Below are 53,044 nucleotides of genomic sequence, written 5' to 3'. Positions count from 1 at the left end.
TAGGCCAGAAGTGGAAGCGCCGCAAGGTGTGGAGCTGACTGGTACTAATAGGCCGAGGGCTTGTCTCAACACCAAACACTGTTTGGGACAACAAATACTTGCTGCAAGACACTACGCGTCCACTATACGGTTCCCGGAATACGGTCAACCCCCAGCCAGAGAAGTGGCTTGTGTGTGGTTGGTTGATATTTCTATAGAGTTACGGTGACCATAGCGTCGGGGAAACACCCAGTCTCCATTCCGAACCTGGAAGTTAAGCCCTTCAGCGCCGATGGTACTGCGACCGGGAGGTCGTGGGAGAGTAGGACGTCGCCGGACATTCACACTGTTAAGGGCCACCCACACCGGGTGGCCCTTAATGTTTGTGCCTGTATTTTTGTCTGAGCGCCGTTCTTCACCTCGTACGACCGATAGGAGTCACCGTGGCTACGCCACCTCGCAACCCCCGCTCTGGCCCGGGCGATCGCTCTGGCCGTGGTTCGTCCGGCGGTTCGGGTCGTGCCGGCGGCGGTGGACGCTCCGGGAACACCGGCGGACCCCGCTCCGGCGGCCCGAGCTCCGGTGCCCCTCGTGGCAGCTCGTCCGGAGGTCCGCGTGGAGGGAGTTCCTCTGGAGCTCCCCGCGGCGGGTCTACTGGCGCTCCCCGGGGTGGATCTTCTGGTGGTCCCCGTGGAGGTAGCTCCTCTGGTGGACCGCGTGGTGGCTCTGGCGGTTCCTCGGGTGGCTCTTGGAGCTCGTCCGGTGGCGGCCGTGGTGGCGCTCCGCGTACCGGTGGTACTGGTGGCGGCCCTCGTACGGGTGGCAGTGGCCCTCGTGCGGGTGGTGGCGCTGGCAAGTCGGGTTACTCGCGGGACGATCGCTCGGCTCCGCGTCGGGATGACCGGTCGGCTCCGCGTCGGGACGACAAGCCGGCGGCCAAGCGGAACACGCGCTGGGACGACAAGAACGAGCCCGGTCGCGACCCGTTCCGCGGTCAGCTGCCGAGCCGCGGCGACGACCGCGCTCCGCGTCGCGATGACCGCGGTGGGTACAGCCGGGACGAGCGCAGTGCGCCGCGTCGCGATGACCGTGGTGGTTACAACCGCGATGACCGTTCTTCTCTAGGCTCCGACGGCCGCTCCGCCCCCCGTGGCGACGACCGCAGCGCCCCGCGCCGCGAGGACCGTGGCGGTTACAACCGCGATGACCGCAGCGCTCCGCGCCGCGACGACCGCGGTGGTTACAACCGGGACGACCGGAGTGCGCCGCGCCGCGATGACCGTGCGCCGCAGCGGGATGACCGCGGTGGGTACAGCCGCGATGAGCGCAGTGCGCCGCGTCGCGATGATCGTGGTGGGTATGACCGGGGTGCGCCGCAGCGGGACGACCGCGGTGGGTACAACCGGGATGAGCGCAGTGCGCCTAGGCGTGATGACCGTGGTGCCGCGCCGCGGCGTGATGATCGTGGGGCTGCTCCGCGTCGGGATGACCGGGGTGCTGGGGCTCGGCGGGATGATCGTGGGGCTCCTCGGACCGGGTATCAGGGTGGGGCGCGGTCTGGGCCTCCTCGGGATGGCCGGCCCACCGGGTTCAAGGGTGGCGAGCGGACTGGGCCGCGGAGTGATGACCGGACCGGTTCTGTGCCGCGGCGGGACGATCGGACCGGGTACCAGGGTCCTGCTTCTCGAGGTGACGACCGTGGACCGCGTCGTGATGACCGGTCCGGGCCCAGGCGCGAGGAGCGCGGCGGCCGGCGGGACGATCGCGAGCGCGGTGGTCGTGGGACCGGGCGTGACGAGGAGAGGGTCGGTCCGCGCAAGGACGACCCGGTCATTCCGGCCGGCATCACCGGTGCGGAGCTCGACCGTGGGGTGAAGGCTGAGCTGCGGTCGTTGCCGCGCACTCTCGCCGACCTGGTCGCTCAGCACCTGGTCGCATCCGGGCAACTGCTGGACTCCGACCCCGAGCTCGCCTACCAGCACGCCAAGACGGCGCGACGTCTCGCGGCGCGGCTGGGCGGAGTACGGGAGGCGGTGGCTGTCACGGCTTATCTGTCGGAGCACTATGACGAGGCGTTGACGGAGTTCCGTGCGGTACGGCGGATGACGGGCAACCACGAAGTGCTGCCGGCGATGGCTGACTGCGAGCGTGCGCTCGGCCGGCCGGAGAAGGCGCTGGCGCTGTCGCGGGAGAAGCAGGTCGTCGGGCTCGAAGAGGGTTCGCAGATCGAGATGCTGATCGTGGCGGCCGGGGCCCGGCGCGACATGGGGCAGACGGCGGCGGCGATCCAGACGCTCGAGGTGCCGGAACTGACCAAGCGGACTCGCGCTGAGTGGTTGCCGCGGCTGCGCTACGCGTACGCCGACGCACTGGCCGAGGCGGGCCGGATCGAGGAGGCGCTGATCTGGTTCCACCGGGCAGCCGGCGCCGACGCCGACGGCTCGACCGGCGCCGCTGAGCGCGCTGCCGAACTAGAAGGCCTCCAGTTCACCGACCTGGACGACGAAGAAGAGTTCATCGTCGTCGACGAGGCAACCCTCGACCTCGCCTCCGAAGACGACGAGGCTGACCTCGACTCCGAGGACGACGGAGCTGAGGACGACTCCGACGACGAGGCTGAGGACGACAACACCGCTGACACCGAGTCCGACGCCAAGGCGGACGACCACGGCGACGTCGAGGGTGACGAGCAAGACGGCAAGTGAACGGACTGAGCTGGCTGGGCGCAGGATGCTGCGGTAGCTGAGCGCGGATAAACAAGTGGCCCGGGTGGGGAGTGGAGGAATCCGCTGCCCACCCGGGCCGCTTGTCATTCCGAGGGCCGTCGGGCTGCGTGGTCCGCTGCGCCGGCCTCCGCCGGGCCGGGTTGGGTGTCTGGTGGGCTAGGTGAGCATGCGGAAGAGGAGGCCTACTCGGGGTTTGGGGCCGAAGGAGGTGGCTTTTTGGGGGAGTACTGTGCCTTGGGCGGCTGAGCGGAGTACCTGGTGCATTCGGGGGGCTACTAGCTCTACGGCGGCCTGGTGGGGGCTGGCTAGGGCTACTGCGTCGCTTAGGGCGTGGTGGAAGGTGATCTCGTCTGCGGGGACTCCCCAGGCTGGGAGTAGCTCCCGGTGCAGTAGGGCGACTGTGGGAGTCACCTGGCCCTCTGTGGACTGCAGCGTCACCCAGGAGGTGCCGTCAGTGATGGCTATGCGGTCAGGGACGCCTTCTATCCGTCCGGGGAGCACTTGCCAGCCAGGCGGCGTACGGGACAGCACCACGTCGATGGTGAGGCCGGGGACGACGCGGTGGATCGGGTCGAGGGTCAGCGGATGGCGATCGTTGTCGACCAGCATCGCGAGGCCGACTTCCGTGCCGTCGCGATCGGGTTCGCGCCGGTTGCGTTCCAGGTACGCCGCGTACCGGTGGTGGCCGTCGGCGATCAGCGCCTCGTGGGTGGCGAGCTCGTCGGAGATCTTGGCCAGGACGACCGGGTCGTCGATCCGCCAGATCTGGTGGTGGGCGCCGTTCTCGGTATCGGCGACCAGCCACGGTTCACCCGAGCGGGCCTCGTCCACGGCATCGCTGACGAAATTGCGCTCCCGGCTGCCACCGGCGTACGCGAGCAGGATCGGCTCCAGGTCGGCGTCCGTCGCCTCCATCAGTTCCAGCCGGTCGTCGACCCAGTGCGGCATCACGTCCTCGTGCGGCAACACCACTTTGCGGGCTGGATCGAGCACCAGCGAACCGACCAGGCCGCACAGTACGGCGCCCTGCAACCGCTGCTCGTACACGTAGAGAGCAGGCTTACGGTCCTGGATCACCACCCCTTCGCGTTGCCAGGTCGACAGCCTGCGCGCGGGCTCGTCGTACCGGCCGGGACCCAGCTCGGGATCGCGTGGAAGGATGAGCCTCACCATGTTGTGGAGATCAGAATCAGTCAGCCGCCGGACGATGGCGGGTTCCAGTACGTCGTACGGCGGCGACGTCACCGCGCCGAGCGTCCGCACCTTGCCCGCGACGAACCGCCAGGCCTGCAGCGGCTCGAGCCGCAAGACGGTTGCGGACGCTTCTGACATGGGCGGCATCGTACGGGGGGAAGCATGACCAGAACACAGGAATCGCCCGCTCCACTGTCCGCTTGTGACGAACCGCTCGCCGGCCGGTACGACGTGGCGCTGCTCGATCTGGACGGCGTCGTGTACGTCGGGCCGGATCCCGTGCCGGACGCGCCGGACAATCTGCGCAAAGCAGCCAAAGAGGGCATGCGGATCGGCTACATCACCAACAACGCCAGCCGGCCCGCCTCGGTGGTCGCCGAGCACCTGGCGTCGTTCGGGCTGGACGTGATCGGCGAGGACGTCGTCACGTCCGCACAGGCGGCGGCCAAGTTGATCGCGAAGGAGTTCCCGAAGGGTTCGCCGGTGCTCGTGGTCGGTGGCGAAGGGCTGATCGCGGCGCTCGAGGAGTACGAGCTGCGGCCGGTCCGGAGCAGCGACGCGAACCCGGTGGCCGTCGTACAGGGCTTTCACCCGGATGTGAACTGGGTGATGCTTGCCGACGGCGCGCACGCGATCAACGAGGGCGCCAAGTGGTACGCGACGAACCTCGACCTGACCATCCCGACCGCGGGCGGCAAGGCACCGGGGAACGGGACGCTGGTGCAGGCGATTCGAGCGGCTGTCGAGGTGGATCCGGTGGTGGCGGGCAAGCCTGAGCCGCCGCTGCTGGAGACGAGCATCGAGCGGCTGAAGGCCGAGCGGCCGTTGATGATCGGGGACCGGCTGGACTCCGACATCGCCGGCGCGCACGCGGTCGGGATCGCCAGCCTGTGGGTGGCGACCGGTGTCCACGATGCCCATGACCTCGCGGCGGCGCCGAAGAACGAGCGGCCGACGTACATCGGAGCCGGGCTGGGCGCGTTGCGGGAGAAGCACCCAGGCGTGAAGGTCGAGGGCGCGAAGCACAGTTGTCAGGGCTGGACGGCGTCGGTGGTCGACGGCGCGGTGGCCGTGACCGGCGAGGGCGAACCGTACGACGGGTTGCGGGCGATCCTGTCGGCGACCTGGGCGGCGGTGGACGCTCCGCCCAAGCCGGTGGCGAAGAGCACCGCCAAGAGCGCTTCGCGTGGACGGCGGCCGTTGCCGAAGCCCGCGCCGGAGCCGGGGTCGATCAAGATCGACGAGGCGCTGCACCGGGTCGGGCTGAGCAACTAGCCCGGAAAGCATGGGTGGACTGGTAATACGGGCGCAGCGCGATACCGTGGCTGGCAACCGGGCCTGACCGCTGCGGTGGGCGGGACAGAATCGAGCACGGAGGTTTGTCATGGTGATGGATGCACTGCGTGGCTACGTACAGCTGGCGAGCGGGCTGACCGAGGTGACGAAGCAGCGGGCCCAGCAGGCCGCGAAGGCGTTGTTGCAGCAGACCGGCGCCGACGCGCTGACGTCCGGGGTGACCACCAAGGTGAGCGACCTGGCCGAGGAGATCGTTGCCACCAGCAAGAGCAACCGCCAGCTGCTGCAGGCGATCGTGGCGAACGAGGTCGAGGGCGCGGTGGCGCGGCTGGGCTTCGTCCGGTCCGAGGAGGTCGGGGCGTTGAGCCGGCGCGTGGACGGGCTCGAGCGCGAGCTGGCCGATGCCCGGGACGCCCTGGCGGCCGCGACTGCCGCTGCGGCCAACGCGGCCACTGCTGCCGGCTCTGCGCCGGTTGCGGCTGCGGCGCCGACCGGGGATGCGCCGGCGGGTGACGCGCTGCTGGAAGGCGCGCCGGGGAAGCAGGCTGCGAAGAAGGCTGTGAAGACGCCGCCGGTCAAGAAGGCGGCCGCGAAGAAGACTATTGCGAAGAGCGCGGCGCAGAAGTCCGTGGCGAAGAAGACGGCCAAGAAGGCCCCGGCGAAGAAGGCGTGACGTGACCGACTACCCCGGCGAGCAGTTCCCCCCGGCAGTCGACCCCGACGTCGAGCCGGGCTACGAGCCCGAGCCCGACGAACAGTCCCAGCCCGACTACGACTCCGAGCCCGAACCGGAGTCGCAGTACCGCCCGACCAACTGGGTCAACCCGACGCTGCAAGGTCGCCCGCACACGGACCCGCTGTTGGCGGGCTTCACCGTCTACGGCGACCCGACCCCGGAACCAGCCGAAGACACCGAACAAGCCTTCGAGGCCTCCCTCGAAACCCACTCCTACGTAGACGACGGCCCCGAAGACTGGCCGGACAGCACACCAACAGAAGAGCCTCCGGCAGCCGCCGCAGATGCAGCTGACAAGTCTGACGAGGACCTGTCAGCTTGGGGCTCCGACGCGGGTGCGTTTGCCGACGATGCCGTCGAGCCGCCGGTGATTGCTGCCGAGGCAGCAGTTGACACTGCGGTTGCAGCGGAGGCTACGGACGAGTCTGCCGCGCCTTCGGCGCCTGCTGGGGGTGAGGCTTCGTCTCGTGCGGTGCCTACGCCTGGGCAGGCGTTTGGGCGAGTGCCGGGGCCTGGTCAGGTGTTTCCGCGGGTGGGTGGGGAGCAGGGTGCGCCTCGGCCTGCTGCTCCTGCTTCGTCGGCGGCCGTGCCGCCTGCGGCTGCTCCTGCCGCTCCGCGTCCGGCTGCTCCTGTGTCGGCTCCTGCGGCGGCTGCTGTAGAGCCGGAGGTTGATGAGGGTGGGGTGCATCCGTTGGTTGAGGAGACTATGGGGCGGTTGGAGGAATTGCGGGAGCGGCCGGTGGGGGAGCATGCGGAGGTTTTTGCGGAGCTGCATGAGCGGTTGCAGAGTGCTTTGGTGGAGGCGGACGCCGAGCATGGCGACCGGGGTTGAATGACCGCGGGGGACCATGGCTAAAGGGGTGAAGCGGTCCCGGCTGGATGCTGAGCTGGTACGCCGAGGGCTGGCCAGGTCGCGGGACCACGCCAGTGAGCTGGTGCTGGCCGGCAAGGTGAAGGTCGCTGGGACGGTGGCGACGAAGCCGGCGACGGGAGTCGGCGCGGATGCGGCGATCCTGGTCGACACGTCCGAGACCGACGATCCGGGGTACGCGTCGCGCGGTGCGCACAAGCTCATCGGCGCGCTCGAGGCGTTCAGCGAAGTACAGGTGAAAGGTCGGCGGTGTCTTGACGCGGGTGCGTCGACCGGCGGCTTCACCGACGTACTGCTCAGGAACGGCGCGGAGAGCGTCATCGCCGTCGACGTCGGCTACGGCCAGCTCGTCTGGGCGCTGCAGACCGACGAGCGGGTGACCGTGATGGACCGGACCAACGTCCGCACGCTCACCCTCGACGCGATCGGTGGCGAGCCCGTCGACCTGGTCGTCAGCGACCTCAGCTTCATCTCGCTCACGCTGGTGATGCCCGCGCTGCTCGGCGTGGTGAAGCCCGACGGCGAGCTGATGCTGATGGTGAAGCCGCAGTTCGAGGTCGGCAAGGAGCGGCTCGGCAAGGGTGGCGTCGTCCGCGACCCGGTACTGCGCGCCGACGCCGTCCGTGGCGTGGCCCGGAAAGCGGCCGAGCTGGGCTGGGGAGTGGCGGGCGTGGCGGCCAGTCCGCTGCCGGGTCCGTCAGGAAATGTCGAATACTTCCTGTGGATACGGCGTACGGCGCCTCCGCTCGATGAGACGATGCTCCGGACCGCCATCGAGAGCGGCCCGCAGTGAGCGGTACCGATGTGACTGAAGGGCAGGTCCCCCGTGGTTGACCCGGCGTCCGAGCCACGGCGCGTGCTGCTGGTGACGCACACCGGCCGCGACCTGGCCGTCGAGGTGGCGCGCGAGGCACACCGGCTGCTGGCCGACGCCGGCCTGGTGATCCGGCTGCTCGCGATCGAGGCCGAGGCGATGAAGCTCGACCCGGTCGAGATCGTCGACGACCCGGACAAGGCCGCCCAGGACGTCGAGCTGATCATCGTGCTCGGCGGTGACGGGTCGATCCTGCGCGGCGCCGAACTGGCCCGCCCGCACGGTACGCCGGTGCTGGGGGTGAACCTCGGCCATGTCGGGTTCCTCGCCGAGGCCGAGCGGGACGACCTGGAGCGGATCGTCGACGTGGTGGTCGAGCGCAGCTACACGGTCGAGGAGCGGATGACGCTCGCGGTCGACGTGTGGCACGAGGACGAGCTGATCTTCGACACCTGGGCGCTGAACGAGGCCAGTGTGGAGAAGGCGGCCCGGGAGAAGATGCTCGAGGTGATGGTCGAGGTGGACGGCCGGCCGCTGTCCCGCTGGGGCTGTGACGGAGTGGTGGTCGCGACGCCGACCGGCAGTACGGCGTACGCGTTCTCGGCCGGTGGACCGATCGTCTGGCCGGAGGTCGAGGCGATCCTGATGGTCCCGCTCAGCGCGCACGCGTTGTTCTCGCGGCCGATCGTGGTGGCGCCGACGTCGCAGTTGTCGATCGAACTGATCGCCGCCTGGCACGGCCGCGGGGTGCTGTGGTGTGACGGACGGCGGATGGTCGAGGTGCCGCCGGGAGCGCGGATCCAGGTCCGGCGCGGCAAGACGCCGGTCCGGCTGGCGAGGGCGCACGAGGCGTCCTTCACCGACCGGCTGGTGGCGAAGTTCGACCTACCGGTGCTCGGCTGGCGCGGCCGCGCCGCGCGGGACCGCAACCCAGACGCAGAGCGCGACAGCAGTTCACAAGAGGAGATTTAGTGTCCCGTCAGCGATGTAGCTCGACGCTATCGGCGCCCAGGCACGCACCTCACGGCGCTTGCCCAGCGCCCACGATGCTCCGCATCGAGGCCACTGCTCAAACACCGCGATGCACGCACCTGGGCACCGCTATCGTTCGACCTACATCACTGACGGGACACTAGCCATGCTCTCGGAGATCCGCATCACCGGACTGGGCGTGATCGAGGACGCCACGCTGGAGCTCGATCCGGGCTTCACCGCGGTCACCGGCGAGACCGGGGCCGGCAAGACGATGGTCGTGACCGGAGTGAACATGCTGCTCGGCGGTCGCGCCGACAGCGGCCTGGTCCGGCACGGTGTTCGGCGGGCCCGGGTCGAAGGGCGGGCGAGCGGAGTACCGCGGTCGATCGTGCAGCAGGCCGAGGATCGTGGCGGTGAGCTGGACGACGACGAGTTGCTGATCGCGCGTGAGCTGTCGTCGGAGGGCCGGTCGCGAGCCTTCCTGGGTGGCGCGTCCGTACCGGTGTCCGTGCTGGCCGAGGTGTCCGGTGATCTGGTCGCGATTCACGGTCAGGCCGACCAGTGGCGGTTGCTGCAGCCGGCCCGGCAGCGCGAGACGCTCGACACCTTTGCGGGCAAGCCGGTTCTGGTTCCGCTGGGCGAGTACGCGACGGCGTACAAGCGGCATCGGGAGATCGAGGCCGAGCTGACCGAGTTGACCACCCGCGAGCGCGACCGGTTGGCCGAAGCGGATCTGTTGCGGTTCGGGTTGCAGGAGATCGCCAAGGCGGAGCCCTTGCCTGGTGAGGATGTGGAGCTCGCTGCCGAGGAGGAGCGGCTCGCGTACGCGGACGGCCTCCGTACTGCGGCCACCACCGCCGCCGACGCGCTCGCCTCGGAAGACCTGGAGTCGACGCGGCCCAGCGACGTACTGGGTCTGCTCTCGCTGGCCAAGCAGGCGCTGGATGCGGAGCGTGAGCACGACGCGAAGCTGGCCGAACTGGCCGATCGCGCGAGTGAGCTCGGTTATCTCGCGGCTGACCTGGCCGGCGAGCTTTCGTCGTACGCCGCGGATGTGGACACCGACCCGGCCCGGCTGGCCGTCGTGAGTGAGCGGCGTGCGCTGCTGACCGCGCTGGTCCGCAAGCACGGTGCCGAAGAGGGCACGGTCGACGAGGTACTGGAGTGGGCGAAGCGCTCAGCGGCACGGCTGGCCGAGCTGGAAGGCAGCGACGAGCGGGTCGAGCAACTCAACGCCGAGCTGACGGAGCTGCGGGCCCAGCTGAAGGATCTCGGAGACCAGGTCAGTACTGCGCGCCGCGAGGCGGCGGCCCGGCTGGGCGTGGCCGTGTCGGAGGAGCTGAGCGGGCTGGCGATGCCGCACGCGACGTTGACCGTGGAGATCCACGAGACCGCGCCGGGGCCGTTCGGGGCGGACGAGATCGAGTTCTGCTTCGCGGCGAACCCGGGCAGTCCGGCGCGGCCGTTGCAGAAGGCCGCTTCGGGCGGTGAACTGTCGCGGGTGATGCTGGCGCTCGAGGTGATCCTGTCCGACACGCATCCGGTGCCGACGCTGGTGTTCGACGAGATCGACGCCGGGATCGGCGGGCGGGCCGCGGTCGAGGTCGGCAAGCGGCTGGCGCGGCTGGCGGAGAAGGCGCAGGTGATCGTGGTGACGCACCTGCCGCAGGTGGCCGCGTTCGCGGACCGTCACGCGGTGGTGCTGAAGAGTGATGACGGCTCGGTGACCACCAGCGGACTGGTCGCGCTGGACGACGACGCCCGGCTGAAGGAACTGTCCCGGATGATGGCGGGTCTGGAGAACTCCGACGCCGCGCAGGCCCATGCGGAAGAGCTTCTCGCCCTCGCCGCCCAGCGGCATGTGAAGACAAAGAAGAAGAAAAAGCAGTGAGCTGAAGCCTGGTTCAAAAGGATGATTTGACGGGCTGTGACCGGGGTGGCCGCCGAAAAGGCGGGTGGAAGGCTCTTGACATGGCAGGATGAGTAAGCGATGAAACTGCCCAGCCTGCGGAGAGCACGCCCAACTGAACTGCCCGGGATCGCCGGGGTGGTCCGGCTCGACCGGCGTACCAAGAATCTCACCAAGCGGCTCAAGCCGGGGGAGATCGCGGTCATCGACCACGTCGACCTGGACCGGGTCAGCGCCGAGGCGCTGGTGGACTGCCGGATCGCCGCGGTCGTCAACGTGGCCGACTCGATCAGCGGCCGCTACCCGAACCTGGGGCCCGAGATCCTCGTCGAGGCGGGTATCCCGCTGGTCGACGGAGTCGGCCGCGAGGTCTTCTCGGTCCTGCACGAAGGCGAGCGGGTCCGCCTGCACGACGGCGTCCTGTACCGCGGTGAGGAAGTCGTCGCCAAGGGTCTCGTCCAGGACAGCCAGACCGTCGCGCAGTTGATGGACGACGCCCGCGCGGGCCTGTCGACCCAGCTCGAGGCGTTCACCGCGAACACCCTGGAATACTTGCGCCAGGAGCGCGACCTGCTGCTGGACGGCGTCGGCGTACCGGCTGTGCACACGGCGATGGACGGCAAGCACGTGCTGATCGTCGTCCGTGGCTACGACTACCGCGAGGACCTGGTGGCCCTGCGGCCGTACATCCGCGAGTACCGGCCGGTCCTGATCGGTGTCGACGGCGGGGCGGATGCCCTGGTGGAGAACGGCTACGTGCCCGACCTGATCGTCGGCGACATGGACTCGGTCAAGGACGAGACGCTCAAGTGCGGGGCCGAGGTGGTCGTGCACGCCTACCGCAACGGACACGCGCCAGGGTCCGAGCGGCTGGAGCGGCTCGGCGTCGACTCGATCGAGTTCCCGGCCACCGGGACCAGCGAGGACGTCGCGATGCTGCTGGCCGATTCCAAGGGTGCCTCGCTGATCGTCGCGGTCGGCACCCACAACTCGCTGGTGGAGTTCCTCGACAAGGGGCGCTCCGGGATGGCGAGCACCTTCATCACCCGGCTCCGCGTGGGTGCGAAGCTGGTGGACGCCAAGGGCGTCGGCCGGCTGTACCGCAGCCGGGTGTCGTCCTTCCAGGTGGCCGCGCTGATCGCGGCCGGCCTGTTCGCGCTCGGGGTGGCGATGGTCGCCATCGGCGCCGACGACGTGCTCTGGTCGATCCTGCGGGCGCGCTGGAACGACTTCGTCTACTGGATCCGGGAGCTGTTCACGTGATCGACTTTCGCTACCACATCGTCTCCATCGTGGCGATCTTCTTCGCCCTCGGCGCCGGTGTGGTGCTGGGTGCCGGACCGCTGAAGGGCACCGCCAGCGACGTGGTCCAGGCGCAGGCCAACAAGGACCGGGACACCGTCGAGCAACAGCGGGAGCAGTTGCTGCAGGCCAAGGCGCTGGACAAGTACCGCGACGACTACGTCGCGAAGGTGACCGCGGGCCTGACCGACGGAAAGCTGACGAACAAGCGCATCGCGCTGGTGATGATGCCGGGTGCCGCCGGGGACATGGCGGACTCCATCCAGGAGTCGATCGAGCAGGCCGGCGGCCAGGTCATCACCCGGGTCGCGCTGGACAGCAAGCTGTTCGATCCGGGCCAGCGCCAGCTGGTCGAGCCGCTGGTCAACGACCTCGTCACCAGTGACATCAGCTTCCCCGCCGACAGCAACACCTACCAGCGGGCCGGGATGATCCTGGCGCGCGGGGTCGCGGCCCGCGAGGAGGCCAAGCCGGTCGACGCGGAGGCGTCCAAGATCATCAGCGGGCTGGCCAGCGCCAAGCTGATCTCGCTGAAGACGCCGAAGGACCGGGCCAGCCTGGTCGTCGTGGTCGCGGCCAAGCCGCCGACGCCGGCGCCGGACAACGCGTCGTACAACGACGCGGTGGACTTCACCGAAGGTCTCGATGCGGGCAGCGCGGGCGTGGTGGTCGCCGGGATGCCGGAATCGGCGCAGAACGGTGGCCTGCTGAAGGCGCTGCGCGGTGACTCCGACGCGACCAAGGCGCTGTCCTCGGTCGATGTCGCGAACATCCCGAGCGGCCAGATGACGGTGGTGTTCGCGCTGGTCGAGCAGGCGAGTGGCAAGGCCGGCCAGTACGGCGGAGTGGACGCGAAGAACGGCGTCGCGCCGTCGGCCGACATGGTGAAGGGCAACAACTGAGATGGGTCTGCTGGGTGCGGTGATCGGCGCTGCCGCGACGGCTGGTCTGGAGCGCGCGGCCACGAAGCTGCCGAAGGAGAAGCGCGCGCCGTTCGAACGGACCAACCACCGGGGCGAGACGGTCACGTTGCTGGAAGGTCCGGTCGCGGTGCTCGGTGCGCTGGCCGGGGTTGCAGCCTCGCGCGCGGACGGACGGGTCAAGGCGGCCGCGTTGCTGGCGGGCTCGGTGGCGGGTGCTGTCGGCGCCTATGACGATCTCGCGGGAGCGACCGAAACCAAGGGGTTTCGCGGTCATCTGACCGCGTTGCGGCGCGGTGAGGTGACGAGCGGGGCGGTGAAGATCCTCGGCGTCGGTGCTGCAGGCCTGGCGGCGGCTGCTTTGTTGCCGCGTCGCTCCAAGGGTTTTGGTGCCGCTGCCGAGATTGTTGCCGACGGCGCCTTGATCGCCAGTACTGCGAATCTCGCCAATCTGCTGGATCTTCGGCCTGGTCGGGCATTGAAGGGCATCACCGCGGTGAGTGGTCCGGTTGCATTGGTTGCCGGTGGCCCGGCGGCTGCTGTGGTTGGCGCTGCTGCCGCTGCTGCGCCGTCGGATCTGGGTGAGCGTTCGATGCTGGGTGACTGCGGAGCCAACGGACTCGGCGCGATCACCGGTACTGCGCTGGCGTCCTCGCTGCCGCGACCGTTGAAGGTGCTGGCCCTGGGCGCTGTCGTTGCGCTCAACCTGGCCAGCGAGAAGGTCAGCTTCACCAAGGTGATCGCCAACACCCCGGTGCTCGACAAGATCGACCAGTGGGGCCGACGACCCCGGTGAGCACGGGCGGGCGGATCGCTCGGGCCGCGTTGCTGGTTGCTGGGGTGACCGTGTTGGCGCGGGTGGTTGGGTTTGGGCGGTGGTTGGTCTTTTCGAAGACGGTGGGCGCCGGGTGTCTGGCTGATGCGTATGCGACGGCCAACCAGTTGCCGAATGTTGTCTTCGAGATCGTTGTCGGTGGGGCACTCGCCGGAGCGGTGATTCCGGTGCTGGCCGGGCCGGTGGCTCGGGGTGATCGGGCGGCACAAGGCCGGATCATCGGTGCGTTGCTCACCTGGTCTCTGGTGCTGCTGACGCCGTTCGCCTTGCTGGCTTGGCTTTTCGCCTCGCAGTACACCTCGGCGATGCTCGACGCGGGGCCGGAGTGCGGCGGTTCGGGAGGCACCGCGACGAGGATGTTGCTGATCTTCGTGCCGCAGGTCTTCGGCTACGCGATCACTGTGGTGGCGACGGCCGTGCTGCAGTCGCACAAGCGCTTTGCCGCCGGTGCTGTTGCTCCGCTGATCTCCAGCCTGGTTGTCGTCGCGACCTACTTCCTCTTCGCCGCTGCAGCTCCTACTGCGGACCAGGCGTCGCAGGGAGCGGCCGATCTGCTCGCCTGGGGTACGACTGCAGGCGTCTTCGCCCTAGCACTCACTGTCCTCGTCCCCATGCTCCTGCTGCGCCTGCCGATCAAGCCGACCCTTCGCCTAGACCCCGGTGTAGGCCCGGTACTACGGAGGCTCGCTGCCGCAGGCCTCGCAGTACTGGTAGCGCAGCAGGTGGCTTTCGTCGTCACCACCTACCTGGCCAACCACCGTGGCGCAGCAGGCAGCATTGCCGTCTACACGTGGGCCAACGCGATCTACCTGCTCCCGTACGCCGTACTGGCCGTGCCGATCACTACTGCGGTGTTCCCTCGACTGGCTGCGGCTTTCGAGTCTCGTGACCTGGCAGGGTTCGACCTGTTCGCATCTACCTCCACCCGCGCGGTGATGCTGGCCGGCGGCGCCGGTGCCGCTCTGCTGGTCGGTACTGCGATTCCGGTGGCCCGCATCTTTGCCTACAACGACGGCCGGGTGCAGGAGACGCAGGCCTCGTCGCTGGCGGCAGGACTGGTTGCCTTCGCCCCGGCGATCATCGCGTTCGGATTTTTGATGCATGTCGGCCGAGTGCTCTACGCCCGTCATGCCGGACGGCAGGTCGCTCTGGTGACGGGTGCAGCTTGGCTGGTCGTAGCTGTGGCCGGAGTACTGCTGACACTGCACTGGGACGGTCTGGATGCGGTAGGCGCTCTGGCGGCAGCCATGTCGGTTGGCATGGTCCTGGGAACAGTTGCGCTGCTTGTGGTCTTGCGACGAGTGGCAGGTCCTGGTGTGCTCAGTGGGCTGCCCCGCGCAACGCTGGCCGCGCTTGCGGGCGCAGTACTGGCTGGAGCTGCTGGGTGGCTGGTTGCTCTGCCGGCTGAGGGCGGTGGCTGGCCGAGTGCCCTGCTGTTCTCGGTACTGTCCGGCCTGACCGTCGTGATCGTGTACGCCGGGGTCGCGGTCGCGCTGGACCGTCCGGACGCTCGTGCGCTGCTGCGCCGGGGTGTCCCAACCGTTGTGGAGGAGACGTCATGAAGATCGGCCTGCTGCTGGCGGAGTCCCGAGGAGGGATCGGGCAGCACGTCGCTTCACTGGTGCCCCGCTACCTGGAGGCCGGCCACGAGGTCGTCGTCTGCGCTCCTCCCGGTACTGCGGAACACTTCGACTTCGGCGACGCCACTGTGGTCGTACAGGCGGCCGCACTCCGTGGCTGCGACGTGATCCATGCCCACGGCTACCGAGCCGGTACTACGGCTCTGCGGGACCGCTCGCGGCTGCGGCCACTCGTGGTCACGTGGCACAACGCAGTACTGACCACTGGGCCGCGGGGAGTCGTCATGCGGCTCGGCCAGCGGCTGGTGGCTCGCGGGGCCGACCTGACTCTAGGGGCGTCTAGTGACCTAGTGGAGCTCGCCCGGTCATTAGGTGCACGGAAGGCTCAGCTGGCGCCAGTAGCGGCTCCGGCGCTCCCAGAGGTCCGTACGCCGGCTGTTGCCGTCCGGGACGAGCTGGGGTTGGGGGACAAGCCCTTGGTGCTCTCAGTGGGCCGCCTGGCTCCGCAGAAGGACTACCCGACGCTGCTGTCGGTGGCGGCCGCAGTCTCTGCACAGGACCCGGATGTCGTCTTCGCCGTCGTCGGGGACGGCCCACTGCGGGACAACCTGCAGGCGCGGATCGACGCTGAGTCACTCCCGGTGCGGTTGCTGGGTCACCGGAGTGACGTGGCCGACCTCTTGGGTGCGGCTGACGTGTTCCTGCTCACCTCGCACTGGGAGGCGCGCGCTCTGGTGCTGCAGGAGGCGCTCCAGGCCGGCGTACCGGTCGTGGCGACGGGCGTGGGCGGCATACCGGAGTTGGTGGGCGACAGCGCAGTACTGGCTGCTCCTGGCGACGCGCCGGGGCTGGCGGCCGGAGTACGGGAAATTCTTTCTGACCCGGACAAAGCGGCCGCTATGCGGACAGCAGGCCTGAAGTTGGCCTCAGGATGGCCGGACGAGGACGAGGTGGCGAAGAATCTCCTCGACATCTACGCGGGTCTCGTCGCGACCACTGCTTGACAAGAGGTAGGCTAAAAGCCCGTGGACAGAGCTTCGTTCGGGCAGCAGACCAAGCACGTATTCGTCACCGGTGGCGTGGCATCCAGTCTCGGCAAGGGGCTGACAGCGTCAAGCCTCGGCAGTCTGCTGACGGCGCGGGGCATCCGGGTCACCATGCAGAAGCTGGATCCGTATCTCAACGTGGATCCCGGCACCATGAACCCGTTCCAGCACGGCGAGGTGTTCGTCACCAACGACGGCGCCGAGACCGACCTGGACATCGGGCACTACGAGCGGTTCCTCGACCGGGATCTCTCCCAGGTCGCCAACGTCACCACCGGCCAGGTCTACTCGTCGGTGATCGCGAAGGAACGCCGCGGCGAGTACCTGGGCGACACCGTCCAGGTGATCCCGCACATCACCAACGAGATCAAGGAACGGATGCTGGCGATGGCCGGCTCCGACGTGGACGTGGTGCTGCACGAGATCGGCGGCACCGTCGGCGACATCGAGTCGCTGCCGTTCCTCGAGGCCGCGCGTCAGGTCCGGCACGACGTCGGCCGCGACAACGTGTTCTTCCTGCACATCTCGCTGGTGCCCTACATGGGGCCCAGCGGGGAGCTGAAGACCAAGCCGACCCAGCACTCGGTCGCGGCGCTGCGCTCGATCGGTATCCAGCCCGACGCGATCGTTTGCCGCGCGGACCGGCCGATCCCGGACGGGGTGAAGCGCAAGATCTCGCTGATGTGCGACGTCGACGTCGAGGCCGTGGTGGCCGCGCCGGACGCGCCGAGCATCTACGACATCCCGAAGGTGCTGCACGGCGAAGGGCTGGACGCGTTCGTCGTCCGGCGGCTGAACCTGCCGTTCCGCGACGTCGACTGGACCCGCTGGGACGAGCTGCTCCGGGTCGTGCACCAGCCGGCCGACGAGGTCACGGTGGCGCTGGTCGGCAAGTACATCGACCTGCCGGACGCGTACCTGTCGGTCGCCGAGGCGTTGCGCGCGGGCGGGTTCGACAACGACGCGAAGGTCAACCTGCGCTGGATCGCCTCCGACGAGTGCGCCACGCCCGAGGCGGCCGCGCGGCTGCTCGGTGACGTCGACGCGATCTGCATCCCCGGCGGTTTCGGGGTCCGCGGTATCGAGGGCAAGATCGGCGCGATCCGGTACGCCCGCGAGACCGGTATCCCGATCCTCGGACTGTGCCTGGGCCTGCAGTGCATGGTGATCGAGGTCGCCCGCAACCTGGCCGGGCTGCTGGAGGCGAACTCCAGCGAGTTCGACGTGGACGCGGAGCAGCCGGTGGTCGCGACGATGGAGGAGCAGAAGCACATCGTCGACGGCACCGGTGACCTCGGCGGCACCATGCGGCTCGGCCTGTACCCGGCGAACCTGGCCGAAGGGTCGATCGTCCGCGGCCTGTACGGCGCTCCGTCGATCCAGGAGCGGCACCGGCACCGCTACGAGGTCAACAACGCCTACCGCGACAAGCTGGAGGCGGCCGGCCTGGTGTTCAGCGGCACGTCGCCGGACAACGAGCTGGTCGAGTTCATCGAGCTGGATCGCTCGCTGCACCCGTACTTCGTCGCCACCCAGGCGCACCCGGAGCTCCGCTCGCGGCCAACCAAGCCGCACCCGCTGTTCTCCGGACTGATCTCGGCCGCCCTGGTCCGTCAGCGCGAGTCGCGGCTGCCGGTCGGGGACGTCGCGGTTGCCACCGCCGCCACCGCTGCCGCCAAGCCGGCTGCCAAGCCCGCAGGCAAGGGGAAGGCCGCCGAGTCCCCGGCCGCCGAGTCCAAGGCCGAGACGGCGAAGGCACGATGAGCGACCACCCGGTACTCCGCTTCGGCGCCGGGCTGGCCGACTCCCCGGAGGCATGGGAGGTCTCGTCGTCGGAGGTCGTGCACACGACCGGCCGGGTGATCTCGGTACGCCGTGACCAGGTGGTGCCGCCCAATGGTGGCGACACCTTCGTACGGGACGTTGTGGTGCATCCGGGTGCCGTCGGGGTCGTGGCGCTCGACTCGGACAACCGGATGCTGCTGGTGCGCCAGTACCGCCACCCGATCGGCCACCGGTTGCTGGAGCCGCCTGCTGGACTGCTGGATGTGGCGGGGGAGGAGTACCGGCTCGGGGCGGAGCGAGAGCTCTGGGAGGAGGCGGCTACTAAGGCTGCCGACTGGCGGGTGCTGGTGGACGCGTTTACGTCGCCCGGGTTGACGAACGAGGCTGTACGGATCTTCCTGGCGCGAGATTTGTCGGAGGCGTCCGAGACGTACGACCGTCTCCACGAGGAAGCCGACATGGAGACCGTCTGGGCGCCGCTGGTTGACGTCGTTGGCGCAGTACTGGCGGGCGACCTTCACAATCCGATTCTGGTGATGGGTGCGCTTGCAGCCTGGGCAGCCCTCAACGGCCCCGGCTTCGAAAACCTCCGCCCCGCAGACGCCCCCTGGCCGGCCAAAGACTAACCCCCACGCAGCCTCCGTTGCCCGCTCCTACGTCGCGTGCACGTTCAGCTGCTCCCACCCACCCGAGGTTTGGCGCTCCTTCGTCGCGCGATGCGAAGGCGGGGCGCGCCGGCCACGCCGGGTGGGCTGAGCCTGTTGGTGTCCCCCGGCCGGCCGATGTCGGTGGTGACCACAGTGGTGGCTGGCCAAGGACGACCCCACGCGGCCTCCGACGCCCGCTCCTTCGTCGCGGGCACGTTCGGTCGCTCCCACCCACCCGGATTTGGCGCTCCTTCGTCGCGCGATGCAAAGGCGGTGCGCGCGGCCACGCCGGGCGACTGAACCCCGTTGTTGTCCATAGCGGGCCGGTGACGCGGGAGCGATCACCTCGGTGGTTGGCCGCAGCCGCTGCTGGGACCGGGCTGCTGCTGTGACCGGACCAGGGCCGCTGCCCTGACCGGGCCGCGGTCGCGGCTGGCCGTCCACTGGCGAGTGGCGACTGGCCGGCGGCTGACTCTCGATGACCGGGAGCGCGCTGCAGCAGGCTGCCGGTCGGTCAAGGCGATAGCGGCGGGGCGGGGCGCTGGTCGCGAGGCGCTCGCAGCGGGCGTGCGAGTCGTTCCCGATCGTGCTGGAGACTCTGCGCGAGGCGCTAGCTGGCGGCCGGGCAAGGCGCTGGGGGTGGGGGCGAGGCGTTCGCGGCGGGGCGGCGAGGCCGCACGAACTCGCTGGGGCGATGTGATGGCTTCGGGCTCAGGTGGTGAGGCGGATGTTCAGTTCGACTTCCCATTTGGTTTTGCGGGGTTCGGTGCGGGGGTCTGTGCGGAAGAGTTCGTAGCGGCAGGTGAAGTGGTCGCCTTCGGGGATGGTGTGGCGGTCGAAGGTGAGGTTTTGGGCTGCCGACCAGTCGATCAGGGTGCCGTTGGCGCGTAGGGAGTGGTTGCGGTAGGTGAGGGTGGCGTAGTGGCCGGCCGGGAGGGTGGCTGGTTGGACTCGGGCATCGCCGGCGAGGGGGGTCGGGGTGATTACGCCTACCTCTAAGTCCATGGGGCCGCTCATGTCGATGACGTGCAGGCGGAGGAAGAACGGGCCGGCGTCGTCCTCGCCCTGCTGCACCAGCCACGCGCTGAGTTCGTCGAGTAGTTCGTTTCGCTTGCTCAGCATGCCGCGGAAGGGTGTGACCACGCGGATGCCGACATAGTCCTGCTGCGGTCGTTCGACGACACGTGGCGGTTCCAGTAACTCCATCTGGTCTCCTCAAGTGGTCTGGAAGGTACGGCGGTACGTGTCGGGCGGGACTCCTACGACGCGTTTGAACTGGCGGCGGAGTGTGGTGGCCGTGCCCATGCCGGTGGCGACGGCTACTGACTCGATGCTGTGAGGCGTGGATTCCAGCAGTTCCTGGGCGCGGCGTATGCGCTGGGTGAGGAGCCATTGGAGTGGCGTCTGACCCATGACGGCGCGGAACTGGCGGCCGAGGTTGCGGGTGCTCATGTTGGCCTGCTTGGCCAGGTCCGTGACGGTCAGCGGCTCGTCGAGGCGTTCCTGCGCCCAGGCGAGCAGGCCGGCCAGCAGGTGGTCGCCGGAGACCTGCATCGGAGTGGCGACGAACTGCGCTTGCCCGCCGGGTCGGTGGGGAGGCATGACTAGGCGGCGGGCCACCGTGTTCGCGATGATCGCGCCGTGGTCCAGGTGGATCAGGTGGATGCAGAGGTCGACCGCTGCCGCCTTCCCCGCCGCAGTGAGCACGCTGCCGTTGTCGGTGTAGAGCACGTCCGGATCTATCAGCGCCTTGGGAAACCGGGCGCTGAGGTCGTCCGTGTGAGCCCAGTGAGTGGTGGCGCGGCGGCCGTCCAGCAGTCCGGCGGCGCCGAGTGCGAAGGCTCCTGTGCAGAGGGACGCGATGCGCGCACCTGCCTCGTGAGCGGCGCGGAGGGCGTCGACGAGTTCGGCCGGTGGCGGTACGTCGACATCGGCGCAGGCCGGTACGAGCACGGTGTCGGCGGTGAGCAGGCGTTGCAGGCCGTACTCGGGCTCGAGCGTGAAAGGCCCGATCTCCACCGGTTCGGGTCCGCACAGCAGTACGTCGTACCAGTCGGCGCGGGGGACTTCCTCAGGGGGCGTGCGGAAGATCTCGTAGGCCACCGCCAGCTCGAAATGCAGGAGGTGGCCGGCCGTCGCCAGCGCGATCGTGTGCATGTCCGAAAGTGTACGCATGATGGCGTTCCGGACACTCACTGCAAAGGGCTGATTCCGGCGAGAGTTGACCCATGCAGACAGCGAAGACAGTCGTGGTTTACGGAGCGACCGGGCACACCGGTCGCTTCATCGTCGCCGAACTCGTCAGGCGGGGTTACGTCCCGATCCTCTCCGGCCGGGATGCGGCGCGGCTCGAAGTACTGGCGAAAGAGTGGGACGGCGTGGCCGTGCGAGCTGCGACGGTGGATGACCCGGAGTCGTTGGATCAGGCGCTTGCCGGTGCGGATGCGGTCATCAACAGTGCCGGGCCGTTCGCTGTCACCGCGGGGCCGTTGGTCGAGGCCGCTTTGCGTGCGGGCATCCCGTACCTCGATGTCGCGGCGGAGATCGAGGCGAATGCCGGGACGTTCGCGGACTATGCGGAGGCGGCTCGGGAGGCGGGCGTTGCCGTAGTACCGGCGATGGCTTTCTTCGGTGGGCTGGGCGACTTGCTCGTCACGGCGGCTATGGGTGACTGGACCAGCGCTGACGAGGCGCACATCGCTTATGGGCTCACCAGTTGGCACCCGACGCAGGGGACCCGTACTGCGGGGGCCGTGTCCCACCAGCGTCGTGCGGGCCAGCGGGTGCGGTTCCGGGATGGCGAGTTGCAGTACCACGAGGACAAGCCGGTGCAGCAGGACTGGGAGTTCCCGGAGCCACTTGGCAAGCGCGCTGTGATCGCGGAGTTCACCATGGCCGACGTGGTCACCGTGCCTAGCCACCTGGCCATCCCTGAGGTCCGCAACTACATGGCAGTCGAAGCCGCCAGAGACCTGGCCGGCGAAGACACCCCGGCGCCGGTAGCCGTCGACGACCAGGGCCGCTCGGACCAGACCTTCGTGGTCGACGTAGTAGTCCGCGCAGGCGACGCCGAACGCCGCATCACGGCCAGCGGCCAAGACATCTACGCCATCACCGCGCCGCTGGTCGTAGAGGCCACGCACCGCATCCTCACGAACCAAACCCACGCCATCGGCGTCACCTCAGCCGGCAAGATCTTTGACGCCAAAGACTTTCTCGGGTCCCTGTCCCCGGTCTTGCTGACCTTCTGAAACGGCAGTGGCCGCGGGGAATGTCCCCGCGGCCACCAGGTGGAGCTACTTCAGTGGCCCAGTGAGCGGGCTACCAGGATGTCGGTCTTGCGGACGGGGGCGCCGTCTACCGGGGCCGGGTCTTCAGCGGTGGGCTGGACGCCGGCTGCGGCGATCTTGTCGAGGGCCTTGAGGCCGAGGCGGTCGACTGTGCCGAAGATGGTGTAGTTCGGGCGCAGGCGGGAGTCGGCGAAGACCAGGAAGAACTGGCTGCCGTTGGTGTTCGGGCCGGCGTTCGCCATCGCCAGGGTGCCGCGGGCGTAGACCTTGCGCTCGCCGGTGGTGTCGCCAGGCCAGGTCGGCAGGCCGGTGGGGAGCTCGTCCTTGTACGAGTAGCCCGGGCCGCGCTCACCGGTGCCGGACGGGTCGCCGCACTGGAGCACCTTGAGGGTGTCGTAGAGCGTCAGCCGGTGGCAGGTGGTGAAGTCGTAGAAGCGGCTCTTGGCCAGGTGCAGGAAGCTCTGCACGGTGCAGGGTGCCTTCGCCCGGTCCAGGGTCAGGAACATCGGTCCCTGGTTGGTGGCCAGTACCACCTTCACCACGCCCTTGTTCGGTGTGGGCTGCGGGTCCGGCGGCAACGACACCGGCCGCGGTGACGGGTCCTCGGGCGTCGCGGTGTAGCCGCACGGCCCGCTGGTGGTCGTCGGGGTGGCCTGGTCAGCGGCAGGCTGCGCCAGCGCCGTACCGGTGGTGGTCAGCAGTCCTGCGACGGTCAGCGCCGCACAGGCGATGACACTGGTGGCTCTCATCGATGGGTCTCCTCTAGGGCGTTCGGGATCAGCCGGTGGCCGGCGCCGAAGCTCCACAGGTCGCGCAGCGCGTCGGCAGCGTCACGCTAACGGCTGATCAGCCCGCCGGGAAGGCGAATACGGCACCAAGGCTCAGAGGTTGTACGCCGGTGGGTGGTGCGGCTGGTAGAGGCCGACGGTGCCGCCACCGGGGAGCCGGAGGCTGGTGAGGATGCCCCAGCGCTGCTCCTGGGGTGGGTCAGGGAACTCGACGCCGTGGGACTCCAGGTCGGCGATCGTCTGGGTGAGGTCGTCGCACATCAGGAACAACTCGTGCGACTCCTGCCCCTCGGTGGGATGCACGGCCACCTCGGCCGGCGGGAGTTTGAAGATCAGCCAGCCGTGGCCGGCGTCGACGTGCGGATAGCCGAGCACGTCGCGCAGAAAGGCGCGGTCGGCCTCGGCGTCCTGGCTGTAGATGATGACGTGCGCTCCGTTGATCATCAGTCGACTGTAAGGCGCCCCGGGTTTGCTCGGGATAAATCGGGTACAGTGTACCCAGTTTGATCTTCGAGAGGGGTTGGATTGAGTCGCACGAAGTGGTTGACGGCTGGGATCGCGGCGATGGGGCTGGTCCTCAGCGGGGTGGTGCCGGGGACAGCTGTGGCGGGGACCGGTGGGTGCAAGGAGCTGGAGATTCCGGTGGCGATGTCCGCCGGGCGACCGGTGGACGCCAAGATCTCGGGGACCTGGTGCCGTCCGCGTGGCCGGGATCGCGGCGTGCTGCAGGTGCTGATCGCAGGCGGTGGGTACGACCGCAACTACTGGAGCTGGCGAGGTGACCCGCGTGGGCCGTCGTACGTCGAGGCGATGAATCGGGCCGGCTACGCGACCTTCGCGCTCGACCGGATCGGCACGGGCAAGAGTTCCGCGCCGCCGAGCAGTGCGTTCGCTCCCGACAGTCAGGTCTCGACGATCCATCAGGTACTCCGCGCCTTCGGCGAGCGGCGGATCGTGCTGGTGGGCAACTCGCTCGGTTCCACGATCTCCCGGATGATCGCCGTGCATCACCCGGAGGACGTCGACGGGCTGATCCTCACGGGGGAGTCGAGCACACCCAACTGGCCCGTGTTCGAGCAACTCGGCGCCGACTACATCACGGCCGCTCAGCACCCGTTGCTGGCCGGCCGCGGGCTCGACGACGGGTACGGCGTACTGCGGCCCGGCGTACGGCGCAAGTGGTTCTACTGGGGGCCGACGGCTGCCGATCACGTCGTTGCTCGGGACGAGGCGAACCCTGAGCCCGACGTCTATCCGAGCGATCCCGAGTTCGGTTCGGTCCTGCTCAACCGCAAGATCAAGGTGCCGGTGCTCGTCGTGGTCGGCGAGCACGACCGCCTGATCTGCGGCCAAGGTGCCTCTGACTGCTCCAGCTCAGCCGCTCTGCTCGCCGGTGAACGCCCGTACTACGCTCCGGCGCTCGACCTGCAAGCACTGGTCGTCCCCGACACCGGACACGTCCTCAACCTGCACCGGACGGCACTGGTCCTGTACCGCCAGCTAGCCCGCTGGGCTGACCAGCACTAGGCGACAGCTCGGCCCAGTGGGTTGCCGGAAGTCTCGGCAAGGGCAGCGGCCACTGTGCGGGCGTTGGCGAGGAACTCCTCGTCCGGCACGCGCGGCAGGAGGTCGTCCCAGGCAGCAAGCATCGGGCCGCGCATTTGCATCATGCCGAGCGGCCTGGCCAGGAACCAGACATGGAAGTGCTCACTGCCGTCGCCCCAGCGGCTGAAGTGAGTCCTGGCGACTCCGGGGATCCGGCGGATCGCACCTGCGGTCCGCTGGATCATCGGGCCGAGTGTGGTGGTCAGCTCTGGCGGCAGCTCGTCCAGCCGGAGGTGCTCCCGCGGGACAAGCAGCGCCACCAGTGGCAAACCGGTGGCCTCGAAACCTGCCTTCAGCAACCATTGGTCGTCACCCCAGATCGCATCTCGCTCTGGTTCGGCGCAGGTCGGGCAGGGCGCGCCGCCGGGCTCACCCGCGCGCGGCGGCTCGGGTAGTACCGGCTCGGCCAGCGGGACGACTTTTAGCTCGCCATCGAACGGGAAGAACGGTCCGCCCAGCACTGGGTCGGCCGGTACGCGTTCGCCGTACGGGAGCCGACGGTGGTAGTCGGTGGGCAGTTCCACATCGCTCATGCCCGAACTCTGCCCACCCGGGGCCGGAGATGTCACGACGATTACCGTTTGTGGCATGGCAACAGACGGGCAGCCGGAGCTGGCAGAGGTACTGGGGTTGGAGCGGCACCCGGAGGGCGGGTGGTTCCGGGAGACCTGGCGGTCGGACGTGTCCTTCCAGCCCGACGGGTACGACGGGCCCCGGGCGAGTGCTACCGCCATCTACTTCCTGCTGGCGCCGGGGGAGGAGTCGCGGTGGCACCGGGTGCGTTCAGCGGAGATCTGGCTGTGGCACTCGGGTGGACCGCTGACACTCGAGCTCGGCGGAACCGGCGACGACCCGGCCGAACCCGAAGCGATCACGCTCGGACCGGACGTGAAAGCCGGCCAGCACCCGCAGGCCGTAGTACCGGCGGGTGCTTGGCAGGCTGCGCGTCCAGCGGGAGATCAGCCGGTGCTGGTCTCCTGCATCGTCTCGCCAGGCTTCGACTTCGCAGACTTCACCCTGCGCTAGATCAACACTGTCGCAAGGGCCTCGTAGCCCGGCAGCAGGTCAGGACCTTCCTTGCCGAGCTGCTGCACGACGACCTGGTCGGCGCCGGCGTCCAGGTGCGCCTGGAGGCCTTCGGCGATCTCCACTGCGGTGCCGTGCAGCACCAGCGTGTCCACCAGCTCGTCGCTGCCGCCGTTGTCGATGTCCTCGTCGCTGTAGCCGAGCCGCTTCAGGTTGCTCGTGTAGTTGCTCAGCTTGAGGTACGACGCGAGGTAGTCGCGGGCAACCGCCCGGGCGATCTCGTCATCGGTCTCGAGCAGCACCTTCTGCTCCGGTACCAGCAGTGCGCGGGAACCCAGCGTCTCGCGGGCCCGCCGGGTGTGCTCGGGAGTGGTCAGGTAGGGGAGGGCACCTGCCGTCCGCTCGGCCGACAGCTTCAGCACCCGCGGCCCGAGTGCGGCCAGCATCCGGCGATCCACCGGGACCTTGCCGTCGTCGAGCGCGTCCAGATAGTCGACGATCGACTCGTACGGCGACTTGTACTCCCGGTCGCGTTCCGGATGCCCGATGCCGACGCCCAGGACGAACCGCCCGGGGTGCTCCTCCTCCAGCCGGTGGTACGACTCCGCCACCGGGGCCGCGTCGTCCTTCCACAGGTTCACGATGCTCGTCCCGACCACGACCGAACTCGTCGAGGCCAGCAGTACCTCGGCATCGCGCAGGTCGGCCGCGGGCGAGGCGCCGATCCAGAGAGCGCCGTACCCCGCCTGCTCCACCCCCGCGGCGAGCTCGGGACCCCATTTGTCCGCCTGGTGCCAGACTCCGAACCGTCCCAGATCGACCGCCACGTCGTGCTCCTCTCGTCGACACCCTCGAAAACGACAACCGTTCTACAACGGCAACAGCGGGCGGAGCTGTCACCATTCCAGCCTGGATCGCCTCACCTGGCAACGATGACAGGTGCAAGCATCCCCGACTGGCGGCCAGCACTCAACGATGGTTGCGCAAGCAACGAGTGGGCCGCCGCCGCGATCGCCTGTCCAGCAGGGGATTTCGTTGGCCGTTCAACCTCTGCCCGGGTTTCCGGGCGGGTACCGGAAGGTAGCTGAACGGGTTAAGAAAACCCTTGTGTGAAAGAGCACGGTAAAGATTTAACCGGACCGACGCGGGTCGCCCCCGCGCGTCGGTCGGGACAAGACCAACCGGTCAGGTGGTATGAACCCGGCGGGCTTACACTCGGCAGCGACCTGGCGTTCCCAACCCCTTGAAACGCCCGGGCCGCGGACCACAACGACGTGAGCCGCCGGCGACGCGGATGGCAGTTGCTCCGAGTCGTCACCTGGATACGGAAGAAGGGCAAGTTGTGAAGGTCGGAGTTCCGAAGGAAGTCAAGAACCACGAGTACCGGGTGGCGATCACCCCGGCCGGTGTGCACGAGCTGGTGCGGTTCGGTCACGAGGTTCTGATCCAGCAGGGGGCCGGTACCGGTTCGCTGCTCACCGATGAAGAGTTCGTCGCGGCGGGCGCCCGGATCGTCCCCACCGCCGACGAGGTCTGGGCCGAGGCCGAACTGGTGCTGAAGGTCAAGGAGCCAGTGGCCGAGGAGTACCACCGGATGCGCAAGGGGCAGGTGCTGTTCACTTACCTGCACCTGGCCGCGAGCCGCGAGACCACGGCCGCGCTGCTGGACTCGGGCATCACCGCAATCGCGTACGAGACGGTCCAGCTTCCGGACGGTTCGCTGCCGCTGCTCGCCCCGATGAGTGAGGTGGCCGGCCGGCTGGCGCCGCAGGCAGGGTCCTACCACCTGATGGCCAACGGCGGCGGCCGCGGCATCTTGATGGGCGGCGTTTCCGGCGTGCACTCGGCCCGGGTGGTCGTGATCGGTGCCGGTGTCGCCGGGATGAACGCAGCCGCGATCGCGCTCGGTATGCAGGCCGAGGTGCAGCTGTTCGACAGCAACATCGCCCGCCTGCGGGACGCCGACCGGACCTACCAGGGCCACCTGCGCACGGTCGCGTCGAACGCCTTCGAGATCGAGCGGGCGGTGCTCGACGCCGACTTGGTCATCGGGGCCGTCCTGGTCACCGGAGCCAAGGCGCCGAAGCTGATCAGCAACGAGCTGGTCTCCCGGATGAAGCCGGGCAGCGTGCTGGTCGACATCGCGATCGACCAGGGTGGCTGCTTCGAGGACTCGCGTCCCACCACCCACGCCGACCCGGTCTACCGGGTGCACAACTCGCTGTTCTACTGCGTCGCCAACATGCCGGGCGCCGTCCCGAACACCTCGACGTACGCGCTCACCAACGTGACTCTCCCGTACGCCGTGGAGCTGGCGAACCTGGGCTGGCGGGAGGCCCTGAAGCAGGACCACAGCCTCGCGCTCGGCCTGAACACCTACGACGGCCACATCACCTACGGCCCGGTCGCGGACGCGCACGACCTGGACCAGCTGAAGCTCGACGAGGTGCTCGTCTGAGCCGGGAGATCACCCGGGCGGTCAGCTCGTACCTCGACCACCTGACGGTCGAGCGCGGGCTGGCCCCCAACACCTTGGCGTCGTACCGCCGCGACCTGCGCCGGTACGACGCCTACCTGGCGAGTGTGGACATCGACAGCCTCGCCAGGATCTCGGAGGCCGTCATCGGCGACTTCCTGATGCGCCTGCGCGAAGGGGACGCCGACCATCCGCCACTGACCGCGTCCAGTGCGGGCCGGACCGTTGTAGCGGTCCGTGGGTTCCACAAGTTCCTCCTGCGTGAGGGGCTGACCGCTGTCGACCCGGCGACCGCAGTGAAGCCGCCGACACCGCCGAAGCGGTTGCCCAAGGCCCTGGCGGTTGACGAGGTGACCCGGATCCTCGCTGCTGCGGCCGGGGCGGACGCGGAGCCCGCAGTACTGGCTACTCGGGATGCTGCGCTGCTGGAGTTCCTGTACGGGACGGGAGCGCGCATCTCGGAGGCGGTCGGGCTGGACGTGGATGACATCGACCTGGAGACCGGTGCGGTGCTCCTGCGCGGCAAGGGCAGCAAGGAACGCGTCGTACCGGTCGGCTCCTACGCCCGCGACGCGCTGTCGGCGTACCTGGTGCGTGGCCGGCCGGACCTCGTGCAGAGGGGACGTGGGACGCATGCCCTCTTCCTCAACGCCCGCGGCGGCCGCCTGTCCCGCCAAAGCGCCTGGACCGTACTACGCCGCGCAGCAACGCGAGCAGGCATCGACAAGGAGATCTCCCCGCACACCCTGCGCCACTCCTTCGCCACCCACCTCCTGGACGGCGGCGCCGACGTCCGCGTAGTCCAGGAACTCCTAGGCCACGCCTCCGTCACCACCACCCAGATCTACACCCTCGTAACGGTAGACAAACTCCGCGAGGTCTACGCCACCTCCCATCCGAGGGCGCTCTCGAGCTAGCACGTGCCGTGGCTTGGCGCAACGAGTTGTGCGGGCGACTTCGCCGGCGCACAGCCTCGCTTTCAGAGCGCAGGCGGGTCTGAAGCTGGGGGCATGAGTGCTTCAGGCCAGGAGTTGGCCATTGTTCAGTCAGCGGCCACCGCAGTCGCTTCCATCGCCACAACCACCTCGGCGATCATCGGGCAGATCAGGGCGACCGGGTTGGTCAGGGCCGAGGATCGGGAACGGCTCCGGCTCACCCTGCGGGCGCTGCGGCATCAGGAGGTGTCCGCGCATCTGGCGCGACTTGGCATGGTCAACATGAACCACATGTTCGACCTGCACGACCTGGCTGACTCCAAGGCCACCAGTCCGGTCCAGTACGCCGAGGCGCTGCGGATCGCGCATCAGACGACCCGGGCCCTGGCGGCGAACCTCGACGACCTGGCCAGGAATCTGCGATGAGACGCCTCGGCAAAGGCCGGCGGAAGCGTTCACCCCAGACGACCGAGCTCCCGTATCCCGGCGATGACCTGGCGCAGCAACCTGCTGAAGTGCCGCCTCTCGGACCGCCTGCCGGAGCGCCGCTCCACGGCGTACCGCCTAGTGGAGCGATCGACCAGGGGACGGCACCTGCGCCTCCGGCAGGGCCGGTCGAGCGGCGGCGACATGTCACCGAGGCCGACCTGGAGGCGTTGCTGGGGGAGGTGCTCGGCGTGATCGTCCAGTGGAGTGAGCGGCAGGGGCATGCCGGTGTCCCGCCACAGCTGATCCTTGGTCAGCTGAACGCACTCACCCAGGCGTACGGCACTGCTCTGCGACCCGAGGGGCGGTAGTGGACTTCCCGGGACTCATCGTCCTGGTCGCTGTGATCGTCGGCTGCGTGCTCACGCTCTGGTGGCTGATCCAGTGGGACGACGGAGACGGGCTACCAGGTCGCGTCAAGCGATCGCTGGCCTTCAACCGGGCGAAACGCGCCAGCGACGAGATCGCGGACGACGGGAAGCGCCGCATCCGGGACCTGTAGACCACCTCCGACCCCCAAGGTCCTGTAGTCCTCTTGACTGGTGCCGTCGAGCACAGGAGGAGGAACCTAGCCGATGTACTACGAAGACAGTGGCGGGCATGGCGATCCGGTACTGCTGCTGCCCGGGTGGGGCGGGAGCATTGCCGACCTTGACCGGCTTCGGCGGGGTCTGGTGGAGGGGTTTCGGGTTGTGGCTGCTGATTTGCCTGGGTGTGGGCGGTCGGAGGCGCGGAGTTATACGGCTGACTTCTATCGGGAGGATGCTGTGGCGTTTCTGGGGCTGCTTGATCGGCTGGGGATTGGCGCTGCTCATCTGGTGGGGTTCAGTGATGGGGGTGAGGTGGCGTTGTTGATGGCTGCGCTGGCTCCTGGGCGGGCGTTGTCGGGTGTCGCGTGGGGAGCGGCAGGGCAGGTGGTGGAGCCGGCGGAGGGATTTGGGCCGTTGGTGCGGTTGCTGGATGAGCCGAGTGAGCGGCTGCTGCCGTTGGCGGCGTACCTGGCTGAGGCGTACGGCCCTGAACGGGCGCGGGCGATGGCTGCCGGCTGGGGAGGTGCTCTGCGGGACATCGTTGCGGCTGGTGGCGACATCAGCTTGTCGCGGGCTGCTGAGATCACTTGTCCGGTACTACTGGTTGTCGGGTCGGATGATCCGTACTGCCCGGCCGATGTGGTTCAGGAGTTGGCGCAGGCGATTCCGCGGAGCCGGTTCGTGGAGCTGGAGAACGTCGGGCATGACGTGCATCTGGTCGCGCCCGATCTGCTCACCGGGGTGGTGCTCGACTGGCTCGGTGGCCACTGACCGCGAGGGGGACCCGGCGGAGCGTAGTACGGAGCGGTGTGCGATCATTCCGTCACGGTCGGTCACTCTGGCGGGGTGATCGACTCTGCCTGGAAGGTCGGCCGACCCCGCTGCGGAGTGGCTGGTTGAGAGTGCTTGAATGCACGCTTACAGTCGCTGGGATCGCCCGTATCGGTTGAAAGGTTTGACGAGTCATGAACGAGTCGACATTCCCGGGCACCCAGCACCTGTCGTCGTCGACGGAACCGATGTCGTCGACTCCTGACCCGGCGCCCGCCACGCCCGTACCACCCGCTGCACCACCAGTCGAGGCACCAGCCGTGACAACGGCCGAGACACCAGCACCGACGACCCCGGTTCCGCCCCGGACCGTCACCCCACCCGGTAACTATGCGGAGATGCCCAGGCCGACGGCCAAGCTCACCGCGGAGGACTTGCACCCTGTGAATGAGCCGAACGGCGCGATCGGCAAGATCGGCCCGACAGGACGGCCGTTGCCCGTCCTGCCGGACGTGTTGCCGCCGACCCGGCGCGGTCCCGCGCAGGTGATCGCCATGTGCAACCAGAAAGGTGGCGTCGGCAAGACCACGACGACCATCAACCTCGGTGCCGCGATCGCCGAGACCGGGCGCAAGGTGCTGCTGATCGACTTCGACCCGCAGGGCTCGGCCTCGATCGGTCTCGGCGTGCAGCCGCACGACCTGGAGATCTCGGTCTACAACCTGCTGATGCAGCGCGACATCACCCCCGACGAGGTGATCCGGCCGACCAAGGTGGAGAACCTCGACCTGCTGCCGGCCAACATCGACCTGTCCGCGGCCGAGGTCCAGCTGGTCCAGGAGGTCGCCCGCGAGTACACGCTGTCGCGCGTGCTCGAGCCGATCATCCCGCTGTACGACGTGATCCTGATCGACTGCGCGCCGTCGCTGGGCCTGCTCACCGTGAACGCGCTGACCGCGTCGAACGGCATCGTCGTCCCGCTGGAGTGCGAGTTCTTCGCGCTGCGCGGACTCGCGATGCTGACCGACACGATCGGCAAGGTGCAGGACCGGCTGAACCCGAAGCTGGAGATCGTCGGCATCCTCGGCACCATGTTCGACGGGCGCACCACGCACGCCCGGGAAGTGCTCGACCGGGTCGTCCAGGCCTTCGACGAGCGGGTCTTCCACACCGTCATCCGGCGTACCGTCAAGTTCCCCGAGACCACGGTCGTCGGCGAACCGATCACGACGTACGCGCCGTCCTCATCTGCGGCTACCCAGTACCGCGACCTTGCCAAGGAGGTGCTCGCGCGTTGTCCCGCCGGGTGAGCCTGCCAGGTGCCAGCGAGCTGTTCGGGGGTGCGGCACCGAAGCAGACCAGACCCGAGAAGCGCACCACCACTGACGGATCGTCGCTGGCCGACGACCGCCCCGGTTCCAACGGACGGGCCCGTACGGCCGTCGTCGAGGACCGCAAGTCCAGTGGACGGATCCGGCACGACACGAAGATCACCGTGTACGTGACGGAGGAAGAGCTGCTCGGACTCGAACAGACTCGGCTCGCGTTGCGGGCCGAGCACGGCCTGACGGCCGACCGCGGCCGGATCGTCCGGGAGGCGATCGACGTGCTGCTGGCCGACTTCGTCGACCACGGACCGGACTCGGTACTGGTGCAGCGCCTCCGGGCCGCGGAGTGACCGGGCGATGAGTGACGCCCTGGCTCCCGGAGCCTCCGCGGCTGACGCGGCGGAGACTCCGGAGCCGCCGATCGACCTGCCCGGGGTAGCGGACCCGGAGTCGCCGGTGGTGACCGAGCCCAAGGGCTTCAGCGTTCACCTGGTCAACTTCGAGGGACCGTTCGACCTGCTGCTGCAGCTGATCAGCAAGCACAAGCTGGACATCACCGAGATCGCGCTGTCGGTGATCACCGACGAGTTCATCGCCCACATCAAGGCGCTGGGGTCGGAGTGGGATCTCGACCAGACGTCGGAGTTCCTGCTGATCGCGGCGACCCTGCTGGATCTCAAGGCGGCCAGGTTGCTGCCGCAGGGTGACGTCGAGGATGCGGAGGACCTGGCACTGCTGGAGGCGCGGGACCTGTTGTTCGCGCGGTTGCTGCAGTACCGCGCGTTCAAGCAGATCGCGGCGCTGATGCAGGTGCGGATGGCCGAGGAGGCCAAGCGTTTCCCGCGGGCGGTGGGGATGGAGCCGCGGTTCGCGGACCTGCTGCCCGAGGTGTTGCTCGGGGTGGATCCCGAGGGGCTGGCGAAGCTGGCGGCGCGCGCGTTGGCGCCGAAGAAGGACGTGGTGCCGGAGGGGGTTTCACTGGCCCACTTGCACGCACCGGCTGTCACCGTGCGCGAACAGGCGCTGGTGATCGTGGACCGGTTGCGGCGACAGCGCAGTACGACGTTCCGGATGCTGGTGTCGGACTCGCCGGACACGGTGACGACGGTCTGCCGGTTCTTGGCGTTGCTGGAGCTGTTCCGGGAGGCGGCGGTCACGTTCGACCAGGAGACGCCGCTGGGGGAGCTGACGATCCGCTGGACCGGCAGCGACGAAGGCGAGATCGCGGTCGGCGACGAGTTCGACGAGGTCCCGGCGCCGGCCGACGAGGACGGCGAGGCCCCGGTCGTCACCGACGAACCCGACTTCCTGGAGCCCGGCGAAGAACTGACCGAGCCCGACCCGGAGCCCGACGCAGAGCCGCACGAAGAGCCCGAAACCGGGCCGGACGAGCACGAGACGGTGAACCAGTGACCGACCAGAACCCGCAAAACCCCACCACCGACGCCCTAGAGTCGGTCACCACCACCGAACACTCCCTCGACCCCGCACCCACCGAGGAGCCAACTGCTGAGGTCGCACCCGCTGAAGAGGCGCCGGTTGAGGCGGCACCCGCCGATGAGATGCAGGCTGAGGCGGCACCCGCCGACGAAGCGTCCGGTGAGGACGAGCTCTCCGGAGCGGCCTCCGGTGAGGCGCCTTCCGTCGACGGTGCGTCTGGTGAGGGCGTTGCCGAGGTGGCGGCGGATGGGGTGGTGGTTGAGGGGGATGTTGGGGCGTTGCTTGAGGTGGAGGACGTGGTGGTGGGGGATGACGCCATCGACGACGACACCATGCGGCGGGCTTTGGAAGCGATTTTGATGGTGACGGATGAGCCGTTGCCTGCGCTCACGTTGGCTCGGACGGTGGGGCGGGCGGTTCCTGACGTCACGGCGGCGCTGAACGGGTTGTCGGAGGAGTACACCGAGCAGCGGCGCGGGTTCGACCTGCGGGAGGTCGGGGGCGGGTGGCGGTACTACACGCGTGCGGACGCTGCGCAGTACGTCGAACGCTTCGTCCTGGATGGTCAGCAGGCTCGGCTGACGCAGGCGGCGCTGGAGACGTTGGCTGTGGTCGCGTACAAGCAGCCGGTCAGCCGGGCGCGCGTCTCCGCCATCCGCGGCGTGAACGTCGACGGTGTGATGCGGACGCTGATCACTCGTGGGCTGGTCGAGGAGGCGGGAGCTGACACGGAGTCGCAGGCGACGCTGTACCGCACCAGCTCGTACTTCCTCGAACGCATGGGCATGCAGTCACTGGACGACCTGCCGGAGCTCGCCCCGTACCTCCCCGACATGGACGACATGGAGGAGGAACTAGCAGCCCAAGCAACACCGCAGGAGCCGACCCCAGAAGACCCCGAGGGCCCGCTGGAAAACGACCTAGCCCCGCCACCCGCGCCCGCCGAAGTCGAAACAGACGACGACGAGGGCGACGAGGCCGCCGAGGGCGACCCCGCTGCGGATGAGGGCGATGACGTCGCGGAGCCTGCACCTGCCGACGATGCGGTGGGCGACGTAGCGGACGCTGGCAGCGTGGAGGCTGACGCTGCAGGCGCGGCCGCAGAGATTGACGGCACGGTGGAAGCTGGCGGGGCGGTCGAGGTTGGTGGAGCCGACGAAGGCGAGGCGGACGAGCCGGCCGCGGACGGAGCGGAGGACGGCGCCGAGGCGGACGAGCCAGCGGCGGACGAAGCGGGCGACGCCGCCGAGGTGGACGAGCCGGAAGTGGGTGACGGCGCTGGGGGTGATGTGGCGGGGGACAGCGCCGCGGGGTCCGCGGCTGCTGACGATGTAGTGGGTGACGTAGCGGACGGCGACGGCGCGGGCGATGAGAGGGCCGCTGGGGTGGCGGTGGATGCTGGGAGTGGTGGGGTGGGAGCGGATGCTGGGGTGGGGTCCGGGGATGATGGGGTTGGCGGTAGCGGGCGTGTGGATGATGAGTGGGATGAGAGTGGGACTCGTGGTTGAGGAGGAGGGTGGGATCCGGCTGCAGAAGGCGTTGGCTCAGGCGGGGGTGGCCAGCCGGCGGGCAGCTGAGGAGTTGATCGGGCAGGGGCGCGTCGAGGTCGACGGGCAGGTGGTGACCGAGTTCGGGACCCGGGTGGATCCGGCCGTCTCCGTCATCCGGGTGGACGGCGAGCGGATTCCGCCGGTCACCGCGCACGTCTACATCGTGCTCAACAAGCCACGCGGCGTGGTGACCACGATGTCCGACCCGCAAGGCCGGCCGTGTATCGCCGACTACGTGCACGACCGTCCCGAGCGGTTGTTCCACATCGGGCGGCTCGACACCGACACCGAGGGCCTGCTGCTGCTCACCAACCACGGGGAGTTTGCCCACCGCCTCGCGCACCCGTCGTACGAGGTCTCGAAGACCTATGTCGCCGAGGTCGAGGGCAACGTGAAGCCGGCGGTACTACGCCGCCTGCTCGACGGGGTGAACCTCGAGGACGGCCCGGCCCAGGCCGACACCGTCCGCGAGATCTCCAGCATCAAGGGCCGGACCCTCGTGCAGATCACTCTGCACGAGGGTCGCAACCGGATCGTCCGCCGAATGTTCGACGCCATCGGTCACCCGGTCAAACGCCTCACCCGGACGGCGATCGGCCCGGTCCGCCGCGGCAACCTGCACACCGGCGAACTCCGCGAGCTCGACAGCAAGGAACTCGGCCAGCTCCTCGACCTCGTCGACCTCTGACGGGCTTACTCGCCGAAGAGGTGTCCCGACTCCGGGGTGTCGGCGAAGAAGCGGAAGTAGTGCGGATCGCCGAAGGTGGCCGGCACCTTGCCGAGCCCCCGGATCAAGGTGGCCGTGCCGTTGGCGTGGCCGACGGCGTACAGGTAGCCGGCCTTGGTCTCCTTGTCGATGCCCAGCAGCAGGGTGCTCTGGCTGCCGCACTTCACGGCGACCAGTGAGTCGAAGTTCTGCCAGGTCGACGACCGGACCTTCTTCACCACCGGCGCCGCGGACCCGCTGGTGTACACCCGGATCGTGTAGAGCGCGCCACCGTAGGTGTTGGCCAGGAAGGTGTCGTACGTCGCGGTCTGGCTGATCAGCGCCATCGTCTTCACCGACGCGAAGCCGTTGTAGGCCTTGCGGTTCCGCCAGCCGGTCGTCGGGGTGACCGTCCAGCGGGTGAGCGCGAAGTCGAGGAGCGCATAGGTGTTCTGCCGGACGGCCGTGGTGCCGTAGTAGACGCTGCGGTCGAAGTACCGATGGTTCGGGGCCCAGCCGCCGCCGATCAGCCTCTGTGCGACGGAGCCGGGCACCGTCCCGCCGCTGCCGTCCAGGGTGTAGCCGGTCTCATACATGCGATCACCGAGCACGACAAAGCCGCCCCGCTGCTCACCGGCCGGTACTACGGGCTCGAAGCCGAGTGAGCTCGGCAGCCGGGCAGCACCGTCGGGGTACAGGTTCGTGGGGCGCACCACCGGCGTACTGGCCGTCAGTGGCGTGGTGGCCTTGATCACCTGGACCTTGTGGTCGCCACCCGCTGTCACGGAGCCCAGCCCGAGACCACAGACTGTCGCGGCACTTGTTGTACCAGCTGCCTGCGCCGGCGCGGACACCAACGTTGCGGCCAGTAGCGCACCACCCAGTACTGCGGACGCGGACCGTGTTCTCCACCTTCTCGTCATATGTTTTTCTCCTTGTTCAGTCGGACCATCACCTAGCTCGATGCGGGGTGCGAGCCAAAGGTTGCGAGGCAAACGAAGGGTGGTCGCGCAGCGTCACTCGCCGTTCAGGTTGCCCGATTCGGGGACGTCCCAGAACAGGCGTGAGTAGAACGAGTCGTCGAAGGTCCTGCTGACGGTGCCCGGCGTCACCGTGCTGAGGCCCATGCCGCAGACGGTCGTGGCGGTCTGTGCGTGGCTCGATGCGACTGTCGGCGGAAGGGTTGTGGGCAACGAAGCGGAAACGGCGCGCCTGGGACTCGGCCCGATTGTCGGAGCGGGGTCGTAGGGTGGGGACTGTGAACCGGCGAATCTTCGGCCTGGAGAACGAGTACGGAGTCACCTGCACTTTTCGCGGTCAGCGCCGACTGACCCCCGATGAGGTGGCCCGGTACTTGTTTCGGCGCGTCGTGTCCTGGGGGCGGAGCAGCAACGTCTTCCTCCGCAACGGGGCCCGGCTCTACCTCGACGTGGGCTCCCACCCGGAGTACGCGACCGGCGAGTGCGATTCGGTCACCGACCTGATCGCCCATGACAAAGCGGGCGAGCGGATCCTCGAAGGACTGCTCGTCGACGCGCAGAAGCGGCTGCACGACGAGGGCATCTTCGGCGACGTCTACCTGTTCAAGAACAACACCGACTCGGCCGGCAACAGCTACGGCTGCCACGAGAACTACCTGGTCAGCCGGCACGGCGACTTCGCCAAGCTGGCCGACGTCCTGATCCCGTTCCTGGTCACCCGGCAGCTGATCTGCGGCGCCGGCAAGGTGCTGCAGACGCCGCGCGGCGCGGTGTACTCCGTGTCGCAGCGCGCCGAGCACATCTGGGAGGGCGTCTCCAGCGCGACCACCCGGTCCCGCCCGATCATCAACACCCGCGACGAGCCGCACGCGGACGCCGAGCGGTTCCGCCGGCTGCACGTGATCGTCGGCGACTCGAACATGTCCGAGACCACGATGCTGCTGAAGGTGGCCAGCACCGATCTCGTCCTGCGGATGATCGAGGCCGGCATCGTGATGCGCGACCTGACCCTGGACAACCCGATCCGGGCGATCCGCGAGATCAGCCACGACATGACCGGGCGCCGCGAGGTGCGGCTGGCCAACGGCCGCGAGGCGAGCGCGCTCGACATCCAGGGTGAGTACCTGACCAAGGCCCGTGACTTCGTCGACCGGCGCGAGCTCGGGACGCCGGCGGTCGAGCGGGCGCTGTCGCTGTGGGAGCGGACCCTGAAGGCGATCGAGTCCGGCGACCTGTCCGGGATCGAGCGCGAGATCGACTGGGTGATCAAGTACCGGCTGATCGAGCGCTACCGCCAGCAGAACAACCTCGGCCTCGCCAGCCCGCGGGTCGCCCAGCTGGACCTGGCGTACCACGACATCCACCGACCGCGTGGGCTCTACTACTTGCTCGAGCGCAAGGGCGCCGTCACCCGCGTGGTCGACGACCTGCGGGTGTTCGAGGCCAAGTCGGTGCCGCCGCAGACCACGCGGGCCCGGCTGCGCGGCGAGTTCATCAAGCGGGCGCAGGAGCGCAGGCGCGACTTCACCGTCGACTGGGTCCACCTCAAGCTGAACGACCAGGCCCAGCGCACGGTGCTCTGCAAGGACCCGTTCAAGTCCCACGACGAGCGAGTCGAGAAACTCATCGCCAGCATGTGACGCGGCGGCGGCCACCGGTACGGCGTACCGGTGGTTGCTGTGAGTGTGCAGGGAGCATGCTGTGAGTGGGCGGGGAGTGGGCGGGGAGTCCGGCACGCGGGGTGACGCGACGCTGCGTGATGTGATCGAACGGTGACTCAGGCGACTGGGGTTCGGTTTGGCCTCTCAGGCTAGGGTGGGCGAGTTCATCTGGCCGTACAGCCAGGCGGGCCCGCCGTACCGGCTGTGGCCTGCCGTGAGATTTCGAGGTGCTCGTTCGTGCGCAAGCTGTTGAGTCTGGTCGCGGTGCTGGCGCTGGGGTCGTCCCTGGTTGCCTGCGGCTCCGAGGAACCCAAAGCCGGGGGCGGCGACTTCGGCAAAGCCGGGATCAAGGTGACCGAGGAGTTCGGCAAGAAGCCGACCGTCACCCACAAGGACGGGGAGCCGGACAAGGCCCTGGTGACCGAGGTGCTCAAGGAGGGCGACGGTCCGGAGGTCAAGAAGGGCGACTACCTGACCGCCAACTACCTGGGCCAGATCTGGCGTGACGGCAAGGTGTTCGACAACTCCTACGACCGCGGCGCGCCCTCGTCGTTCCCGATCGGCATCGGCAGCGTCATCGCGGGCTGGGACGAGGCACTGGTCGGCAAGAAGATCGGCAGCCGTGTCGTGCTGTCGATCCCGTCCGACAAGGGCTACAAGGAGAAGGGCAACCCCGACGCCGGTATCAAGGGCGACGACACGCTGATCTTCGTCGTCGACCTGGTCGGTGCGACCTCGAGCAAGACCAAGCTGGACGCCGAGCCGGTCGCCGCGCCCGCGACGCCGTTCAAGGTCACCGGTGAGCTGGACGCCGAGCCGAAGGTGACGGTGCCCGCCGGTACCAAGCCGCCGGCCAAGCCGGGCAAGCCGGTCGTCATCGCCACCGGCAAGGGCAAGCCGATCGCGAAGGGCGACCAGTTGGTCGGCCGGTACGTCGTCTTCGACTACGCCGGCAAGAAGAAGGCCAGCACCTGGGACGCGCAGCCGGCCTCGCAGGCCGGTCCGGCCCAGCCGCCGTCGCCGACCGACAAGCTGCAGGTCGGCCCGGGTCCGAACGGTCAGACCGGCGCGCTGGACGGCCTGGCGGGCATGCCGGTCGGCAGCCGCGTGCTGGTCGAGCTGCCGGCGAGCAAGGACGAGAAGGGCAAGGCGGTCAACGCCTTCGCCATCATCGACGTGCTGAACGCCTTCCCGGCGCCGAAGCAGCAGTAAAAGAAACAGCAGTAAAAGAAGAAGGTTGTGAGGGGTGGCTTCCCGGCGCCGAAGGAGCAGTAGGCAGCCCGAGCAGCAGTAGCCTGGTTGTAGTGGTGGGGGTGGGGCGGCGGTGCTTCGGCACCACCACCCCACCCCCACCCGCATGTCCGGCCGCCGTCAGCGCCGCCGCTTGGCGCGGAACCAGCGGTTGGCGTCCGGCTGGTACATGAGTACGACGGCGGTGATCACCGCCGTCACGTGGATGGCGCGGATCGCCGCGAAGGCGAAGAAGCCCGGGCTCAGGTCGATCGCGCCGAAGTCCTCATCGGTGCGCAGCCACTCGATCGGCCCGATCAGCAGGGTCGCCATCCCGACCACGCCGAGCAGCCCGGCGAGCAGGTGCCGCGACCAGTTGCGGCCGAGCCGGAAGTACTTGTCGATCACCACGAACAGCCCGCCGTACACGATGGCGCGGAAGCCGACCTGCGCGACGATCGCCGCCGCCGGCATCGACCCGTCGCTGATCGCGTCGATGGCCCCGAGGACCGACTCGGCCACCCCGGCGCCGACCGCGAGGAACCACGCGCCGGTCGCTGCCCGGACCGCAACCGGCGGCTCGCTGGAGACGACGTCGTGGATGGTGAGGGTGCGCTCCGTGGTTGCCATGCTTCCACTCTCGCCGCCCGGCAGCGCCGAATCAGGAGTACTGAGACCCCGACCCGGGTGGTGGTACGTCCACCAGCCCAGCGGTCAGCCGCGCTCCGGTCCAGCCGTACGACGGGTCGCCGCGCCGGCCGCGTGCGCCGCCCCCTGAGCGATCCCGGACTGGGCGATCCCGGGCTGAGCGATCCCGGGCTGAGCGATCCCGGACTGAGCGATCCCCGGCTGAGCGATCTCGGCCTGTGCGGCCGGCGCCTCGGTGGTGAGCACGGTCTGCTGGCGTTCGACGTGGGCGTAGAAATCCTGCTGGGACGCGACATAGGCCATCACATCGATGTCCTGCGGAAGCTTCACCGGTGCATCGAAGACCCGGGTGTGGGCCGCGACCAGCAGAGCCCGGATGCTCGCGTCACCGCCGCGCTGGTACTCCGGGCCCTGGTAGATGAAGTACTCCGCCTCGACGAAGGCCCGGCGGGCTGCCGGATCCTCCAGCAGGTCGGTTCGGCCACTGGCGCGTTGAGCCTCGAGCCCGGCGAGGTTGGTGAACGCTGCCTGCTGCAGAGCCTTGCGGTCGGCTTCGGTACCCGTCAGCGTGCAGTAGAAATCCTTGACGTCCTCCGGCACGTTGCGCATCACCGCCGCCGAGCGGCCGCGATGGATCTGGTTGCCGTTGACGGTGCTGCCGTCGGGCAGCCGAACCTTGTTCTGCAGGACTTCCGCATCCGGCGCCTCAGCGTCGAACCGCGCTGCGGCGATGTCGGCGAGCCGGTCCGCGAGGCGGCTGGCCGGTGTCTCGGTCCCACCGAAGAGCTTCCCCTGGCTGTCCATCCTCACGTCGCCGTCGCGATGGGTGCCCTTGCCGAAGGCGTCGGTGGCGGCTCCACGACCGATGGGCGTCCGGTAGCTCTCGGGGGTCGCGCCGGGCCGCTGACCGTCGGATCGCTGAGACAGGTCGTACCGCCACTGCGCCAGTTCGCGGTAGGTCTGCTCGAAGGCGTTCACCCGATCGGCCTGTGAGGTCGCTGCGTCCAGTAGCCCGTTCAGCCGGTCCAGCGCCTGGTTGGCGCCGCCGGCGTGGATCTGCGCGAACCTGGCCTGCTGGTCCCAGACCGCCGGGTTGCTCGACACCTGGATGAAATGCGGGGTGGGGAAGCTCGCCCCAGTGATCCTCACCGATTGCTCCTTCCGAACTCAGGGGGTATGTCCACCAGCCCGGCCGCGTGACGACCCGCGGCGGCGGCCGCTTCGAAGTACGCGCGATCTGCGTCGAGGTCCCGGCCCATGGTGGACAGCTTTACCGGCGCGGCCCGCAGGGCGTCGTACAGGCCGTCGACACCCACCCGTACTACGCGGTGCCGGCCCTTGAGTGGTTCTGCTGCGTCCCGGACGGCGTCACCGAACTCACCCGCCAGATCCGGTACTACGACGTCCGCCGGCTGCAGCGCGACTCGCCCGTACGCCGTGAGGCTGTGGTGCGAGATGCCCCGGTGCCGTGGTCGCGGGTCGGCCTCCGAGATCCGCAGGGACGCCACAGCCCTTCCACCCAGCGTGCCGACCGCGTTGACCGCCTCACCCGACTGGACGCCGGAGAAGCCCCAGCGGGTACCAGTACCGAGGTTGCCCGGCCCTTGCGTCAGTACGACGACCTCGGCCGCCAGCACATGCACTGCCGTCAGCAAACCGGTGTGGACCGTCACGGCCTCGCGGTCGCCGCCGTACGCCTGCCCGACGGTCACTGTCCCGCCGAGCCAGCCGGTGTCGCGCAGTGCCGCGACAGTGCGAGAGAACGCCAGCGGCAGCGCTCCACCGTCAGTCATCACGTAGATCACCCGAGTACCGGGCCGAGCCTCATACACACCAGCCAGTACTGCGGGCAGCGCGGAGTGCAGGTCAGCCACCACGACCGGCGTACCGAAGAGGTCGTCAGCATCACGCAGTACTGCGTGGTCCGGCGAGTCCTGCTCATCCGCACCGAGCACCATGGACTGCAGCGGCGTGTAGCGGGCCTTGACCAGGTGCCCACTCTCCGGCGGGTCCTCCGGCAGCCGGTCGGGGATGGCAACGACCAGCGCATACCCGCCGGTCCCCAGCCCGCGGTCCAGGGCACCGACGTTGAGCAGCACCCGATCACCCACCACGGGCGAGCCCACGAGGTCGGGGTAGGCCAGGGACCGCACGGCGCGATCCCCGACAGCTACCACCAGCTCCTGAGCGCCGGACCAGCTCCGCCCGAGCTCACTCACGACTCCTTCACGCCACCGCATCACACGGTGACTGTAGTGCTCTCAGGAGCCGCAGTCGGCAGGTCCGAACAGATGTTCGGCGCGGAACAGGCGGTTTGCGACCCCGAACCCGTAAGGTGGTCGGGTGTCGGCGCGGAAGAGTGAGCGGCTGCTCAATTTGGTGATCTGCCTGCTGGTCGCGCGCACGTACGTGACCAAGGAGCGGATCCGCGAGGTGGTCGAGGGATACGCCGGTCAGACCGACGACGCCTTCGAGAAGATGTTCGAGCGCGACAAGGACGAGCTGCGCGACCTCGGCATCCCGATCGAGATGGGCACCATCGACAAGTTCTTCTCCGACGACGTCGGGTACCGGATCCGGCGCGACGTGTTCGAGTTGCCCGAGGTCCACCTGGAGCCGGACGAGGCCGCAGTACTGGGGGTCGCCGCGCGGGTCTGGCAGCACGCCAGCCTGGCCGAGGCGACCACGTCGGCGGTGCTCAAGCTGAAGGCCGCCGGGATCCAGACCGACCAGTCCGCGCTGAGCGCGATCGAGCCGCACGTCGGCGCCTCCGAGCCGGCCTTCGACCCGCTGTGGTCGGCCGTGGTGAGCCGCTCCGTGGTCCGCTTCGAGCACCGCCGGACCGGGTACGCCGAGGCGACCATGCGCACCCTCGAACCGTGGGGCATCGTCTCCTGGCACGGCCGCTGGTACGTCGTCGGCCGCGATCGCGACCGCGAGGCGACCCGGATGTTCCGGCTGTCCCGGATCGGCGGCAACGTCCGTACGGTCGGCCAGCCGAACGCGTTCACGGTCCCCGAAGGCACCGACATCCGCTCCCTGGTCAGCGAGCTCGCGCCGCCGCGGCCGACCTCCGAGGCGAAGGTCCGGGCCCGGTCGGGGTCGTGTGTGAGCCTGCGCCGCCGGGCCAACGCGATCGAGCCGTACGAGGAGGGCTGGGACCTGCTGCACGTCCCGTACGCCGACTCCGGGGTGCTTGCCGAAGAGATCGCGTCGTACGGGCCGGATGCCGTGGTCGAGGGCCCGGGCGACGTACTGGACGGCGTACTGCGTCGTTTGCGGTCGATCGCGGGGGTGGCTCGGTGAGCAACGCGCGCGACCAGGTGCAGCGGTTGCTCGCGCTGGTGCCCTACCTGCGGGAGAACGACGGCGCGCGCGTCGACGACGTCGCGGCCGAGTTCGGGGTGCGGCCGAAGCAGATCATCGCGGACCTGAAGGTGCTGTGGTTCTGCGGCCTGCCCGGCGCGCAGATGGGCGATCTGATCGAGATCGACATCGACGCGGCCGAAGGCGAAGGCGTCATCCACCTCAACAACGCGGACTACCTGGCTCGCCCGTTGCGGCTCGCGGCCGACGAGGCGCTCGCTCTGCTGACGGCGTTGCGGACCCTGCGCGAGGTGACTGCTGGGCACGACCGGGACGCCGTCGACCGGGCGATCGCGAAACTGGAGGCTGCCGCGGGGGAGGGCGCCGCCGCTGTCGAGGGTGCCGCTGCTCATGTGCACGTCGAGCCCGCCGCGCCGGAGATCGCCGACACGGTCAACCGGGCGCTGGCTGAGCGGCGACGGCTGCACCTGACGTACGACGTACCGTCGCGCGACGAGACCACCGAGCGGGACGTGGACCCGATGCGGCTGGTGGTGTCCGAGGGGCGCAGCTATCTGGAAGCGTGGTGCCGGCTGGCGGAGGACGTCCGGCTGTTCCGCCTGGACCGGATCGCCGCGGCGAAGCTTCTCGAGCTGCCCAGCGAGCCGCCGCCCGAGGCGACGCCGCGGGACCTGTCCAACGGCATGTTCCAGCCGTCGGAGCGAGACCTGCTGGCCACGGTCAAGCTGGAGCCGCCGGCCCGCTGGGTCGCGGAGTACTACCCGATGGAGTCGGTCGAGGAAGGCCCCGGCAACTCCCTGGTGGTGAAGCTCCGAGTGGCCGACACCGCCTGGCTCCAACGCCTCATCCTCCGCTTGGGCGGCACCGCCATAGTCCTGGACCCTCCGGACCTTGGCGAACAAATAGCCTCCACAGCCCGCGAGGCCCTCTCCGCCTACGACGACCAGCTCTCCTGACCTCAGCGTTTGGAGAGTTCGGTTTCCAAGGGGGAGGGCCGTCGGCCGCGGGGGGCCACTCGGACTCCTGCGAGCCACTTGGTCCAGCGGTCTGCTTCGGTCTCGATGGCGTCGGCTGTCTCGGTGCCGACGTCCTCGAGTAGTTCGTAGCGGACCTCACCGTTCTCCGCTTGCCCCCAGCCGCCGACGATCCGCCCGTCGGCCCAGATCGACGGGCCGATGTTGCCGGTGGTGTCGAACATCCGGGCCTTGTGCTCGCCCAGATACCAGCCGCGCTCCTTCCAGCCCATCGGCGTGGGGTCCAGCGCGGGCAGGAGTGCCACCCACGGCTCCGGCTCGATTTCCGGCGCCTCGTCGCCCGGCAGCACGTAGCCGACCGTGCCGTCGAGATCCACCGCGACCGCCTCGACCGCCGTCAGCGCCTTCTTCGTCTGCCCGAGCGTCCACCCGGTCCACCACTGCAGGTCCGCAGAGGTCCCCGGCCCGAAGGTGGTCAGCCAGGCGCGCGCAAGCGTCGCCCGCGCCTCGTCGGCCGGCAGCTTGTCGCCCAGACCGCCAGGCAGCCAGCTCTCCACCGGCGACCACTGGTGCTGGCCGCTCAACCAGGTGCCGAGAGGCCGGCCGCGGACGATCCGGCCGTCTGCCGAGAGCTGGAACAGCACCCGGCTGGTGACATACGGCTGGGCGGCGTACGACTTGTCCGGCGCCATCATCAGCCGGCTCCGCAGGCGCGGCTCGTCGGCTGACAGCTCCTGAGCAGTCGCCGAACCCCTCAGCGCGAGCGCGGCCGCGGTCGATTCCTCCACGGACTGCAACCAGGTCGCGGACGCCTCGAGATCCGCCCCGATGCCCGCCTCGGTCAGATGCTTGACCAGCAGCTTGCGCTGCTTCTGCGCGATGTCGTCGGTGCACGCCGCCTGGATCACCGGCGCGAACGCCGTCGGTACGACGAACACCGTTCGCCGCATGCCCAGCATCCGGATCAGCGTGCGGTCGTCGTACAGGGCCCGTTCGGTGCCTTCGACCTCGCTGCCCGGCACCCGGGCGGCGATGGACAGGTGCACGGTCGCCGGGTCCGTCGAGTGCAGCACCACCAGCGAGGCGGCCGCCTCGACCGGATCCCCCGCATGACACGACGGCGCCAACCGATGCCGCCGCCCAAGCCTGGCCCGCCGTTCCCCGACCGAAATCCGTTCCACTGCACAGCCCCCTGAAGTCTCGTTGTCCCCTGTTCTTACCATCACGTTCCGACACCGTTGTCCACAGCGACGGACGCTGAAGCGGAGCCGTGACCATGAACCGGATAGGCTCTTGGGCATGTATTGGTTCCTCCTCTTCCTCGGCGTGGTAGCGGTGTGGCTTGTGGTCCTCGCCCTGCTCGCCCGGAGGCTGTGGGGCCAGACCAAGGCACTGACTCGTGAGTTGGTCGCCGCCCAGTCCAAGCTCGAGGTCGCGCAGTCGGAGGCCGGGTCCGGACAGACCGGCCGGCAGGCGCGGGCTCGGGCGTAGTATCGGCGCTCACGGTTATGAGCCACGAGTAGAAGTCGGTAAAGGGAGTTCGTCATGGTTCCGTTCATCGGAATGCCTCAGGGCGCGGAGTGGCTCGTCATCCTCGCGATCGTCGTGCTGCTGTTCGGGTCGGCCAAGCTGCCCCAGCTGGTCAAGCAGCTGGGCAAGTCGAAGAAGATCTGGGAAGAGGAAGTCGGCCCCGTCCGCAAGAAGGATGAGCTGACCGAGGGCACCCAGGCTCCGACCCAGCAGGTCAACCCGCAGGTGCAGGCACCGAGCCAGCAGGCGGTGCAGCAGCCGAACCAGGGGAACGGCCAGGCGCCGGGCGACGGTCTGCCGCCGACGCACACCGCCAACTGAGTCCCGCGCACCACCTGTGACGATGGTGAGGTTCGGGCGGAAGAAGGAACAGCGCCCGAAGGACGAAGAGGGTCGGATGACCCTGCGCGAACACATCGTCGAGCTGCGCAACCGCCTGCTCGTCTGTGTGCTCGCGATCGTGGTCGGGACGATCGTCGGCTGGATCTTCTACAACCAGGCCTTCGACTTCCTGACCAGGCCTTTCCTGACCAGCGTCGCGTCGCTGGCCAAGGAAGAGGGCAGCGAGAAGATCCCGCAGCTGACCTTCCCCGGCGTCGGCAACGCGCTGACCTTCCGGATCAAGATCTCCGCGCTGTTCGGCCTGATCCTGGCCGCTCCGGTCTGGCTGTACCAGTTGTGGGCGTTCATCGCGCCCGGCCTGCACCGCAGTGAGCGCAAGTGGGCGATGATCTTCTCCGCCATCGCCACGCCGCTGTTCGCCGGCGGCATCGTGGTGGCCTACTGGACGCTGCCGAAGGGCATCGAGATCCTGCTGGGCTTCACCCCGCTGGACATCCAGAACCTGGTCGAGCTGCCCGACTACCTGGACTTCGTCCTGCGCACCATGCTGGTGTTCGGTGTCGCGTTCCTGATCCCGCTGGTCGTCGTGCTGCTGAACATGCTGGGCGTCGTCCCGTCGGCGGTGCTGAGCAAGTTCCGGCCGTACATCGTGCTGGTGATCTTCGTCTTCGCCGCCGTCGCGACGCCGTCGGGTGACCCGTTCACGATGTGCCTGCTGGCGATCCCGATGTGTCTGCTCTTCTTCATCGCCGAGGTGATCACGCGCGTGCTGGACAAGCGAAAAGCCCGCAAGATCGAAGAACTGCTGGCCGACTGATGGGCCGCAAGATCGCGCTGGTGGTGAACCCCACCAGCGGCCGGGGTCTGGGCGCCCGGGTCGCTCCGGTGGTTCGCGCGGAGCTGGAGGCCGGCGGGCTGACCGTCGAGGAGTACACGACCACCTGCGCCGAGGACGTCGGCCGGATCTCGGCCGAGGTGATCGCCTCCGGCGCGGACGCGGTCGCGCTCGTCGGGGGTGACGGCACCATCCACCTCGGCGCTCAGGTGCTGGCGAACTCCGGCCTGCCGTTCGGGGTCATCCCGGCCGGCACCGGCAACGACTTCGCCCGCGGCATCGGCGTACCGCTGAAGAATCCGAAGGCCGCGGCCGCGCTGATCGTCGGCGGCCGGACCAGATTGGTCGATCTGGGCACGGCCAAGGACGAGTACATCACCACGGTCGTCGCCGGTGGCTTCGACTCGTTGGTGAACAAGCGCGCCAACGCGATGACGTGGCCCAAAGGCAACGCGCGCTACACCCTCGCCACGCTGGCCGAGCTGCGCACCTTCAAGCCGATCTCGTACGTCGTCACCGTCGACGGCGAGGTGATCGAGACCGACGCGATGCTGGTCGCGGTCGGCACCGGACCGACGTACGGCGGGGGACTGCAGATCTGCGCCGGCGCCGAGATCGACGACGGCCTGCTCGACGTGACGATCATCAAGCCGGTGTCGCGGCTGACCCTGCTGCAGATGTTCCCCAAGCTGTCCAAGGGCAGTCACGTCGGCCATCCGATGCTGCAGACCCTGCGCGGCCGGTCGGTCCGGCTCGAGTCGGCCGGCGTCACGGCGTACGCCGACGGCGAGATCCTCGGCCCGCTTCCGGTCGACATCGGCATCGCGCCCGGGGCCCTGACCGTCTACTGCTGACCGTCTTCTGCTGATCGTCACTGACTGAAATCGCCCGATCTCTGGTCGTCATCGGATTTGTCTGATAGTAAAGCTTCCTAACAGATGAACTCCCGACGCCCCTCGGAGGAGAGATCGTGCTCAATCGCCCCCACAGCCCGTCCCGCACTACAGGCCGCAGTACCGGCCGGAGGCTGGCCGGCCTCTTGGTCGGCCTGGCCGTCGCTGCCGCGCCGGCCACCGCCTATGCCTCGCCGTACCAACCGCGCGAGGAGGGTACGCCGTACCGGAGCTCGGTCCTGGCGCCGGCCGCGACCGGGCTGGACGATCCCGCGAAGAAGGAGATCGCGATGAAGATCGTCTCCAGCGCGGAGAACTCCTCGCTGGACTGGAAGGCGCAGTACAAGTACATCGAGGACATCGACGACGGCCGCGGCTACACGGCCGGCATCATCGGGTTCTGCTCGGGAACCGGCGACATGCTCGACCTGGTCGAGCTGTACAAGACGCGCAAGCCCGGCAACGTCCTGGAGAAGTACCTGCCCGCCCTGCGCCGGGTGAACGGCACCGACTCGCATGCGGGGCTCGATCCCAACTTCACCCGCGACTGGAAGGCCGCCGCGGGTGACAGCGCCTTCAAGACCGCCCAGAACGACGAGCGTGACCGGGTCTACTTCAACCCCGCAGTCAGCCGCGGCAAGTCGGACGGCATCGGCACGCTCGGCCAGTTCATGTACTACGACGCCATCGTGATGCACGGCGACGGTGGCGACGCGACCAGCTTCAGCAACATCCGCAAGCGCGCCCTCGCCAAGGCCAAGCCACCGGCCCAGGGCGGCAACGAGACCACCTGGCTCAACGCCTTCCTCGACGCCCGGGTCTGGGCGATGAAGCAGGAAGAGGCCCACAGCGACACCAGCCGCGTCGACACCGCCCAACGCGTCTTCCTCCGCAACGGCAACCTCAACCTCAACACCCCCCTGGCCTGGAAGGTCTACGGCGACTCCTTCCGCATCAACTGACCAAACCTCCGCACCCCGCACCCCCGGGGTGCGGAGGTCCGTCCGGGCGGGTGGGCGTGGGTTGGGGGGTGGCGTCGCATAGCCTGGGGGCATGAGTACTCCGTCCGAGAAGTATGCCGTTTTCCGCTCGGACCAGGAGCATCCTGCGGTGAAGGAGTTCCGGGAGCTCTACGACTTCCAGCTGGACGAGTTCCAGCTCAGGGCCTGTGCGGCGCTGGAGGACGGGCATCAGGTGCTGGTGGCGGCGCCGACCGGGTCCGGGAAGACGCTGGTCGGTGAGTTCGCCGTGCATCTCGCGTTGCAGCGGGGGCAGAAGTGTTTCTACACCACCCCGATCAAGGCGCTGAGCAACCAGAAGTACAGCGACCTGGTGCACCGCTACGGCAGTGAGAACGTCGGGCTGCTGACCGGTGACAACTCGATCAACTCCGAGGCCCCGATCGTCGTGATGACGACGGAGGTGCTGCGGAACATGCTGTACGCCGCCTCGAACACGCTGCTCGGCCTGTCCTACGTGGTGATGGACGAGGTGCACTACCTCGCCGACCGGGCCCGCGGCGCGGTCTGGGAGGAAGTGATCATCCACCTGCCGGACTCGGTCGCCGTGGTGTCGCTGTCGGCGACGGTCAGCAACGCCGAGGAGTTCGGCGACTGGCTGGAGACGGTCCGCGGCAACACCGTGGTGGTGCTGGAGGAGAAGCGGCCGGTGCCGCTGTTCCAGCACGTCATGGTCGGCAAGCGGCTGCACGATCTGTTCGCGGGTGAGGCGCCCACCGCGCGCGCCGGGGGCGTAGCGCAGTACGGGCCGCAGAGCCCGGCCAAGAAGTCCGGTAACCCGGCGAAGGCCAATGGGGCGCCCGATCTGAAGGACATGGTCAACCCGCAGCTGGTCAAGATCGCGCGGGACGACAGCCGGATCTTCCGGGACGACTCGCGCAAGCCGCGCCGTCGCCGGGACCTGCCGAAGAGCCGGCCGGCCCGGTCGCACTTCACGCCGTTCCGGTCCGACGTGGTCGAGGAGCTGGACGCCGGTGCGCTGCTGCCGGCGATCTACTTCATCTTCTCCCGCAAGGGCTGCGAGGATGCGATGCTGCAGTGCCTGCGGTCGGGCTTGCGGCTGACCAAGCCGAGCGAGCGCGACGAGATCAAGCGCGTGCTGGCCGAGCGCACCTCGGACCTGCCGGACGAGGACCTCGGCGTGCTCGGGTACCACGACTTCGCCGAGGCGCTCAGCCGCGGCATCGCGGCGCACCACGCGGGCATGCTGGCGTCCTTCAAGGAGGTCGTCGAGGAACTGTTCGCGCGCGGCCTGATCAAGGTCGTCTTCGCCACCGAGACGCTTGCCCTCGGCATCAACATGCCGGCCCGCACGGTGGTGCTGGAGAAGCTGAGCAAGTGGAACGGCGAGGCGCACGTCGACATCACGCCGGGGGAGTACACCCAGCTGACCGGCCGGGCCGGCCGCCGCGGCATCGACGTCGAGGGGCACGCGGTCGTGCTCTGGCAGCCCGGCTTCGACCCGCGCGCCGTGGCCGGCCTCGCCTCCACCCGTACCTACCCGCTCCGCTCGTCGTTCTCCCCGTCATACAACATGGCGGTGAACCTGGTCCGGCAGGTGGGCCGGTCAAGGGCGCGGGACATGCTGGAGCTGTCGTTCGCGCAGTTCCAGTCCGACCAGGCCGTGGTCGGGCTGGCCCGCCAGGTGCAGCGCAACACCGAGGCACTGGAGGGGTACAAGGAGTCCATCGACTGCCACCTCGGCGACTTCCTCGAGTACGCCGCGCTGCGCCGCCGGATCGGCGACCGCGAGTCGTCGGGCTCCAAACGGCGCAAGCTGGACCGCCGGGTCGAGGCGCAGGAGTCGCTGGAGAAGCTGCGGATCGGCGACATCATCCGGATCCCGGCCGGCCGGAGCGCCGGCTGGGCGCTGGTGCTCGATGCCGGCGTCAGGTCCGAGCGCGAGGGCCCGCGGCCAACCGTTTTGACGCTGGACCGGCAGGTGCGCAAGCTGTCGATGATCGACTTCCCGACCCCGGTCGAGGCGATCAGCACCCTGCGAGTGCCGAAGAAGTTCAACCCGCGCAACCCGCAGCAACGCCGCGAACTTGCCCACGTACTGCGTGGTCGCACCGACATGATCGGTGAGGACGGCCCGCCGTCGTCCCGCAGCCGCAGCGGCGATGTCGTCACGCACGCGGACGACCCCGAGCTGCAGCAGATGCGGGCCGAGTTGCGCGCGCACCCGTGCCACGGCTGCTCGGATCGCGAGGACCACGCCCGTTGGGCCGAGCGGTACTTCCGGCTGGACCGGGAGAACCGCGATGTGCAGCGCAAGATCGAGCAGCGGACGAACACGATCGCCCGCCAGTTCGACCGGGTCTGTCAGGTGCTCGACGCGCTGCACTACCTGGACGGCGACAAGACCACCGAGGCCGGCGACCGGTTGTCGCGGATCTACACCGAGCTCGACCTGGTCGCGGCGGAGTGCCTGCGGCAAGGCGTGTTCGACGACCTCGACGTACCGGAGCTGGCGGCCTGTCTGGCCGCGCTGGTCTACGAGTCGCGGTCGAAGGACGAGCCGACCTCACCCCGGTTGCCGCGCGGTGAGGTGCGCAACGCGCTGGAGCGAATGGGTTCGATCTGGCGGGACCTGTCCACGCTCGAGCGGGACATGCGGGTCGACTTCCTCCGTCCGATGGACCTCGGCTTCTGCTGGGCCGCGTTCCGGTGGTCGTCGGGTGCCTCGCTTGCCGAGGTCCTGTACGAGTCCGACCTGGCCGCCGGTGACTTCGTCCGTTGGGTGAAGCAACTGATCGACCTCACCGAGCAGGTCGCCGACGCGGCCGGCCCGACGCCGTTGCGCTCGACCGCCCGTCAGGTGACCGACCAGATCCGCCGCGGCGTGATCGCCTACGCCTCGGTGGTCGACGAGCCGTAACCGGACCGCCCCGACTGCATCGCTGAGGCTCTGAACCACCTCGGCTGCACCGTTGACCCTGTAGAACAAGCACTGTCAATCCGCCTACCCCTGTGAGGATTTCTTCCCCGTGGATCTGTCACGCCGTGATCTGGGCAAGCTTGCCGTCGCCACCGGAGCCGCCGCCGCCGGTGGCATCGCGATCGCCCGCTCCGCCGACGCCGCCCCGACCTGGAAAGCGACCGGGACGGCGGTGCCGGCGCTGGCCGGCTTCGACGCCCAGATGAAAACGTTCATGCAAGCCCGCGGCATCACCGCCGGACAGCTCGCGGTGACCTACAAGGGCCGGCTGGTGCTGGCCCGCGGTTACAGCACGGAGAGCACGCTGGCCGTGCAGCCGACCTCGCTGTTCCGGATCGCGAGCCTGTCGAAGTCGTTCACCTCCGCCGCAATCCTGAAGCTGGTGCAGGACGGCAAGCTGACCATGACGACGCCGGTGACCTCGATCCTCGGCATCACCCCGGCCACCGGCCTGACCCGCGATCCGCGCTGGTCGTCGATCACGATGTGGCGGCTGTTGCAGCACCTCGGCGGCTGGGACCGCGACGTCTCCGGCGACCCGAACTTCAAGGACGCCACCATCTCCCGGACGCTCGGCGTACCGCTGGAGCTGCGGCACGCCGACGTGATCAAGTACATGGCCGGGCAGAAGCTCGACTTCGCGCCGGGCAGCAAGGCCGCGTACTCCAACTTCGGCTACCTGCTGGCAGGCCGGGTGATCGAGAAGGTCAGCGGCATGAGCTACGCCGCCTACGTGCAGCAGAAGCTGCTGACGCCGTTGCGGATCAAGCGGATGGCGCTGGGCTGGTCCGTCGCCAAGCACACCGGCGAGATGCCGTACTCCTCGCAGTACACGGGCCGGACCGTGCTGGACGGCTCGGGCGCGACCGTCGCCGCGCCGTACGGGACCTACAGCATGCGCATCCAGGACGCCAACGGCGGCTGGATCGCGAGTGCGCCCGACCTGGTTCGCTGGGCCAAGATGTTCGATGCGCCGTCGACCGTGCTGAACGCGACCTCGCTGAGCCGGGTCTGGGCGAAGCCCGAGGTCGGCATCAGCAACGGCTGGTACTACGGCCTCGGCTGGCAGGTGCGCCCGACGACCCAGGGTGGCACCGGGCGCAACACCTGGCACACCG

Annotated in this window: 51 protein-coding genes, 1 rRNA gene and 1 pseudogene (1 of these 53 only partly in view); 41 read left to right on the top strand and 12 right to left on the bottom strand. The window is 68.8% G+C overall.

Annotation, left to right across the window (positions count from 1 at the left end; genetic code table 11):
- Nucleotides 1-200 precede the first annotated feature (200 nt).
- The 3 genes from rrf to AB0F51_RS33780 all read left to right on the top strand — a co-directional run bounded on the left by rrf (nt 201) and on the right by AB0F51_RS33780 (nt 2,684).
- A 5S ribosomal RNA gene (gene rrf / locus AB0F51_RS33790) occupies nt 201-318 on the top strand.
- 864 nt (nt 319-1,182) lie between these two features.
- On the top strand, nt 1,183-1,854 hold the full coding sequence (locus AB0F51_RS33785) for a hypothetical protein (RefSeq protein ID WP_360286523.1): 672 nt from the start codon (nt 1,183-1,185) through the stop codon (nt 1,852-1,854).
- Nucleotides 1,851-2,684, top strand: coding sequence for a hypothetical protein (locus tag AB0F51_RS33780; protein ID WP_360286520.1), 834 nt, complete (start codon nt 1,851-1,853; stop codon nt 2,682-2,684). Before AB0F51_RS33785 ends, AB0F51_RS33780 begins: the two co-directional genes overlap by 4 nt.
- A 177-nt stretch (nt 2,685-2,861) precedes the next feature.
- Here AB0F51_RS33780 and AB0F51_RS33775 read toward each other — a convergent pair whose 3' ends face one another.
- On the bottom strand, nt 2,862-4,037 hold the full coding sequence (locus AB0F51_RS33775) for a DUF1015 domain-containing protein (protein ID WP_360286517.1): 1,176 nt from the start codon (nt 4,035-4,037) through the stop codon (nt 2,862-2,864).
- A gap of 24 nt (nt 4,038-4,061) precedes the next feature.
- Between AB0F51_RS33775 and AB0F51_RS33770 the strand changes: the two genes are divergently transcribed.
- The 13 genes from AB0F51_RS33770 to AB0F51_RS33710 all read left to right on the top strand — a co-directional run bounded on the left by AB0F51_RS33770 (nt 4,062) and on the right by AB0F51_RS33710 (nt 18,594).
- Nucleotides 4,062-5,174, top strand: a complete 1,113-nt coding sequence (locus AB0F51_RS33770; protein WP_360286514.1) for an HAD-IIA family hydrolase — start codon at nt 4,062-4,064, stop codon at nt 5,172-5,174.
- A gap of 109 nt (nt 5,175-5,283) precedes the next feature.
- Nucleotides 5,284-5,868, top strand: coding sequence for a phasin family protein (locus tag AB0F51_RS33765; RefSeq protein WP_360286511.1), 585 nt, complete (start codon nt 5,284-5,286; stop codon nt 5,866-5,868).
- A 1-nt stretch (nt 5,869) separates the two neighbouring features.
- Nucleotides 5,870-6,763, top strand: coding sequence for a hypothetical protein (locus AB0F51_RS33760; RefSeq protein WP_360286508.1), 894 nt, complete (start codon nt 5,870-5,872; stop codon nt 6,761-6,763).
- Between the two features lie 16 nt (nt 6,764-6,779).
- Nucleotides 6,780-7,595, top strand: a complete 816-nt coding sequence (locus AB0F51_RS33755) for a TlyA family RNA methyltransferase (protein ID WP_360286505.1) — start codon at nt 6,780-6,782, stop codon at nt 7,593-7,595.
- A gap of 33 nt (nt 7,596-7,628) precedes the next feature.
- A complete protein-coding gene (locus AB0F51_RS33750; RefSeq protein ID WP_360286502.1) occupies nt 7,629-8,588 on the top strand; it encodes an NAD kinase in 960 nt (319 codons plus the stop codon).
- Nucleotides 8,589-8,754: 166 nt separating this feature from the next.
- Entirely contained in the window at nt 8,755-10,482 is a 1,728-nt protein-coding gene (gene recN / locus AB0F51_RS33745; protein ID WP_360286499.1) for a DNA repair protein RecN, read from the top strand.
- 99 nt (nt 10,483-10,581) lie between these two features.
- Nucleotides 10,582-11,763 carry a putative cytokinetic ring protein SteA gene (gene steA, locus AB0F51_RS33740; protein WP_360286496.1) on the top strand — a complete coding sequence of 394 codons (1,182 nt, stop codon included), beginning with the start codon at nt 10,582-10,584 and terminating at the stop codon, nt 11,761-11,763.
- Entirely contained in the window at nt 11,760-12,704 is a 945-nt protein-coding gene (locus AB0F51_RS33735; RefSeq protein WP_360286493.1) for a copper transporter, read from the top strand. The genes steA and AB0F51_RS33735 overlap by 4 nt, the downstream gene beginning before the upstream one ends.
- Nucleotide 12,705: 1 nt before the next feature.
- Nucleotides 12,706-13,518: a hypothetical protein gene (locus AB0F51_RS33730; protein WP_360286490.1), complete on the top strand. Its 813-nt coding sequence runs from the start codon at nt 12,706-12,708 to the stop codon at nt 13,516-13,518.
- Nucleotides 13,497-15,119 (top strand): lipid II flippase MurJ, encoded by a 1,623-nt coding sequence (locus tag AB0F51_RS33725; RefSeq protein WP_360286487.1) that lies wholly within the window; start codon nt 13,497-13,499, stop codon nt 15,117-15,119. Before AB0F51_RS33730 ends, AB0F51_RS33725 begins: the two co-directional genes overlap by 22 nt.
- Nucleotides 15,116-16,141, top strand: a complete 1,026-nt coding sequence (locus tag AB0F51_RS33720) for a glycosyltransferase family 4 protein (protein WP_360286484.1) — start codon at nt 15,116-15,118, stop codon at nt 16,139-16,141. Before AB0F51_RS33725 ends, AB0F51_RS33720 begins: the two co-directional genes overlap by 4 nt.
- A 21-nt stretch (nt 16,142-16,162) precedes the next feature.
- Nucleotides 16,163-17,947: a CTP synthase gene (locus tag AB0F51_RS33715; protein ID WP_360286481.1), complete on the top strand. Its 1,785-nt coding sequence runs from the start codon at nt 16,163-16,165 to the stop codon at nt 17,945-17,947.
- The gene (locus AB0F51_RS33710; RefSeq protein ID WP_360286478.1) at nt 17,944-18,594 is read left to right on the top strand and encodes an NUDIX hydrolase; all 651 of its coding nucleotides are present in this window, start codon (nt 17,944-17,946) and stop codon (nt 18,592-18,594) included. The genes AB0F51_RS33715 and AB0F51_RS33710 overlap by 4 nt, the downstream gene beginning before the upstream one ends.
- A gap of 732 nt (nt 18,595-19,326) precedes the next feature.
- Here the strand turns inward: AB0F51_RS33710 and AB0F51_RS33705 are convergent.
- Nucleotides 19,327-19,821, bottom strand: a complete 495-nt coding sequence (locus tag AB0F51_RS33705; RefSeq protein WP_360286475.1) for a GyrI-like domain-containing protein — start codon at nt 19,819-19,821, stop codon at nt 19,327-19,329.
- Between the two features lie 9 nt (nt 19,822-19,830).
- Complete coding sequence (locus AB0F51_RS33700; RefSeq protein WP_360286472.1) at nt 19,831-20,772, bottom strand: helix-turn-helix domain-containing protein; 942 nt, start codon at nt 20,770-20,772, stop codon at nt 19,831-19,833.
- Nucleotides 20,773-20,843: 71 nt separating this feature from the next.
- On the opposite strand from AB0F51_RS33700, the gene AB0F51_RS33695 reads away from it, so the two are divergent.
- A complete protein-coding gene (locus AB0F51_RS33695) occupies nt 20,844-21,866 on the top strand; it encodes a saccharopine dehydrogenase NADP-binding domain-containing protein (protein WP_360286469.1) in 1,023 nt (340 codons plus the stop codon).
- Nucleotides 21,867-21,916: 50 nt separating this feature from the next.
- On the opposite strand, the gene AB0F51_RS33690 is transcribed toward AB0F51_RS33695, so the two are convergent.
- Nucleotides 21,917-22,654, bottom strand: a complete 738-nt coding sequence (locus AB0F51_RS33690; RefSeq protein ID WP_360286466.1) for a peptidylprolyl isomerase — start codon at nt 22,652-22,654, stop codon at nt 21,917-21,919.
- Nucleotides 22,655-22,786: 132 nt separating this feature from the next.
- Nucleotides 22,787-23,137 (bottom strand): VOC family protein, encoded by a 351-nt coding sequence (locus AB0F51_RS33685; RefSeq protein WP_360286463.1) that lies wholly within the window; start codon nt 23,135-23,137, stop codon nt 22,787-22,789.
- 81 nt (nt 23,138-23,218) lie between these two features.
- On the opposite strand from AB0F51_RS33685, the gene AB0F51_RS33680 reads away from it, so the two are divergent.
- Complete coding sequence (locus AB0F51_RS33680; RefSeq protein WP_360286461.1) at nt 23,219-24,220, top strand: alpha/beta hydrolase; 1,002 nt, start codon at nt 23,219-23,221, stop codon at nt 24,218-24,220.
- Here the strand turns inward: AB0F51_RS33680 and AB0F51_RS33675 are convergent.
- Nucleotides 24,217-24,831 (bottom strand): hypothetical protein, encoded by a 615-nt coding sequence (locus tag AB0F51_RS33675; RefSeq protein ID WP_360286458.1) that lies wholly within the window; start codon nt 24,829-24,831, stop codon nt 24,217-24,219. The genes AB0F51_RS33680 and AB0F51_RS33675 overlap by 4 nt on opposite strands.
- 55 nt (nt 24,832-24,886) lie before the next feature.
- On the opposite strand from AB0F51_RS33675, the gene AB0F51_RS33670 reads away from it, so the two are divergent.
- Nucleotides 24,887-25,324, top strand: a complete 438-nt coding sequence (locus AB0F51_RS33670; protein WP_360286455.1) for a cupin domain-containing protein — start codon at nt 24,887-24,889, stop codon at nt 25,322-25,324.
- Here the strand turns inward: AB0F51_RS33670 and AB0F51_RS33665 are convergent.
- Nucleotides 25,321-26,151, bottom strand: coding sequence for an LLM class F420-dependent oxidoreductase (locus AB0F51_RS33665; protein WP_360286452.1), 831 nt, complete (start codon nt 26,149-26,151; stop codon nt 25,321-25,323). The two genes, AB0F51_RS33670 and AB0F51_RS33665, sit on opposite strands and share 4 nt — an antisense overlap.
- A 515-nt stretch (nt 26,152-26,666) precedes the next feature.
- Between AB0F51_RS33665 and ald the strand changes: the two genes are divergently transcribed.
- The 11 genes and pseudogenes from ald to AB0F51_RS33610 all read left to right on the top strand — a co-directional run bounded on the left by ald (nt 26,667) and on the right by AB0F51_RS33610 (nt 35,528).
- On the top strand, nt 26,667-27,782 hold the full coding sequence (ald, locus tag AB0F51_RS33660) for an alanine dehydrogenase (RefSeq protein ID WP_360286449.1): 1,116 nt from the start codon (nt 26,667-26,669) through the stop codon (nt 27,780-27,782).
- Complete coding sequence (gene xerD / locus AB0F51_RS33655) at nt 27,779-28,717, top strand: site-specific tyrosine recombinase XerD (RefSeq protein WP_360286532.1); 939 nt, start codon at nt 27,779-27,781, stop codon at nt 28,715-28,717. The genes ald and xerD overlap by 4 nt, the downstream gene beginning before the upstream one ends.
- 93 nt (nt 28,718-28,810) lie before the next feature.
- A complete protein-coding gene (locus AB0F51_RS33650; protein WP_360286446.1) occupies nt 28,811-29,161 on the top strand; it encodes a hypothetical protein in 351 nt (116 codons plus the stop codon).
- Nucleotides 29,158-29,532 (top strand): hypothetical protein, encoded by a 375-nt coding sequence (locus AB0F51_RS33645; RefSeq protein WP_360286444.1) that lies wholly within the window; start codon nt 29,158-29,160, stop codon nt 29,530-29,532. Before AB0F51_RS33650 ends, AB0F51_RS33645 begins: the two co-directional genes overlap by 4 nt.
- Nucleotides 29,532-29,723 carry a hypothetical protein gene (locus tag AB0F51_RS33640; protein WP_360286441.1) on the top strand — a complete coding sequence of 64 codons (192 nt, stop codon included), beginning with the start codon at nt 29,532-29,534 and terminating at the stop codon, nt 29,721-29,723. The genes AB0F51_RS33645 and AB0F51_RS33640 overlap by 1 nt, the downstream gene beginning before the upstream one ends.
- 73 nt (nt 29,724-29,796) lie before the next feature.
- Nucleotides 29,797-30,522, top strand: a complete 726-nt coding sequence (locus tag AB0F51_RS33635) for an alpha/beta hydrolase (RefSeq protein WP_360286439.1) — start codon at nt 29,797-29,799, stop codon at nt 30,520-30,522.
- A 473-nt stretch (nt 30,523-30,995) separates the two neighbouring features.
- Nucleotides 30,996-31,832: pseudogene (locus tag AB0F51_RS33630) on the top strand (ParA family protein); the annotation flags it as partial.
- Nucleotides 31,817-32,200 (top strand): hypothetical protein, encoded by a 384-nt coding sequence (locus AB0F51_RS33625; RefSeq protein WP_360286436.1) that lies wholly within the window; start codon nt 31,817-31,819, stop codon nt 32,198-32,200. The pseudogene AB0F51_RS33630 and the gene AB0F51_RS33625, both read left to right, overlap by 16 nt.
- A gap of 7 nt (nt 32,201-32,207) precedes the next feature.
- Entirely contained in the window at nt 32,208-33,263 is a 1,056-nt protein-coding gene (locus AB0F51_RS33620) for a segregation/condensation protein A (protein WP_360286433.1), read from the top strand.
- A complete protein-coding gene (scpB, locus tag AB0F51_RS33615; RefSeq protein WP_360286430.1) occupies nt 33,260-34,798 on the top strand; it encodes an SMC-Scp complex subunit ScpB in 1,539 nt (512 codons plus the stop codon). The genes AB0F51_RS33620 and scpB overlap by 4 nt, the downstream gene beginning before the upstream one ends.
- The gene (locus AB0F51_RS33610) at nt 34,776-35,528 is read left to right on the top strand and encodes a pseudouridine synthase (protein ID WP_360286427.1); all 753 of its coding nucleotides are present in this window, start codon (nt 34,776-34,778) and stop codon (nt 35,526-35,528) included. The genes scpB and AB0F51_RS33610 overlap by 23 nt, the downstream gene beginning before the upstream one ends.
- A 5-nt stretch (nt 35,529-35,533) precedes the next feature.
- On the opposite strand, the gene AB0F51_RS33605 is transcribed toward AB0F51_RS33610, so the two are convergent.
- Nucleotides 35,534-36,469, bottom strand: coding sequence for a hypothetical protein (locus tag AB0F51_RS33605; RefSeq protein WP_360286424.1), 936 nt, complete (start codon nt 36,467-36,469; stop codon nt 35,534-35,536).
- A gap of 335 nt (nt 36,470-36,804) precedes the next feature.
- Here AB0F51_RS33605 and pafA point away from each other — a divergent pair, with 335 nt between their 5' ends.
- On the top strand, nt 36,805-38,166 hold the full coding sequence (pafA, locus tag AB0F51_RS33600; protein WP_112239386.1) for a Pup--protein ligase: 1,362 nt from the start codon (nt 36,805-36,807) through the stop codon (nt 38,164-38,166).
- A gap of 258 nt (nt 38,167-38,424) precedes the next feature.
- Complete coding sequence (locus AB0F51_RS33595; RefSeq protein WP_360286420.1) at nt 38,425-39,399, top strand: FKBP-type peptidyl-prolyl cis-trans isomerase; 975 nt, start codon at nt 38,425-38,427, stop codon at nt 39,397-39,399.
- 159 nt (nt 39,400-39,558) lie between these two features.
- On the opposite strand, the gene AB0F51_RS33590 is transcribed toward AB0F51_RS33595, so the two are convergent.
- The 3 genes from AB0F51_RS33590 to AB0F51_RS33580 form a co-directional block, all read right to left on the bottom strand.
- Nucleotides 39,559-40,047, bottom strand: coding sequence for a hypothetical protein (locus AB0F51_RS33590; RefSeq protein ID WP_360286417.1), 489 nt, complete (start codon nt 40,045-40,047; stop codon nt 39,559-39,561).
- Nucleotides 40,048-40,131: 84 nt separating this feature from the next.
- Entirely contained in the window at nt 40,132-41,214 is a 1,083-nt protein-coding gene (locus tag AB0F51_RS33585; protein ID WP_360286414.1) for a hypothetical protein, read from the bottom strand.
- Nucleotides 41,211-42,284 (bottom strand): DUF3866 family protein, encoded by a 1,074-nt coding sequence (locus AB0F51_RS33580; RefSeq protein ID WP_360286411.1) that lies wholly within the window; start codon nt 42,282-42,284, stop codon nt 41,211-41,213. The genes AB0F51_RS33585 and AB0F51_RS33580 overlap by 4 nt, the downstream gene beginning before the upstream one ends.
- A gap of 124 nt (nt 42,285-42,408) precedes the next feature.
- Between AB0F51_RS33580 and AB0F51_RS33575 the strand changes: the two genes are divergently transcribed.
- The gene (locus AB0F51_RS33575) at nt 42,409-43,371 is read left to right on the top strand and encodes a WYL domain-containing protein (protein ID WP_360286408.1); all 963 of its coding nucleotides are present in this window, start codon (nt 42,409-42,411) and stop codon (nt 43,369-43,371) included.
- Nucleotides 43,368-44,348 (top strand): WYL domain-containing protein, encoded by a 981-nt coding sequence (locus tag AB0F51_RS33570; protein ID WP_360286405.1) that lies wholly within the window; start codon nt 43,368-43,370, stop codon nt 44,346-44,348. Before AB0F51_RS33575 ends, AB0F51_RS33570 begins: the two co-directional genes overlap by 4 nt.
- A gap of 2 nt (nt 44,349-44,350) precedes the next feature.
- Here AB0F51_RS33570 and AB0F51_RS33565 read toward each other — a convergent pair whose 3' ends face one another.
- Nucleotides 44,351-45,547, bottom strand: a complete 1,197-nt coding sequence (locus AB0F51_RS33565) for a winged helix DNA-binding domain-containing protein (RefSeq protein WP_360286402.1) — start codon at nt 45,545-45,547, stop codon at nt 44,351-44,353.
- 118 nt (nt 45,548-45,665) lie between these two features.
- On the opposite strand from AB0F51_RS33565, the gene AB0F51_RS33560 reads away from it, so the two are divergent.
- From AB0F51_RS33560 to AB0F51_RS33530, 7 genes are all read left to right on the top strand, one after another.
- Nucleotides 45,666-45,857, top strand: coding sequence for a hypothetical protein (locus AB0F51_RS33560; RefSeq protein ID WP_360286399.1), 192 nt, complete (start codon nt 45,666-45,668; stop codon nt 45,855-45,857).
- A 54-nt stretch (nt 45,858-45,911) separates the two neighbouring features.
- Nucleotides 45,912-46,217: a twin-arginine translocase TatA/TatE family subunit gene (locus tag AB0F51_RS33555; RefSeq protein WP_360286397.1), complete on the top strand. Its 306-nt coding sequence runs from the start codon at nt 45,912-45,914 to the stop codon at nt 46,215-46,217.
- Nucleotides 46,218-46,293: 76 nt separating this feature from the next.
- Nucleotides 46,294-47,055 carry a twin-arginine translocase subunit TatC gene (tatC, locus tag AB0F51_RS33550; protein WP_360286394.1) on the top strand — a complete coding sequence of 254 codons (762 nt, stop codon included), beginning with the start codon at nt 46,294-46,296 and terminating at the stop codon, nt 47,053-47,055.
- Nucleotides 47,055-47,927, top strand: a complete 873-nt coding sequence (locus AB0F51_RS33545) for a YegS/Rv2252/BmrU family lipid kinase (RefSeq protein WP_360286391.1) — start codon at nt 47,055-47,057, stop codon at nt 47,925-47,927. The genes tatC and AB0F51_RS33545 overlap by 1 nt, the downstream gene beginning before the upstream one ends.
- Nucleotides 47,928-48,043: 116 nt before the next feature.
- On the top strand, nt 48,044-48,928 hold the full coding sequence (locus AB0F51_RS33540) for a chitosanase (protein ID WP_360286388.1): 885 nt from the start codon (nt 48,044-48,046) through the stop codon (nt 48,926-48,928).
- 91 nt (nt 48,929-49,019) lie between these two features.
- Nucleotides 49,020-51,866 (top strand): DEAD/DEAH box helicase, encoded by a 2,847-nt coding sequence (locus AB0F51_RS33535; RefSeq protein WP_360286385.1) that lies wholly within the window; start codon nt 49,020-49,022, stop codon nt 51,864-51,866.
- Between the two features lie 109 nt (nt 51,867-51,975).
- Nucleotides 51,976-53,044, top strand: the 5' portion of a protein-coding gene (locus tag AB0F51_RS33530; protein ID WP_360286382.1) for a serine hydrolase domain-containing protein. 191 nt of this gene lie beyond the right edge of the window; the window shows 1,069 of its 1,260 coding nt (coding positions 1-1,069); it begins with the start codon at nt 51,976-51,978; its stop codon lies beyond the right edge, outside the window.

This window comes from Kribbella sp. NPDC023855, from assembly GCF_040639475.1.
In the GTDB taxonomy this organism is placed as follows: domain Bacteria; phylum Actinomycetota; class Actinomycetes; order Propionibacteriales; family Kribbellaceae; genus Kribbella.
This window is presented reverse-complemented; position numbering and strand designations above follow the sequence as displayed.

Coding starts and splice junctions, on each gene's coding strand:
- AB0F51_RS33700 (WP_360286472.1), bottom strand. CDS start 20,772: ATGCACACGATCGCGCTGGCGACGGCCGGCCACCTCCTGCATTTCGAG.
- tatC (WP_360286394.1), top strand. CDS start 46,294: ATGACCCTGCGCGAACACATCGTCGAGCTGCGCAACCGCCTGCTCGTC.
- AB0F51_RS33590 (WP_360286417.1), bottom strand. CDS start 40,047: ATGGCAACCACGGAGCGCACCCTCACCATCCACGACGTCGTCTCCAGC.
- AB0F51_RS33670 (WP_360286455.1), top strand. CDS start 24,887: ATGGCAACAGACGGGCAGCCGGAGCTGGCAGAGGTACTGGGGTTGGAG.
- AB0F51_RS33770 (WP_360286514.1), top strand. CDS start 4,062: ATGACCAGAACACAGGAATCGCCCGCTCCACTGTCCGCTTGTGACGAA.
- AB0F51_RS33620 (WP_360286433.1), top strand. CDS start 32,208: ATGAGTGACGCCCTGGCTCCCGGAGCCTCCGCGGCTGACGCGGCGGAG.
- AB0F51_RS33720 (WP_360286484.1), top strand. CDS start 15,116: ATGAAGATCGGCCTGCTGCTGGCGGAGTCCCGAGGAGGGATCGGGCAG.
- AB0F51_RS33535 (WP_360286385.1), top strand. CDS start 49,020: ATGAGTACTCCGTCCGAGAAGTATGCCGTTTTCCGCTCGGACCAGGAG.
- steA (WP_360286496.1), top strand. CDS start 10,582: ATGAAACTGCCCAGCCTGCGGAGAGCACGCCCAACTGAACTGCCCGGG.
- AB0F51_RS33695 (WP_360286469.1), top strand. CDS start 20,844: ATGCAGACAGCGAAGACAGTCGTGGTTTACGGAGCGACCGGGCACACC.
- AB0F51_RS33610 (WP_360286427.1), top strand. CDS start 34,776: ATGAGAGTGGGACTCGTGGTTGAGGAGGAGGGTGGGATCCGGCTGCAG.
- AB0F51_RS33685 (WP_360286463.1), bottom strand. CDS start 23,137: ATGATCAACGGAGCGCACGTCATCATCTACAGCCAGGACGCCGAGGCC.
- AB0F51_RS33705 (WP_360286475.1), bottom strand. CDS start 19,821: ATGGAGTTACTGGAACCGCCACGTGTCGTCGAACGACCGCAGCAGGAC.
- AB0F51_RS33690 (WP_360286466.1), bottom strand. CDS start 22,654: ATGAGAGCCACCAGTGTCATCGCCTGTGCGGCGCTGACCGTCGCAGGA.
- AB0F51_RS33710 (WP_360286478.1), top strand. CDS start 17,944: ATGAGCGACCACCCGGTACTCCGCTTCGGCGCCGGGCTGGCCGACTCC.
- AB0F51_RS33605 (WP_360286424.1), bottom strand. CDS start 36,469: ATGACGAGAAGGTGGAGAACACGGTCCGCGTCCGCAGTACTGGGTGGT.
- AB0F51_RS33545 (WP_360286391.1), top strand. CDS start 47,055: ATGGGCCGCAAGATCGCGCTGGTGGTGAACCCCACCAGCGGCCGGGGT.
- AB0F51_RS33785 (WP_360286523.1), top strand. CDS start 1,183: ATGACCGCAGCGCTCCGCGCCGCGACGACCGCGGTGGTTACAACCGGG.
- AB0F51_RS33635 (WP_360286439.1), top strand. CDS start 29,797: ATGTACTACGAAGACAGTGGCGGGCATGGCGATCCGGTACTGCTGCTG.
- AB0F51_RS33555 (WP_360286397.1), top strand. CDS start 45,912: ATGGTTCCGTTCATCGGAATGCCTCAGGGCGCGGAGTGGCTCGTCATC.
- AB0F51_RS33675 (WP_360286458.1), bottom strand. CDS start 24,831: ATGAGCGATGTGGAACTGCCCACCGACTACCACCGTCGGCTCCCGTAC.
- AB0F51_RS33645 (WP_360286444.1), top strand. CDS start 29,158: ATGAGACGCCTCGGCAAAGGCCGGCGGAAGCGTTCACCCCAGACGACC.
- AB0F51_RS33755 (WP_360286505.1), top strand. CDS start 6,780: ATGGCTAAAGGGGTGAAGCGGTCCCGGCTGGATGCTGAGCTGGTACGC.
- AB0F51_RS33775 (WP_360286517.1), bottom strand. CDS start 4,037: ATGTCAGAAGCGTCCGCAACCGTCTTGCGGCTCGAGCCGCTGCAGGCC.
- AB0F51_RS33560 (WP_360286399.1), top strand. CDS start 45,666: ATGTATTGGTTCCTCCTCTTCCTCGGCGTGGTAGCGGTGTGGCTTGTG.
- AB0F51_RS33730 (WP_360286490.1), top strand. CDS start 12,706: ATGGGTCTGCTGGGTGCGGTGATCGGCGCTGCCGCGACGGCTGGTCTG.
- AB0F51_RS33765 (WP_360286511.1), top strand. CDS start 5,284: ATGGTGATGGATGCACTGCGTGGCTACGTACAGCTGGCGAGCGGGCTG.
- recN (WP_360286499.1), top strand. CDS start 8,755: ATGCTCTCGGAGATCCGCATCACCGGACTGGGCGTGATCGAGGACGCC.
- AB0F51_RS33650 (WP_360286446.1), top strand. CDS start 28,811: ATGAGTGCTTCAGGCCAGGAGTTGGCCATTGTTCAGTCAGCGGCCACC.